General features: G+C 60.5%; 53 protein-coding genes (2 of these 53 only partly in view). 26 read left to right on the top strand and 27 right to left on the bottom strand.

Annotation, left to right across the window (positions count from 1 at the left end):
• From HMPREF2943_RS02560 to HMPREF2943_RS12095, 6 genes are all read left to right on the top strand, one after another.
• Positions 1–360, top strand: the 3' portion of a protein-coding gene (locus HMPREF2943_RS02560; protein ID WP_246817254.1) for a PepSY domain-containing protein. 84 nt of this gene lie to the left of the window's left edge; 360 of the gene's 444 nt are visible here — the last part of the coding sequence; its start codon lies off the left edge, out of view; it ends in the stop codon at positions 358–360.
• A gap of 76 nt (positions 361–436) precedes the next feature.
• A complete protein-coding gene (ppk2, locus tag HMPREF2943_RS02555) occupies positions 437–1,336 on the top strand; it encodes a polyphosphate kinase 2 (protein WP_070710711.1) in 900 nt (299 codons plus the stop codon).
• Positions 1,337–1,366: 30 nt separating this feature from the next.
• On the top strand, positions 1,367–2,572 hold the full coding sequence (locus tag HMPREF2943_RS02550) for a sensor histidine kinase (protein ID WP_070646254.1): 1,206 nt from the start codon (positions 1,367–1,369) through the stop codon (positions 2,570–2,572).
• Positions 2,553–3,224: a response regulator gene (locus tag HMPREF2943_RS02545; protein WP_070520856.1), complete on the top strand. Its 672-nt coding sequence runs from the start codon at positions 2,553–2,555 to the stop codon at positions 3,222–3,224. The genes HMPREF2943_RS02550 and HMPREF2943_RS02545 overlap by 20 nt, the downstream gene beginning before the upstream one ends.
• A gap of 86 nt (positions 3,225–3,310) precedes the next feature.
• Positions 3,311–4,054, top strand: a complete 744-nt coding sequence (locus HMPREF2943_RS02540; RefSeq protein WP_070710710.1) for an ATP-binding cassette domain-containing protein — start codon at positions 3,311–3,313, stop codon at positions 4,052–4,054.
• Positions 4,055–4,241: 187 nt separating this feature from the next.
• Complete coding sequence (locus HMPREF2943_RS12095) at positions 4,242–5,579, top strand: ABC-2 family transporter permease (RefSeq protein ID WP_246817253.1); 1,338 nt, start codon at positions 4,242–4,244, stop codon at positions 5,577–5,579.
• Between the two features lie 172 nt (positions 5,580–5,751).
• Here the strand turns inward: HMPREF2943_RS12095 and HMPREF2943_RS02525 are convergent, their stop codons facing one another.
• Both HMPREF2943_RS02525 and HMPREF2943_RS02520 read right to left on the bottom strand, forming a co-directional pair.
• Positions 5,752–7,206 carry a glyceraldehyde-3-phosphate dehydrogenase gene (locus HMPREF2943_RS02525; RefSeq protein ID WP_070646245.1) on the bottom strand — a complete coding sequence of 485 codons (1,455 nt, stop codon included), beginning with the start codon at positions 7,204–7,206 and terminating at the stop codon, positions 5,752–5,754.
• Positions 7,207–7,270: 64 nt separating this feature from the next.
• Positions 7,271–8,254 carry a nitronate monooxygenase gene (locus HMPREF2943_RS02520; RefSeq protein ID WP_070710709.1) on the bottom strand — a complete coding sequence of 328 codons (984 nt, stop codon included), beginning with the start codon at positions 8,252–8,254 and terminating at the stop codon, positions 7,271–7,273.
• Between the two features lie 38 nt (positions 8,255–8,292).
• Between HMPREF2943_RS02520 and pth the strand changes: the two genes are divergently transcribed.
• From pth to HMPREF2943_RS02500, 4 genes are all read left to right on the top strand, one after another.
• Positions 8,293–8,973 (top strand): aminoacyl-tRNA hydrolase, encoded by a 681-nt coding sequence (gene pth, locus HMPREF2943_RS02515; protein WP_070710708.1) that lies wholly within the window; start codon positions 8,293–8,295, stop codon positions 8,971–8,973.
• A gap of 41 nt (positions 8,974–9,014) precedes the next feature.
• Positions 9,015–9,872, top strand: coding sequence for an SDR family NAD(P)-dependent oxidoreductase (locus tag HMPREF2943_RS02510; protein WP_070710707.1), 858 nt, complete (start codon positions 9,015–9,017; stop codon positions 9,870–9,872).
• A 24-nt stretch (positions 9,873–9,896) separates the two neighbouring features.
• Positions 9,897–11,528: a peptide chain release factor 3 gene (locus tag HMPREF2943_RS02505; RefSeq protein WP_070710706.1), complete on the top strand. Its 1,632-nt coding sequence runs from the start codon at positions 9,897–9,899 to the stop codon at positions 11,526–11,528.
• Positions 11,529–11,603: 75 nt separating this feature from the next.
• Complete coding sequence (locus HMPREF2943_RS02500) at positions 11,604–12,614, top strand: CaiB/BaiF CoA transferase family protein (RefSeq protein WP_070710705.1); 1,011 nt, start codon at positions 11,604–11,606, stop codon at positions 12,612–12,614.
• Positions 12,615–12,623: 9 nt separating this feature from the next.
• Here the strand turns inward: HMPREF2943_RS02500 and HMPREF2943_RS02495 are convergent, their stop codons facing one another.
• A complete protein-coding gene (locus HMPREF2943_RS02495) occupies positions 12,624–14,123 on the bottom strand; it encodes a GntP family permease (RefSeq protein ID WP_070710704.1) in 1,500 nt (499 codons plus the stop codon).
• A gap of 75 nt (positions 14,124–14,198) precedes the next feature.
• Here HMPREF2943_RS02495 and HMPREF2943_RS02490 point away from each other — a divergent pair, with 75 nt between their 5' ends.
• On the top strand, positions 14,199–14,780 hold the full coding sequence (locus tag HMPREF2943_RS02490) for a TetR/AcrR family transcriptional regulator (protein ID WP_070447129.1): 582 nt from the start codon (positions 14,199–14,201) through the stop codon (positions 14,778–14,780).
• A gap of 52 nt (positions 14,781–14,832) precedes the next feature.
• Here HMPREF2943_RS02490 and mmsB read toward each other — a convergent pair whose 3' ends face one another.
• Positions 14,833–15,720, bottom strand: a complete 888-nt coding sequence (gene mmsB, locus HMPREF2943_RS02485; protein ID WP_070447131.1) for a 3-hydroxyisobutyrate dehydrogenase — start codon at positions 15,718–15,720, stop codon at positions 14,833–14,835.
• Between the two features lie 12 nt (positions 15,721–15,732).
• The gene (locus HMPREF2943_RS02480; RefSeq protein ID WP_070710703.1) at positions 15,733–17,247 is read right to left on the bottom strand and encodes a CoA-acylating methylmalonate-semialdehyde dehydrogenase; all 1,515 of its coding nucleotides are present in this window, start codon (positions 17,245–17,247) and stop codon (positions 15,733–15,735) included.
• Positions 17,248–17,479: 232 nt separating this feature from the next.
• Here HMPREF2943_RS02480 and HMPREF2943_RS02475 point away from each other — a divergent pair, with 232 nt between their 5' ends.
• Both HMPREF2943_RS02475 and HMPREF2943_RS02470 read left to right on the top strand, forming a co-directional pair.
• Positions 17,480–20,119: a GNAT family N-acetyltransferase gene (locus HMPREF2943_RS02475; protein ID WP_070710702.1), complete on the top strand. Its 2,640-nt coding sequence runs from the start codon at positions 17,480–17,482 to the stop codon at positions 20,117–20,119.
• On the top strand, positions 20,116–21,249 hold the full coding sequence (locus tag HMPREF2943_RS02470) for an acetoin utilization protein AcuC (protein WP_070710701.1): 1,134 nt from the start codon (positions 20,116–20,118) through the stop codon (positions 21,247–21,249). The genes HMPREF2943_RS02475 and HMPREF2943_RS02470 overlap by 4 nt, the downstream gene beginning before the upstream one ends.
• 41 nt (positions 21,250–21,290) lie before the next feature.
• Here the strand turns inward: HMPREF2943_RS02470 and HMPREF2943_RS02465 are convergent, their stop codons facing one another.
• Both HMPREF2943_RS02465 and HMPREF2943_RS02460 read right to left on the bottom strand, forming a co-directional pair.
• Complete coding sequence (locus tag HMPREF2943_RS02465) at positions 21,291–22,040, bottom strand: SDR family NAD(P)-dependent oxidoreductase (protein WP_070710700.1); 750 nt, start codon at positions 22,038–22,040, stop codon at positions 21,291–21,293.
• A gap of 82 nt (positions 22,041–22,122) precedes the next feature.
• Positions 22,123–23,331, bottom strand: coding sequence for an acyl-CoA dehydrogenase family protein (locus HMPREF2943_RS02460; protein ID WP_070710699.1), 1,209 nt, complete (start codon positions 23,329–23,331; stop codon positions 22,123–22,125).
• Positions 23,332–23,563: 232 nt separating this feature from the next.
• Between HMPREF2943_RS02460 and HMPREF2943_RS02455 the strand changes: the two genes are divergently transcribed.
• From HMPREF2943_RS02455 to HMPREF2943_RS02445, 3 genes are all read left to right on the top strand, one after another.
• Positions 23,564–24,124, top strand: a complete 561-nt coding sequence (locus HMPREF2943_RS02455; RefSeq protein WP_070710698.1) for a TetR/AcrR family transcriptional regulator — start codon at positions 23,564–23,566, stop codon at positions 24,122–24,124.
• Positions 24,125–24,283: 159 nt separating this feature from the next.
• Entirely contained in the window at positions 24,284–26,014 is a 1,731-nt protein-coding gene (locus HMPREF2943_RS02450) for an AMP-binding protein (RefSeq protein WP_070710697.1), read from the top strand.
• Between the two features lie 142 nt (positions 26,015–26,156).
• Positions 26,157–26,657: a MarR family winged helix-turn-helix transcriptional regulator gene (locus HMPREF2943_RS02445; RefSeq protein ID WP_070646202.1), complete on the top strand. Its 501-nt coding sequence runs from the start codon at positions 26,157–26,159 to the stop codon at positions 26,655–26,657.
• Between the two features lie 11 nt (positions 26,658–26,668).
• Here HMPREF2943_RS02445 and HMPREF2943_RS02440 read toward each other — a convergent pair whose 3' ends face one another.
• The 5 genes from HMPREF2943_RS02440 to HMPREF2943_RS02420 all read right to left on the bottom strand — a co-directional run bounded on the left by HMPREF2943_RS02440 (position 26,669) and on the right by HMPREF2943_RS02420 (position 32,539).
• Positions 26,669–27,433: an enoyl-CoA hydratase gene (locus HMPREF2943_RS02440; protein WP_070710696.1), complete on the bottom strand. Its 765-nt coding sequence runs from the start codon at positions 27,431–27,433 to the stop codon at positions 26,669–26,671.
• 66 nt (positions 27,434–27,499) lie between these two features.
• A complete protein-coding gene (locus HMPREF2943_RS02435) occupies positions 27,500–28,561 on the bottom strand; it encodes an enoyl-CoA hydratase/isomerase family protein (RefSeq protein WP_070710695.1) in 1,062 nt (353 codons plus the stop codon).
• Positions 28,562–28,601: 40 nt separating this feature from the next.
• The gene (locus tag HMPREF2943_RS02430) at positions 28,602–29,780 is read right to left on the bottom strand and encodes an acetyl-CoA C-acyltransferase (protein WP_070710694.1); all 1,179 of its coding nucleotides are present in this window, start codon (positions 29,778–29,780) and stop codon (positions 28,602–28,604) included.
• Between the two features lie 198 nt (positions 29,781–29,978).
• Positions 29,979–31,544, bottom strand: a complete 1,566-nt coding sequence (locus HMPREF2943_RS02425) for an aspartate-alanine antiporter-like transporter (protein WP_070646189.1) — start codon at positions 31,542–31,544, stop codon at positions 29,979–29,981.
• A gap of 125 nt (positions 31,545–31,669) precedes the next feature.
• Positions 31,670–32,539, bottom strand: coding sequence for a patatin-like phospholipase family protein (locus tag HMPREF2943_RS02420; RefSeq protein WP_070710693.1), 870 nt, complete (start codon positions 32,537–32,539; stop codon positions 31,670–31,672).
• A 35-nt stretch (positions 32,540–32,574) separates the two neighbouring features.
• Here HMPREF2943_RS02420 and HMPREF2943_RS02415 point away from each other — a divergent pair, with 35 nt between their 5' ends.
• Entirely contained in the window at positions 32,575–32,982 is a 408-nt protein-coding gene (locus HMPREF2943_RS02415) for a hypothetical protein (protein WP_070710692.1), read from the top strand.
• Between the two features lie 6 nt (positions 32,983–32,988).
• Positions 32,989–33,534 (top strand): gamma carbonic anhydrase family protein, encoded by a 546-nt coding sequence (locus tag HMPREF2943_RS02410; RefSeq protein ID WP_070710691.1) that lies wholly within the window; start codon positions 32,989–32,991, stop codon positions 33,532–33,534.
• 148 nt (positions 33,535–33,682) lie between these two features.
• Here HMPREF2943_RS02410 and HMPREF2943_RS02405 read toward each other — a convergent pair whose 3' ends face one another.
• The gene (locus HMPREF2943_RS02405; RefSeq protein WP_070710690.1) at positions 33,683–34,339 is read right to left on the bottom strand and encodes a hypothetical protein; all 657 of its coding nucleotides are present in this window, start codon (positions 34,337–34,339) and stop codon (positions 33,683–33,685) included.
• A gap of 245 nt (positions 34,340–34,584) precedes the next feature.
• Here HMPREF2943_RS02405 and HMPREF2943_RS02400 point away from each other — a divergent pair, with 245 nt between their 5' ends.
• Genes HMPREF2943_RS02400 through HMPREF2943_RS02390 form a run of 3 tightly spaced genes read left to right on the top strand, consistent with a single transcriptional unit; the run spans position 34,585 to position 38,111 of the window.
• Complete coding sequence (locus tag HMPREF2943_RS02400) at positions 34,585–35,781, top strand: NAD-dependent epimerase/dehydratase family protein (protein WP_070710689.1); 1,197 nt, start codon at positions 34,585–34,587, stop codon at positions 35,779–35,781.
• Positions 35,782–35,787: 6 nt separating this feature from the next.
• Entirely contained in the window at positions 35,788–36,951 is a 1,164-nt protein-coding gene (locus HMPREF2943_RS02395) for a glycosyltransferase family 4 protein (RefSeq protein ID WP_070710688.1), read from the top strand.
• Positions 36,951–38,111, top strand: a complete 1,161-nt coding sequence (locus tag HMPREF2943_RS02390) for a DUF6882 domain-containing protein (protein WP_070710687.1) — start codon at positions 36,951–36,953, stop codon at positions 38,109–38,111. Before HMPREF2943_RS02395 ends, HMPREF2943_RS02390 begins: the two co-directional genes overlap by 1 nt.
• A gap of 7 nt (positions 38,112–38,118) precedes the next feature.
• Here the strand turns inward: HMPREF2943_RS02390 and HMPREF2943_RS02385 are convergent, their stop codons facing one another.
• Positions 38,119–39,153 carry an enoyl-CoA hydratase/isomerase family protein gene (locus tag HMPREF2943_RS02385; protein WP_070447176.1) on the bottom strand — a complete coding sequence of 345 codons (1,035 nt, stop codon included), beginning with the start codon at positions 39,151–39,153 and terminating at the stop codon, positions 38,119–38,121.
• 97 nt (positions 39,154–39,250) lie between these two features.
• Here HMPREF2943_RS02385 and HMPREF2943_RS02380 point away from each other — a divergent pair, with 97 nt between their 5' ends.
• Entirely contained in the window at positions 39,251–40,048 is a 798-nt protein-coding gene (locus HMPREF2943_RS02380; RefSeq protein WP_256380930.1) for an HAD family hydrolase, read from the top strand.
• A gap of 60 nt (positions 40,049–40,108) precedes the next feature.
• Here the strand turns inward: HMPREF2943_RS02380 and HMPREF2943_RS12560 are convergent, their stop codons facing one another.
• The gene (locus HMPREF2943_RS12560; RefSeq protein ID WP_210399710.1) at positions 40,109–40,381 is read right to left on the bottom strand and encodes a hypothetical protein; all 273 of its coding nucleotides are present in this window, start codon (positions 40,379–40,381) and stop codon (positions 40,109–40,111) included.
• Positions 40,382–40,538: 157 nt separating this feature from the next.
• Between HMPREF2943_RS12560 and HMPREF2943_RS12555 the strand changes: the two genes are divergently transcribed.
• Positions 40,539–43,121, top strand: coding sequence for an acyltransferase family protein (locus HMPREF2943_RS12555; protein ID WP_246817252.1), 2,583 nt, complete (start codon positions 40,539–40,541; stop codon positions 43,119–43,121).
• A gap of 72 nt (positions 43,122–43,193) precedes the next feature.
• On the opposite strand, the gene HMPREF2943_RS02370 is transcribed toward HMPREF2943_RS12555, so the two are convergent.
• A complete protein-coding gene (locus tag HMPREF2943_RS02370) occupies positions 43,194–43,514 on the bottom strand; it encodes a putative quinol monooxygenase (RefSeq protein WP_070447180.1) in 321 nt (106 codons plus the stop codon).
• A gap of 98 nt (positions 43,515–43,612) precedes the next feature.
• Positions 43,613–44,200, bottom strand: coding sequence for a hypothetical protein (locus HMPREF2943_RS02365; RefSeq protein ID WP_246817251.1), 588 nt, complete (start codon positions 44,198–44,200; stop codon positions 43,613–43,615).
• 158 nt (positions 44,201–44,358) lie between these two features.
• On the opposite strand from HMPREF2943_RS02365, the gene HMPREF2943_RS02360 reads away from it, so the two are divergent.
• Entirely contained in the window at positions 44,359–45,273 is a 915-nt protein-coding gene (locus HMPREF2943_RS02360; RefSeq protein WP_070447185.1) for an AEC family transporter, read from the top strand.
• 22 nt (positions 45,274–45,295) lie between these two features.
• On the opposite strand, the gene HMPREF2943_RS02355 is transcribed toward HMPREF2943_RS02360, so the two are convergent.
• The 5 genes from HMPREF2943_RS02355 to HMPREF2943_RS02335 all read right to left on the bottom strand — a co-directional run bounded on the left by HMPREF2943_RS02355 (position 45,296) and on the right by HMPREF2943_RS02335 (position 51,217).
• Positions 45,296–47,131, bottom strand: coding sequence for an ABC-F family ATP-binding cassette domain-containing protein (locus HMPREF2943_RS02355; protein ID WP_070710684.1), 1,836 nt, complete (start codon positions 47,129–47,131; stop codon positions 45,296–45,298).
• 57 nt (positions 47,132–47,188) lie between these two features.
• Complete coding sequence (locus HMPREF2943_RS02350) at positions 47,189–48,127, bottom strand: 4-(cytidine 5'-diphospho)-2-C-methyl-D-erythritol kinase (protein WP_070710683.1); 939 nt, start codon at positions 48,125–48,127, stop codon at positions 47,189–47,191.
• Complete coding sequence (rsmA, locus tag HMPREF2943_RS02345; RefSeq protein WP_070710682.1) at positions 48,124–48,966, bottom strand: 16S rRNA (adenine(1518)-N(6)/adenine(1519)-N(6))-dimethyltransferase RsmA; 843 nt, start codon at positions 48,964–48,966, stop codon at positions 48,124–48,126. Before rsmA ends, HMPREF2943_RS02350 begins: the two co-directional genes overlap by 4 nt.
• Positions 48,967–48,999: 33 nt before the next feature.
• On the bottom strand, positions 49,000–50,148 hold the full coding sequence (locus tag HMPREF2943_RS02340) for a resuscitation-promoting factor (protein ID WP_070646153.1): 1,149 nt from the start codon (positions 50,146–50,148) through the stop codon (positions 49,000–49,002).
• 244 nt (positions 50,149–50,392) lie between these two features.
• Positions 50,393–51,217, bottom strand: coding sequence for a TatD family hydrolase (locus HMPREF2943_RS02335; RefSeq protein WP_070710681.1), 825 nt, complete (start codon positions 51,215–51,217; stop codon positions 50,393–50,395).
• A 24-nt stretch (positions 51,218–51,241) separates the two neighbouring features.
• On the opposite strand from HMPREF2943_RS02335, the gene HMPREF2943_RS02330 reads away from it, so the two are divergent.
• Positions 51,242–51,736 carry a GNAT family N-acetyltransferase gene (locus tag HMPREF2943_RS02330; RefSeq protein WP_083276487.1) on the top strand — a complete coding sequence of 165 codons (495 nt, stop codon included), beginning with the start codon at positions 51,242–51,244 and terminating at the stop codon, positions 51,734–51,736.
• Positions 51,737–51,744: 8 nt separating this feature from the next.
• Positions 51,745–52,248: a GNAT family N-acetyltransferase gene (locus HMPREF2943_RS02325; protein WP_070710680.1), complete on the top strand. Its 504-nt coding sequence runs from the start codon at positions 51,745–51,747 to the stop codon at positions 52,246–52,248.
• 154 nt (positions 52,249–52,402) lie between these two features.
• On the opposite strand, the gene HMPREF2943_RS02320 is transcribed toward HMPREF2943_RS02325, so the two are convergent.
• The 5 genes from HMPREF2943_RS02320 to HMPREF2943_RS02300 all read right to left on the bottom strand — a co-directional run.
• Positions 52,403–52,663, bottom strand: a complete 261-nt coding sequence (locus HMPREF2943_RS02320) for a HigA family addiction module antitoxin (RefSeq protein WP_070447199.1) — start codon at positions 52,661–52,663, stop codon at positions 52,403–52,405.
• Between the two features lie 34 nt (positions 52,664–52,697).
• Entirely contained in the window at positions 52,698–52,979 is a 282-nt protein-coding gene (locus HMPREF2943_RS02315) for a type II toxin-antitoxin system RelE/ParE family toxin (RefSeq protein WP_070710679.1), read from the bottom strand.
• A 101-nt stretch (positions 52,980–53,080) separates the two neighbouring features.
• Positions 53,081–54,274, bottom strand: a complete 1,194-nt coding sequence (locus tag HMPREF2943_RS02310) for an MFS transporter (protein WP_070710678.1) — start codon at positions 54,272–54,274, stop codon at positions 53,081–53,083.
• Positions 54,275–54,278: 4 nt separating this feature from the next.
• Entirely contained in the window at positions 54,279–56,111 is a 1,833-nt protein-coding gene (metG, locus tag HMPREF2943_RS02305; RefSeq protein ID WP_070646144.1) for a methionine--tRNA ligase, read from the bottom strand.
• A gap of 75 nt (positions 56,112–56,186) precedes the next feature.
• Positions 56,187–56,689: the end of a BCCT family transporter gene (locus HMPREF2943_RS02300; protein WP_070447206.1), read on the bottom strand. It continues 1,342 nt past the right edge of the window; only the last 503 of its 1,845 coding nucleotides appear in the window; the start codon falls outside the window, past its right edge; it ends in the stop codon at positions 56,187–56,189.

Raw genomic sequence — 56,689 nt, 5'->3', positions numbered from 1 at the left:
GCCGATCCCGCCCCGACGCCGACTCCCGCGCCTGTGGAAACCGTGACGGAAACAGCCGCAGCGACAGACACGGATGCGGACGACGATGCCGATGCTCAGCAGCCTGCGGACACGGCTGGCGCTGGGGCCACTGGAAACACAGAAAACTCCGGGATGCTCAGCGGCGACGAAGCATTCAAGAAAGCCTTAGCCCACGCCGGCGTTGATGCCCAGGCCGTCACGGAAAAGGAAGTCGACTACGACGATGGCGACGACGGCAAGGGCCCGCACTGGGAGATTGAATTCAAGGCCAACGGCCAGGAACACGAGCTGGATGTCGACGCCGCCAGCGGAGCGGTAACGCAACACGAGGTTGACTGATCACAAGCTCCATCAGACCCACATTTCTAACCCCCGCGGTTAGTCATTTTCCCAGCTAAGGGGTAAATTTAAAGGTATGAGTTCACAGTCTAAGAAGTCTGCCACCAAGCCGCCGAAGCTTGACAAGCAAGCCTATGAGGACGAGCTTAAGCGCCTCCAAGCCGAGCTCGTCGAGATGCAGCAGTGGGTCGTTGAGACCGGTGCCCGCGTGGTCATCATCATGGAAGGCCGCGACGCCGCCGGCAAGGGTTCGGCCATCAAGCGCATTACGCAATACTTGAACCCGCGTACGTGCCGCATCGAAGCGCTGCCCAAGCCCACCGACCGCGAGGCGGGCCAGTGGTACTTCCAGCGCTACGTTGAGAAGCTGCCTACCGCTGGTGAGATCGTCATCTTCGACCGTTCCTGGTACAACCGCGCCGGCGTGGAACGCGTCATGGGCTTTTGCTCCCAGCAGGAGTACGTGCGCTTCCTCCACCAGGCCCCGCAGCTAGAGCACATGCTCATCGAAGATGGCATCATTCTGCTTAAGTACTGGTTCTCCGTCTCTGACGAGGAGCAGCTCGCGCGCTTTAAATCCCGCCGCAACGATCCGCTGCGCCGCTGGAAGCTCTCCCCCATGGACCTGCAGTCCATCACTCGCTGGGAAGACTACTCGCGTGCCAAGGACGAAATGTTCGTCCACACGGACACCCCCTCCGCCCCCTGGTACACGGTCGAATCCGAGGATAAGAAGCGCTCACGCATCAACGTGATCAACCACATCCTCAAGATGGTTCCCTACCAGCACGTGGAGCAAGACGTACCGGAGATTCCGAGCCGCCCCGAGCTCGAGGCCGAATACGTCCGCCCGCCGCGCAACGACTTTGCCTACGTCCCGGATGTCGCAGCCGACTTGGAGCGTGCCAAGGTCAATGGCAACGGCAAGAAGCAGGGCAAGAAAAAGAAGGCCAAGAAGGACAAAAAGAAGAAGTAGTACTTTCGACATGTACTACCATGGCCGACTATGAGCTCTTCCCGCACCGCGCGTACCTTTCTGTCCTCGGTGCATTTGGGGGACGCGCTACTCGCAGGAGTCGCGGGGCTCGTAGCGGCCTTTTATTGTGCCTTGGCATTTTCCTCCCCCGGAACGGTGGAAGTTGTCGAGGCTCTCTTGTCGCTACTGTTCATACCGCTTTTCTTAGTCTGGCGCTCGAAGCCTGTCGTGAGCGCAACAGGATTCCTAGTTCTGCTCCTGGCCTGGGCTGTCATATGGATGAACCAGCTCCCCACCAATAGCGGCCTCACCCCATGGGCGTTGACCGCCCCCATGGCCGTGTACACCACCTCGCGGTACATCACCCAGAGGCTGATTCCGCGGGTGGTTCTGTTCATCACCGTGATCGGTACCTTTATCTCCCCCTTCATGTGGCGCATCGACACTGAGACCTACCTTCTGCGCTATGAGGTCGACACACCCTTCCTTGCCATGGTGGTGGCTCACTGGGCGGTGCTGGGAAGCACGTATTTCATCGCTGCCCGGTATTTTGACCGTGATCGCCAACGGGAGATACTAGCGCGCGAGCGCTTCCACCAAGCACAAGAAGAAGAACGCCTCCTCATTGCACGGGAACTTCACGATGTCCTTGCCCATTCCCTCACCCTGATTAAGGTTCAGGCTAATGCAGGCATCATTGCAGCGACTGCGGACTCCGGCGCGGCTGAAGAAGCACTTCTTTCGATCCGCGATAATGCGGATACCGCCCTGCGCGAGGTTCGCGGAATCGTCGCTGCCTTGCGCTCACCCCGACCCACGGCTCTGGAGCCTGCTCAACAACTTGAGCACATCGAAGGAATCCTCGAAGGCTTCCGCGCTGCTGGGCTGAAAGTCGACGCAAACCTCCCAGCTGAATACGCCGTGCCGTCGTTGGTGCAGATGGCATTGGTGCGCATTACCACGGAGGGCTTGACGAATGCTCTGCGCCATCAGGGCGTCGGCACGCATGTCGTGGTTGAGCTTGTACTTGATGACGCCGCCGCGCTCACCCTCACCTCCACCAATCTTCATCCCACGCCAAGCAACGTCGCGGGCAGCGGCGTGGGCTTAGTCGGAGTGGCGGAACGAGCCCGTTCGCTCGGCGGTCGCCTCGACTATTCCGGCGATGCTCATTCCTTTTCCTTGCACGCACAGATACCGATGAAGGAGACCAAGGATGCCACACAGCAGATCTAGAATCCGCGTCTTATTGGCCGATGATCAAGCAATGCTGCTCTCAGCGTTGTCTACCATCCTCACTGCGCAAGAAGACATCGAGGTCGCGGCCACCGCGGCCACGGGGGCGGATGCCGTGGCAGCAGCACTAAGCCACCACATTGATGTGGCTATCCTCGACATTCGCATGCCCGGCATGGACGGCATCGGAGCGGCTCAAGCCATACTCGAGCGCAAGCCCGAGTGCCGCATCATCATGCTCACCACATTCAATGATGAAGAACTCGTGGCGCGGTCCATCTCCGCTGGCGCCCACGGCTTCCTGCTGAAGGATGCCGACCCAGAGGTTCTTGTGACCGCCGTTCGCAACGTGGCGCAAGGAGAATCGGTGCTGGCCGCCGGGGTAACCGGCCCAGTGCTGGAGGCTTATCGCTCGGCGCTGACGCGCGAAAACCTCAGCGCCCAGGAACGCCAAGGACTCAGTCTTGTAACACGCCGCGAGATGGAAGTGCTTTCGCTCATCGCGCGTGGTGCTACAAATGCGGAGATAGCCGCCGACATGGTCATCGCAGAAACCACGGTGAAAACTCACGTCTCCGCGCTCATGTCTAAACTCGCCGCACGTGACCGAGTGGCCCTCGTTCTCTTAGCGCAGCGTGCTGGGGTTGCCTAAGCTCCTACCACGGTAGGAGGTCTGCTCGCTGAAGACCATCATGCAGGCGGATTCCTTTATGATGAGCCCCGGCGATACTGCATTTTATGAATTGCGATATCTCTTTTGAGCACATCTCGAAGTCTTTTGGTCTGCAACGAGTCCTCGATGATGTTTCCTTCCGCATCTCCCCGGGCCGCGTGCATGCGCTCCTCGGGCGCAACGGGGCAGGAAAATCGACGCTCTTTTCCATCCTCTTAGGTCTCCTGCCGCCTGACTCAGGCTCCATCAACGTGGCGGGCCAACCTTGGAACCGCAATGTGCTTCGCCGCATTGGTGCCTCAGTGAACGGGCCAGCCTTTTATGGCCATCTGTCTGCCTCGGCGAATCTTCGCGTTCACGCTCGACTTCTGGGCCTTCCTGATTCCGAGATTGACCGGGTTCTCTCCATCGCTGGGCTCAACGGCGTTGGCTCCAAGAAGGCGAAATCCTTTTCCACTGGTATGAAGGCCCGCCTGGCGTTAGCGCAAGCTCTCCTCGGCGATCCAGAGGTACTTGTTCTTGATGAGCCCCAGAATGGCCTCGATCCCCAAGGCATCATGGAATTGCGAGAGCTACTACAACAACTAGCCGCGGCTGGGCACACCGTTATCGTCAGCTCCCACCAGCTTGGAGAGGTCCTGCACCTTGCCCATGACATCACCGTCTTGGCCGAGGGCACGATTCGCTATTCCGGTTCCCTGCACGAGCTAGCTCCACGTGGTCAGTTGGAGGAGGAATTCTTCCGACTTACCTCACCTGGCCACCCCTCCCAAGCGCCTACCAACCGGGAAGGAGAGTCACGTGCCTAAGCACACTACTGCTCCTCGCCCGAGTTACCTTTCAGCAGAACTACTGCGCAGCCGTGGAAGCACCTTACAGTGGTTGCCTTTACTTGCTCTACCGCTGGTCATCATGACGGTGATCTTCTCATCTATGGCATCGGTGCACAGTGATGCCACAGGCGTCTTGACTTGGCAATCCTTATTTGTTACTGGCATGTACGCCCCACTTGTTGCGCTATTCGCTGCGATCCCAGAACACCGTGAAGCCGTTACCCGCAGCGGCGGGACGCAGTGGAGAAACCTCAACCCGCGTCGGGAGAACGCTGTCCGGCTTCTCGTCGTCATTGCCAGCATTGCGCTCTTCCACATGCTGAACTTTGGTGGTTCCTGGCTCGCTGTCGCCATTCAGGGGCGCGAGAACCACGAGCTTATCCTCGTAGCCGGGCTTTATTCTTTCCTTGGTGCACTTGGCATTGCCGGGCTTTCCGCTGCCTGTGCCCGCCGACTGGGCTTCGCCTTTACACTGGTTGCTGCGGCCCTGTGGCAAATACTCAGCATCCTTCCGAACACTGTTGAATCAGGCAAGTGGTGGGCCTTTCCCCCAGCATGGCCACAACGACTGCTTTTACGCGCATTGCGTATTCACCAGAACTCGGTGCCGCTTGAACCACACGACCCACTTCTAAACAGCAGTCCACTACCGGCTTTCATATTGTGCGTCATCCTCGCCGTGCTCGGAGCATTAGCCGCGGTCTACACGCCGCGACGATACCGGCCAATGTTCTCGCTGCGACACCGTTTCGCGCGTTTTACAACGGCCCAGGCTGACGCCGACGTGGCTGATACCACCGTGGAAAAAGCCCAAGTATGGCAGCCAACGAACCACCCACGTGCGGCGGCACAGTCCTCGCTGTGGTCTACGCTGCTAGGACTCCACCGTGCAGCTTTTAGCCCAGCGGTTTTCTCTTGCCTGATGCTCAGCACTCTGGCGCTAGGCTTTGTCGCCCTGCAATATCCTGCTAACTACGTCGAAGGTTTCTTTTACTTCTTTCTGCTGCCGGTCGGCGCAGGTATTTTGCCTGTCCTCGTATGGCCGCGCATGTCAGATTCGTGGCCGCTGGTGTATATGGAAACACGGTTCGGTACACCCGGAATCCTCATGTGGTTTTTGTCCGTCATCGTGGCGGTTTGCGCTGCCGCATACCTGGCCAGCGCGCTCGCAGGTGGTGATGGCGCTGCACAGTTTTCCGCTTTGCCCCTTGCGGTTGGGGTGGGCTATGTCATCGCAGCTGTATCACTCATTCTGGTGATTCGCTTCGGCACTGTGAGCGCTATCGCTCTCACAATCGTAGGGACGATTGTCTCCGTCACCTTGGGCGGCGATGTCTTGGCAGATACTGGTCTGTGGGTACTCGCCTTCCCCGCCTGGCCTTTGGTTGCGCACTCACCTTTGCGCTATGCCGTCGCTGTGCTGTTGGCCGCAGTGCTTGGTGTGGCCGCAACATTGCGCGCACGGCATTTACTCCATACTCGAGCGCTGTCTTCCCGCTAAAACTGACCAATCTGTCGAAAACAGTCTAGATTTTTCGGCCCCTACTTTTGGCAGATCGGGCAGTTGTGCGTGTGAAGCATCCTGGCAAGCTTAGGGATGAATCGATAACGACCCCAAAACAACGAAACACCGCCCGCGCCATGTGGCGAGAGCGGTGTTAGCTATCTAGCTCTTAGAGCTCAGAAACATCGACGCGCTTCGGGTAGACCACCGGGCGGGCACCGGCCATGTCCTCGACGATGCGGATGACCTGGTTGGAGTAGCCGAACTCATTGTCGTACCACACGTAAAGCACGAGGTGCTTGCCGGAGGAGATGGTGGCGAGACCATCGACCACACCGGCGTGGGTAGAGCCCACGAAGTCAGAGGACACAACTTCCGGAGAAGCGATGTAGGAGATCTGCTGGCGCAAGTCAGAGTGCAGGGACACGTTGCGCAGGAAGTCATTGACCTCGTCGCGGTCAGCTTCCTTCTCCAGCTCGAGGTTGAGCACAGCCATGGACACATCCGGGGTGGGAACGCGGATAGCGTTACCGGTGAGCTTGCCCTCGAACTCCGGCAGAGCCTTGGACACGGCCTTGGCTGCACCGGTTTCTGTGAGCACCATGTTCAGGCCAGCTGCGCGACCGCGGCGGTCACCCTTGTGGAAGTTATCGATGAGGTTCTGGTCGTTGGTGAAGGAGTGTGCGGTCTCCACATGGCCATGAACCACGCCGTAGCGGTCGTTGATGACCTTGAGCACTGGGGTGATGCCGTTGGTGGTGCAGGATGCGGCGGAGAGGATCTGGTCGGAGTCCTCGATGTCGCCGTGGTTGATGCCGTAGACAATGTTCTTCAGATCGCCCTTGCCCGGAGCGGTGAGCAGCACGCGAGCCACACCCTTGGACTGCAGGTGCTGGGACAGTCCCTCACGGTCGCGCCACACACCGGTGTTGTCGACGACGATGGCGTTGTCGATGCCGTACTTGGTGTAGTCAATGTCCGCCGGGTCATTGGCATAAATCATCTGAATCTTGGTGCCGTTGGCCCAGATGACCTCGTTCTCCTCGTCAACAGCGATGGTGCCGTTGAAGGCACCGTGGACGGAGTCACGGCGCAGGAGGGAGGCGCGCTTGAAGATGTCAATGTCGCCCTTCTTGCGCACGACGATAGCGCGCAGGCGCACGCCGCCGTAGGCAGCCTCGCGGGCGATGAGGATGCGAGCCAGCAGGCGGCCGATGCGACCGAAGCCGTAGAGAACGACGTCGGTGGATTCCTTATCCACACCGGCACCGACGAGATCGACGAGGGTCTCCTCGAGGTAGTTGCGCAGGTTATCGGAGCCGGATTCCTCGAAGCCAGTGGCCAGGCGGCCCAGGTCAATGGAAGCGGTGCCCAGGTTCATCGAGCACAGTTCCTTGAGAATAGGCAGGGTCTCTGCGGTGGAAAGCTCGCGCTCAGCGATGCGGCGGGCGTAGCGGTGCGCCTTGATGATGTCGATGTCGGTCACGCCGATGAGCAGACGGCCGTAGATAGAGGTGACAACGTTATTGTTGCGGTGCAGCTGGTGGATGAGCGGGATCATCTCTTGGGCCAGCTCCAGGCGCTCGTTCCAATCCTCGTGCCCAATGTGCGCGTTCGAAGTCACGTGCTTTGTATCCTTTACTCGTCAAAAAGGGTGTAAAACTCTGTCCATCCGTAAATATTAACCCTTATTCATGCCCGTTTGGGTGTAGTTGAGCGAGGATCTCCGCCACACTACCCCCGCGAAGTTTCATTACATCGACGCCGACGAGGCAATAGTCCACGTCTGCGTCGAGCTGGGCACGGCGAGGTTTCAGTAGCGCGTTGAGATAGGGGTAGACCAAAGGCAGGTTCGGGTGTGCCCGTGTGTAGGCGGTCTCCAGCCCGCGGGCATAGCGTCCGGAGAACGCGCGGGTGGAAACCGTTTGGCCACCGCGGCGCAGAAGTCCCCGGTTGTGCTCACTCGTCCCGGCCTCCTCGGAGAGCAGGAAGGCGGAACCACAGCTGACTGCTTTTACCCCCGGCCAGGCCAGGGCCGTGGCAACATCCTCTGCGGTGCGCAGACCACCCGCGGCAATGAGTGGAAGGTCCGTGACCTGGTGGACCGCCGCGACAAGTTCTTTAAGTGGGCGCTGATCCGGTTCCGCACCCGGGTCCCACACGCCGCGGTGCCCGCCCGCTTCAGGCCCCTGCACGCACACAACATCGACGCCGCGGGCAGCCGCGGCTTGCGCCTCCTCGGGGGTGGTGACCGTGGTCCACGCCTCTGCCCCAGCGGCATGGATGCGTGCGATCTCTTCCTCACTAAAGACGCCGAACATCGACCACAGCACTGCTGCCCCGCCCTCCAGCGCGGCCTCGAACTTGTCCTGCCAGCCGAAGTTTAGGGAGACGTCGCCAAGCACGGCGCCCTCTTCCGCAGCGAGGGACTGCGCAGCCGCGAATTCCGTTTCGGTCAGTGCGCGCTGCGGGTGAAAGATATTGACCCCGAAACGCGTGCCAGCACATGCAGCGATGGCCTCCCGCGCGGCGTCGACGGAGCAAGTTCCCAGCCCCAACGCGCTGAAGGAACCGGCGGCGTCGGCGGCGGCCACCAGTTCAGGCGTGGTGGGCCCGCCCGCCATCGGGGCAGGTAGGACGGGGCAAGTGATAGTCTCAAGAAGTTGACTCATGGTTACCCAGTCTAAAGAAAGCCATCAAGGGAGTTGTAGTGTCTGCCATCCGTGACTTTTTCACCCGCCTCTTTGGCCGCGCCGGTGAAGCACCGAATAAGAACACACAGAAGGCCGCGACCTCCGGATTAAACCCGGCGGATTTAAGCGCCGAGTGGCTCATCGTGGGCTTGGGCAATCCCGGCGCGAAATATGCCGCAACCCGCCACAACGTGGGGTACATGGCGGTGGATGATCTCCTCGCCGAATCTGGTGACATGCTTGAGCCTGTCACAGGGCACCAACTCAGCGCTGCACAGCTTGAGCTCGGTGGCACGAAGGTCGTGGTGCTGCGCTCGCACACCTACATGAACCTCTCTGGCGATCCGATCGCCCCGCTGGCCACGCAGCTGGGGGTTGCGGCCGAGAACATCATCGTCATCCACGATGAGCTCGACCTGCCCGTCGACAAGGTGCGCATTAAAAAGGGCGGTAACGAGAACGGCCACAACGGTCTGAAGTCGCTGAGCGAGCGCCTGGGCACGCGCGATTACCTGCGCGTGCGCATCGGTATCGGGCGCCCGCCGAAGGGTGGTTCCATCCCGGACTGGGTGCTCGCGCCTGTCGATGCCAGCGCTGAGCTCGATTCCACCATCGCCACTGCCGCTGAGGCTGCACGCCTCATCGTGACTGAGGGCCTCACCAAGGCCCAGCAGGAAATCCACTCCCGGTCGAAATAAACCCCGGCGCGCCTTAGCTCAACGTCCTACACTGTCCAAGTATGAGCCGCACGAGCCACAGCCTGCCATCGCATAACGCCCCTCGAACTATCGTCATCACCGGCGCCTCGGACGGCGTGGGCGCGGCCGCTGCCCGTATCCTTCACCAGCGCCGCCCGCAGGATTCGCTGGTTCTGGTAGGCCGCAATCCGGAGAAGACGCAGGCTGTGGCCGAGGAGATCGGCGCTGACTTTCATGTGGCCGATTATGAGTCTTTGGGCCAGGTGCGCCGGCTCGCCGAGAAGCTGAGCCAGTACCCGCAGATCGATGCCTTGGGCAATAACGCCGGCGGAATGTTCGACGGCCCTTTTGCCACCGCCGATGGCTTCGAGCGCACGTGGCAGATCAACGTCGTGGCCCCGTTTCTGCTGACCTCCTTGCTGCGCGATACGCTGCGGGCAAGCAACGCCACCGTGGTGCAGACCGCCTCGTTGGCCAACATGCTGTATTCCTCTTTCGACCCCGGTGACCCGAATACCTTTGAAAAGTTCAGCGCCGAGCGCGCCTATGGCAACGCCAAGTTGGGCGATATCCTGTTGACCCGTTACCTCGACTCCCACGGGCTTACCTCCGTGGCCTTCCACCCGGGCATTTTGAATACTGGCTTCGGGCATAACTCAACGAGCAGGACGAGCAAGCTGTATTCGACCACTGCGGCGAAATACGTCTTGGGCAAAGCAGACAAGGGTGGGGAGAACTTGGCCTACTTCCTCAGCGGCACACCAGGCATCCATTTCAACTCCGGCGAGTACTACAACCAGAAGCGCAAGCCAGGCCTGCAGCGGCCGATTGCGAAGAAGCTCTCCGTGGCCCGGCGCATCTTTGATGATCTGGGCCGCCAGCTCAATGTGGAGTGGTAGCAGCCAGCGGCTAAACTAGCCCGCATGAGTATTGCCTCCGAAGCTTCCCGCCGCCGCACATTCGCCGTCATCGCCCACCCGGATGCTGGTAAGTCCACGCTAACGGAGGCGCTGGCGCTGCACGCGCACGTCATCAACGAGGCCGGCGCGGTGCACGGCAAGGGCAACCGCAAGTCCACGGTCTCTGACTGGATGGAGATGGAGAAGGAACGCGGTATTTCCGTGGCCTCCTCCGCGCTGCAGTTCGAGTACGCGCCCGAGGGCCATGAGGGCGAGCCCTACATGATCAACCTGGTGGATACCCCGGGCCACGCGGACTTCTCGGAGGATACCTACCGCGTGCTCACGGCGGTGGATGCTGCTGTCATGCTTATCGACGCCGCCAAGGGCCTCGAGCCCCAGACCCTCAAGCTCTTCCGCGTGTGTAAGGCCCGCGGCCTGCCGATCATCACGGTGATCAACAAGTGGGACCGCGTGGGACGGGAACCGCTGGAGCTTGTCGACGAAATCCTCAACGAAATCCAGCTGCAGCCCACCCCGCTGTACTGGCCGGTGGGTATCGCCGGCGACTTCCGCGGTCTAGCCCACATTAATGATGATGGTGAGGCTGACGAGTACGTGCACTTCCTGCGCACCGCTGGTGGTTCCACCATCGCCCCGGAGGAGCACTACGAGCCTGCGGAAGCCGCCGCGAAGGAAGAGGATGCGTGGGAGACCGCTGTGGAGGAAGCAGAGCTACTGGCCGCGGACGGCGCCCTGCATGACCAGGAGCTCTTTGAGCAGTGTGTGACCTCCCCGCTCATCTTCGCTTCCGCGATGCTGAACTTCGGCGTGCACCAGATTCTGGATACGCTGTGCGCGATTGCCCCGGCTCCGCGCTCCCGCGATTCGGATCCGCAGGCCATCGAGGCCGCTACCTCCGCCATCGATGAGGTCCGTGAGGTCACCGATGAGTTCTCGGGCGTCATCTTCAAGGTGCAGGCAGGCATGGACCGCAAGCACCGCGATAACTTGGCCTTCATGCGCGTGGTTTCCGGTGAGTTTGAGCGCGGTATGCAGGTCAACCACGCCCAATCCGGCCGCAGCTTCTCCACCAAGTATGCGCTGACGGTCTTTGGCCGCACGCGTGACACCGTGGATACGGCCTTCCCGGGTGATATCGTGGGCTTGGTCAACGCCGGTTCCTTGGCACCAGGTGACACGATTTACACCGGCAAGAAGGTGCAGTTCAAGCCCATGCCGCAGTTCGCTCCAGAGGCTTTCCAGATTTTGCGTGCAAAATCCTTGGGCGATTACAAGGCCTTCCGCAAGGGTTTGGACCAGCTGGCGGCAGAAGGCGTGGTGCAGATTCTGCGCAACGATACGCGCGGCGATGCCGCCCCAGTCATGGCCGCGGTGGGCCCCATGCAGTTCGAGGTCATGCAGGCCCGCATGGAGATCGAATACAACGTGGAGACCATCACCGAGCCCATCCCCTACTCGGTGGCGCGCCGCACCGATGCCGAGTCCGCGCCCGAGCTGGGCCGTCAGCGCGGCGTGGAGATCTTCACCCGCAGCGACGGCGAGCTCATCGCACTCTTTGGTGATAAGTGGAAGCTGGCCTTCATTGAGAAGGAGCACCCAGAGCTCACCATCGAAACACTCGTGGCGGATTAACTTTCACGCCCTTGTTGGGTGACCCACCCGACGGTACGATTGGATAGAAATTCGTACACCAATAGGTAGGTCACCATGAGCTCTCCACTCACCGGACTATCCGTCCTCTTCCTCGGCGGCATCGGCCCCGGCCCCTTTGCCGCGATGATGCTTGCGGATATGGGCGCTAGCGTTACCCGCGTGGTCCGCCCAGGAAATCCTCCCGCTGTGGTCCCGCACAGCATCCTCTACCGCGGGCAAGAAGTTCTAGAGGCAGACCTCAAGGATCCAGCAGACGTCGACAAGCTGCGTGAGCGCCTAGCCACGACGGATATCCTCATCGAAGGTTTCCGCCCCGGTGTCACTGAGCGCCTTGGTCTAGGCCCAGAGGAGGTGCAGGCGATCAACCCGGCGCTGGTCTACGGGCGTATCACCGGCTGGGGCCAATCCGGCCCGCTCGCCCACACTGCCGGCCACGACATCAACTACATCGCGGTCTCCGGTGCGCTGCACCCCATCGCAGCAAGCGACGGTACTCCTGTTCCACCGGTCAACTTCCTCGGAGACTTCGGCGGCGGCGCGATGTACCTGGTAACAGGCCTTCTGGCGGGCGTGCTGCAGGCAAAGAATACCGGCCGGGGCTGCGTGGTGGATGCCGCTATTGTCGATGGTGCCGCCAACCTCACCGCCATGCTGCATGCCTTCCGCGCCGAAGACCAGTGGCAGGAACGCGGGACAAACCTTCTAGACGGAGGCGCTCCGTTTTATAGCGTGTACCGCACGGCTGATGATCAGTGGATGGCCGCCGGTGCCATTGAGCCGCAGTTTTATGCGCTCATGGTGAAAGGACTCGGCCTTGAAGAGGAACTAGGCCGCTACGAGCAGAACGACCGCGACGCGTGGCCAGCCATGAAGGAGATCATCGCGCGGCGTTTTGCGAAAAAGACCCAAGCGGAATGGATCGAAATCTTCCGCGGCAGCGATGCCTGTGTCACCGAGGTTGTCTCCCCCGAACACGTTCTGGAACACCCGCACCTTGCCGCGCGCGACACTTATGTGGACGCCGAGGGCTACACGGAGCCGGCCGCGGCGCCACGCTTTCTCTAGCTCAGTTTTCTAACTAAGGCCCGGGATGAGCGCGTTGATGCCGAGCATCAACGCCAGCGTTGCCAGCGGGATAACGATGGTCACCACGGCAACATCCTTATAGGACAGACGGTGCGTCATACCGCACACAATCAACATGGTGAGTACCGCACCATTGTGCGGCATGGAATCGAAGGACACCGAGGCCATCGCAGTCACGCGGTGCATCAGCTCGAGGCTAATGCCCTGTTCCGTCGCTAGCTGGGCGAGTTGATCACCCAGGGTCTGCATCGTGATGGATAGACCACCCGAGGAGGAGCCGGTAATACCGGAAATGACGGCGGTAGACACCGTGGAGACCACCAAGGCATTATCGGAGATCCCCATCATGTTGCTTTTAACCACGCTAAAGACCGCCAGGGCGGCAATCACTGCGCCATAGCCCACCTCCGAGGCCGTGGTCAGGCACGGCAGAATAGCGTTCTTGGCGCCATCGGAGAATTCCTTGACGGACTCTGCAGCCCGCTTGGGGAACATCGCCACGATGACGAAGACCGCGCAAGCTAAAGCGACCGTCGGCGACCAAATACCCAACAACGAATCGAGATCGGTCTCGCCGTATTTCTCTTCGCCAAGATAAGACGTATCCAGAACCTTGGACACGCCGTAGACCATGGCGAAGTTCACCGCGATGACAACGGCGATGGGAACTAGGCCCAACAATCCCTGCACGTGGACGGAGGGCTCAGTTTCTGTACGAGCATGAGTAGAAACGCGGCCACCGGAATTGGTGTCGAAGGATTCTCCACCGATTTCTACGCTGGCTTCTTCCCCGCTGTCGCCGATTCCCTCGGGTGTTTCGATGACCTTGCCGTCAGCATCGAGCGGCTCAAATGTTTCCCCACCCGCGCGCAGGGTGCGCACGCGGTACTCCAGCCACGCGGTTCCCACCGCCAGCATGATCGCAGAAGAGATGAGACCGAAGAGGGGTGCCGCGTAGACGTTGGTACCGAAGTAACTGGTGGGGATTGCGTTATGGATCTGCGGCGAACCGGGAAGCCCGGCCAGCGCGAAGGTGATGGTTCCCAGCGCAATCGCTCCGGGCATGAGCCGTTTGGGGATCCCAGATTCCTTAAACAGGGCGGTCGCGATGGGCACGATGGTAAAAGCCACAACCCACGCAGATACACCGCCATAGGTGAGCAAGGCTGTGGCGACGACCGTCGAGAACATCGCGCGCTTTGGCCCGAATAACGCGGTAATCCCGCGAGCTAGGTACCGGGCAAGCCCCGTGGAAGTCATGAGGAAGCCGAAAATCGCGCCGAAGAGGAAGAGCGAGAAATACTTGGTCACGAAGTTTCCGGCTGCCGGCATAAAGATCTGGGTATAGGTAGCCAGGATCGGCTCCCCAGAGAAAACCACCGCGATCAAGGCCGCGAAGGGGGCGACGACCACCACGGAGTGCCCGCGGTAGGCCATCACGACGAGGAAAATCAGGGAAAGAACCACCCCGATGAATGAGATAACCATAATTTCTACCTCACTGTCTTGGTCATCTGAGGCAAGAGGGCGAATCACCCTTCCTGCGCATGCGTCGCCGGTACCATGTCCTCTATGGAGGAGAAAACAGCTTCGACGCGGGAGAGAATTCTCGAATGTTCACGCGAGCTTTTCAGTGAGCGGAGCTTCTCACAGGTCTCAATGAAAGACATCGCGGAGGAAGCGAATGTTTCTGTCGCGCTGATTGTGAAGCACTTCCATAACAAGGAAGGGCTCTTTGAGGCCACGGTGGATTTCACTGCTTCCTCGGCAGCGCTCTTTGCCGGTCCCTTCAGCGAGTTAGGCCGCACCGCGGTGGTTGAAACCCTTACTGCTCCACACAACGCGCCCTACTCCATGGCCCGGACTATTTCCGTGGCGAGCGGTGACTATCAGACGCTCGGAGCCATTGGTAAGAGAATTAAATCCGACTTGCTGGAGGTCTTGGCTTCTCGGATTCGTGAAGAGTCCGGGAAGCACTCGCCTTCGCCGGAACTGCGGGCCCAATCCGCGCTGGCCCTTCTCATGGGACTGTCGTTCATGCGGCGTTTTGGTGATACCGAGTTTGCGGCCTTTCCTACCGAGGAACTCATCGAGTACTATGCCCCGCTGCTCCAGGGCATCCTCGACGGTGGCCAAGCGCCCTAGCGCTCTCAGCAGGCTAGAGCGCCTAGGAGGCCTTAGAAGCACTTAGGAGCGCTTAGGCTGTTCCTTTGGAACGAACTTCGGAAATGATGGCGGAGAAGTCGAGGCCGCCGTGGCCTTCGTCCACAAAGGAGGAGTACTGCTCCTCCGCAATCCGGCCCAGGACAGTGTCGGTCTTGGTGTCTTCCGCCGCGGCCATGGCCAGTTTGAGGTCCTTGAGCATGAGTGCGGCGGCGAAACCGGGCTTGAAATCGTTGTTCGCCGGTGAGCTCGGCACGATATCCGGAACCGGGGCGTTGACGGACAGCGACCACGAGTTGCCGGTGGCGTTGGAGACGACGTCGTAGAAGGCTTGGTGATCCAACCCCAAGCGCTCGCCGAGGACCAAGGCTTCAGCTAGGACAATTTGTTGGACCGCGAGGATCATGTTGTTGCATGCCTTGACCGCTTGGCCGTTGCCGATGTCACCGCAGTGGGTAACAGACTTGCCCATGATGTCGAGCAGCGGTTTGACCTTCGCAAAGTCTTCGGCTGTGCCGCCGACCATGAAGGCGAGCGTTCCCGCTGCCGCCCCGGCGATGCCGCCGGAGACTGGTGCATCAAGAAAGGCGGAGCCAGCCTTGCCCACCGTCTCCGAAAGCTCACGTGCCTCCGCGACCGCGATGGTGGAGACATCAACGTAGGTCTTTGCATCCTCGTTGGCTGCGAGGACCGACTCGATGACCTGCTTGACCAGCCCACCATTAGGCAAACTGGTAAAGACTACCTCGGCGCCCTGCGCGGCTTCCTCCGCGGTCTCGATGATGGTGACACCTTGCTCGGCGGCGCGCTCCCGAGCCTCTTCCACGACGTCGAATCCGCGGACCTCATGCCCGGCCTCCGCCAAGTTGACGGCCATAGGGCCGCCCATGTTGCCCAATCCGATAAACGCGATAGTCGTCATTGTGTTCTCTCCTTACATGACCGGCATGGTGAACTGAGGACCTGCGGACTCATCATTAGGCCAGCGCGAGGTGATGGTCTTAGTCTTGGTATAGAAGCGGAAGGAGTCCGGACCGTGCTGGTTGAGGTCGCCGAAACCGGAGGCCTTCCAGCCGCCGAAGGTGTGGTAGGCAATCGGCACCGGAATCGGAACGTTGACGCCCACCATTCCGACCTGGACGTTCTTGCAGAAGTCGCGGGCCGCGCCGCCGTTCTGGGTAAAGATGGCGACACCGTTGCCGTAGACGTGGTCGTTGGGATAAGACACGGCCTCTTCCAGGGTTTCGGCGCGGACCATGACCAGCACCGGGCCGAAGATTTCCTCGCTGTAGACGGACATGTCGGCGGTAACGTTGTCGAAGAAGCTCGGGCCGGAGTAGAAGCCGTCCGCGAGGGAATCCTCGTTATAGGTCTTGTCAGACATGTCCAACTCGCGGCCGTCGGCAAGCAACGTGGCTCCTGCCTCCACGCCCTCGGCGATGAGCCGGTGTACGCGATCGCGTGCCTCTGCCGTGACCAAGGGGCCATAGTCGGCCTCAGGATCGAGGCAGTGGCCTACCTTAAGTTCTGGAATCTTGGCCAGGATGGCATCGCGCAAACGGTCTGCCGTGTCCTGTCCCACGGGGACTACCACGGACAGGGCCATGCAGCGCTCACCCGCGGAGCCGAAGGCAGCGCCCACGATGGCGTCGGCGGTGGCGTCAATGTCGGCGTCGGGAAGCACGATGGCGTGGTTCTTCGCACCGCCGAAGCACTGAGCGCGCTTGCCTGTGGCCGCGCAGCGCTCGTAGATGTACTGCGCAATCGGCGTGGAGCCGACAAAGCCCACGGCCTTGATGGTGTCGGAGTCGAGGATGGCATCGACTGCCTCCTTGCCTCCGTGCACCACGTTGAGAACACCGGCCGGGCCGCCTGCCTCAATGAAAAGCTCCGCTAGGCGTACCGGTACGGAGGGGTCGCGCTCAGAAGGCTTGAGTACGAAGGCGTTGCCCGCTGCCAGCGCCGGGCCGGCCTTCCACAGCGGAATCATGGCCGGGAAATTGAACGGGGTAATACCGGCGACCACACCGAGTGGCTGGCGCATCGAGTAGGTATCGATACCGGTGCCAACCTCCGAAGAATACTCACCCTTGAGCTGGTGCGGGGCGCCAAGCGCGAACTCCAGCACGTCGACGCCGCGCAGCACGTCTCCCTTAGCATCCGGGAAAGTCTTACCGTGCTCCAAGGAGAGCTGCGTGGCCAGTTCATCCATGTTCTCGTGGATGAGACGGATCCATTCCATGATGATGCGGATACGCTTCTGTGGGTTTAGTGCTGCCCAGCCTGGCTGAGCCTTCGCGGATTCCGCGATGACGCTGTCCACATCGGCCTTGTTCGCCAGAGCGACGGCGGCCTGCTCCTTGCCGGTCGAAGGGTTCAGGACGGGCTGGGTGTTGCCCGACGTCCCCTCGAACGTTTCTCCATTGACATAGTGATACACAGTGCGCATGTCGCGTCTCCTTCCTGGAACCTCCGGCTCCTTCTATGGCTTGGGTCACACACTAACCGCAGCCCACAGCCGCACGCCACGGAAATTGAGACATAAAACACTATTCACCCCATAGCGTGAGTTGACATACACGCTTTGTCCTGCACTTTCCCCATACGCCTCCCCTCGAAGTAGTGGGGTGAATGCCATTCACCTGGCCTGTGCCCGAGAAAGCGCGGGCTAAGGTGATGACATGGACCACACGGAGCAGCCTGCGACCACCACCCCCGACGGGCCCGGACTAACGAGCTGGGAAGCCGATGTCATCCTCAACGATGGCGATATCGCTACCCTGCGTCCCATCACGCCGGGCGACCGCGATGCCATTCGCGCTTTCTATGATCGCGTCTCGGATCAGTCGAAGTATCTGCGCTTCTTCGGCACACACCCCACGCTGACCGACGATGATCTTGACCGCTGGCTCCATACAGACGGCTATGACAAGGTCACGCTCGTCATGGTGGAGCGCGGCAGTATCGTGGCGGTGGCCGGATACTCCATTGTCGAACAGTTCTTGCCGGCGCGCGTGGGCGATGTCTCCTTCCTAGTCCAGGATTCCCACCACGGCAAAGGCGTAGCCAACATCCTTCTTGAACACCTGGCGGAGATCGGACGCGAAGGAAAAGTGGAGCGCTTTTTCGCAGAGATGCTCACCCAAAACCGCAGGATGGTGCAGGTCTTCGTGCGTGCAGGCTACTCCGCGAAGCCGGAGCTTGAGGATGGATTCATTCGAGTGGATTTCTACATCGCTCCGAATGAGAATTCCCGCGATGTTATGGAACGCCGCGAGCTGCGCGCCGAAGCCAACTCAATTCACCGTTTGCTCACCCCAAGCTCCGTGGCGGTGGTTGGCACGCTCTCCAGCCAGCAACTGGGCAGCGCCGGCTTCACTGGTTCACTGCATCACCTGCACAGCGTCGATGAACTCCATGACCTTGCTGAACCGGTAGACCTCGTTGTCATCGAATTTCAAGGGCGTGGCGGCGCCAACGTCATGGAGGCGGCTGCCGCCGCAGGCGCTAAAGGGGTCATCGTCATCTCTCGCAGCCAGAACCCTAACCTTTCGCGCGAGGAAGCCCGCGACATCGTACTCGCGGCTAGGGACTACGGTCTGCGCGCCCTCGGCCCCGCTGCATTGGGCCTCATCAACACCGATGACTCGGTTCGCCTCAACGCAAGCCCCGCGCCCATGCCACGGGCCGGCCAAGTAGGGCTCTTTACCCAATCGGCTGGCGTGGCGACACTGGCTCTATCCCATGCGCTGCAACTTGGCTGCGGTTTAAGTAACTTCATCGCCGCTGGTTCCTTCGCCGATGTCACCGGCAATGACGTCATGCAATTCTGGAGCCAAGATGAGAACACGCGCATCTGCCTGCTTTCCCTCGACTCGATTGGTAACCCGCGCAAATTTTTCCGCGTTCTGCGCCGCCTAGCGCTGGACAAGCACGTCGTGGTGTTTCTTCCTTCGCGCGCGCTGAAATCCGCCCGGCACTACGCGGTCGAAGGACTGTCTGCGGCCAGTCCGGCCGCACTGGATGAGATCATCCGCTACACCGGAGCCATGGTGGTCACCCGCCGCGATGCCATGCTTGACATCGCCCAGCTCCTCGCGCGCCAACCCGTGCCGCAAGGCCGTCGAATTGCCGTGATGTCGAATTCCTCTGGACTCACCGCGCAGATGGAGCAAGCAGCCTGGCGCTTCGGGCTACGCCCGCGCGCTACCACCGTCGTCGACGATCCCGCTCCCGCCATCACTGAGGAGGCACGGCGGGCTTTGGCGGACCCGAATATTGACGCAGTGCTGTGTGCCGTCGTAGAAGTCGGCGAGTTTATCCTCAAGGATGCTTATTCAAGTTTGTCGCAGCTGGCATCCACGACGACGGATACCCCGCTTATCGCCAGCTTTGTTGGCTTCGACGTCCCCGATTTCCGCACCGCTCCGGGCCCAGAGAAACCCGGCCAGCTGCCGGTGTTTGACACCTATGCTGACGCCATCGAAGCATTAGCGACCATCATCGATAACGAACGCCGACGCGCCCTCGCCCGCCCCAACCCTGCCGATGAATTCGCCACCAGCGAGGGTCTGGCTGAAGCACGCGGGGTCGTTGCGGAGGTGCTTCTGGATTCTCCCACCGGGAGGTGGACAACCGATGAGGAGTGCGCGCGAATTCTGAGCGCCTATGGCATCGACATTGTTCCTTGGAATCCGGTCAGCACCCTTGAGGAGGCCATTGCGGCTGGGCACGAGTATGGATGGAATGTGGTCCTCAAGTGCACCTCGCAGATAGTGCGGGGCCGCTCGGAACTTCCCACTGTCGTGCGCAACATCCATGACGAGGAGTCCATGAAGCGCGCGTGGAGCACCATCACTCAACTCACGCGTGATCTCCACTTAGGCGAGGATCCTGCCATCTTGATACCGGTGGTACAGCGCATGGTCACGGCGGGCGCCTCCCTTACTCTGCGGGCCATCGAAGATCCCGTTGTGGGCCCGATGGTTTCTGCAGGTTTCTCCGGACTGCCCTCGGATCTGTTGGGGGACGTCGAGTGGCGCGTGCCTCCGCTACGCCGAACGGATGCCCTGGACATGCTCAGCTGTTTGAAGGCCTCTCCCCTGTTGACCGGCTATCGCGGTACCAAGGCCGCCAAGCTACATCGCGTCGAAGAGGTCATGATGCAGCTGGCACAGCTCAAAGACGACATTGCCGCACTCGTTGACATCGAGCTCTCCCCTGTCATCGCCGGGGTGACACAGACTGATGTGGTGGGGGCCCGCATGCGCATCGCCCCGCTGGGTGATGTCCGCGATCCCCTCGCGAGGTCCTTGTCATGAGTCAGTCAAAACCGCTGCTTTTCGCTTCGGAGGAAATGTACCGCTACTCGCTTGGTCCAGAGCATCCGATGGGGCCGGACCGGGTCGCCGCGGCGATGTCACTGGCTCAGCACTTCGGCGTGCTCGAGGAATTCGATATCGAGTGCCCCGACCCGCTGAACACCTCACACTTGCAGCTCGTGCATAGCCCCGACTACATCGCCGCCACCCGCGCCGAGGTGCCCACTAAACGTTTCGGTCTGGGCACCGAAGACAACCCGATTAGTCATGGCTTGTCGACGGTCGCCGCGCGCATCGCCGGCGGTACCCTAGCGGCCGCACGGGCTGTGTGGGAAGGCCGCGCACCACGCGCAGTCAACCTATCCGGCGGGCTGCACCATGCTTTTGCCGATTCCATGTCGGGGTTCTGTATGTACAACGATGCCGCGATTGCCATCCGGTGGCTGCTGGCTCACGGTGCCCAGCGCGTGGTCTACCTGGATTTAGACGCTCACCACGGCGACGGCGTGGAGAAGATCTTTTGGGACGATCCCAACGTGCTCACGATTTCAGTGCATGAATCGGGACTATATCTCTTCCCCGGCACGGGCTATGCGCACGAGATTGGCGGGCAGGGCGCGGAAGGTACCGCCGTCAACGTGGCCCTGCCCCGTGGGGTTACGGATGAGGAATGGCTGCAGGTGGTCCACGCCATCGTCCCTCCACTGCTCAAGAAGTTCCGCCCCGATTTCATCATTTCCCAACACGGCGCGGATCCGCACCGTTCGGATCCCCTTGCTGACCTAGAGCTCACCATCGATGCGATGGCGCGGGCGTACCGTTCGGTGGCGGTGTGGGCGCAGCAGTTTGCGGCTGGGCGGTGGGTCGCCCTTGGTGGCGGAGGATACCAAGTCGATGCCGTCGCACGCGCGTGGACGCATGTACTCGCCGCGGCCGTCAATGTGGAGCTCACTGCCTCCTCCCGGATGCCAGGCGGCTGGGAAGGCTCCCCTACTCTGGGCGATGAGGGCGCGGGCGCCACCATCGAGGACTTCGACCCCACCAAGGTCATGGCAGAGAGGCCGCACGCGGCGCTGGTGCAGACCACGCGCGCCATCTTCCCCTACTGGGGTTTGCCCGCTTATGGTTAGGCCCCGCGTGGGGCCTAAGCACTGAATACGCGGCATTCGCCTTAACGCGGCGGCATACGCAGCGCACCATCCAAGCGAATCGTCTCGCCATTGATATAGGGGTTGTCAGCAATCGACAGGGCCAGGGCAGCGAATTCCTCCGGCTTAGCAAGCCTGGCGGGGAAAGGCACAGTGGCTTCCAACTGCTCACGGAACTCCGGGGTGATCTGCTCCATCATCGGGGTGGATACCACGCCCGGGGCGACGGCATTGACGCGAATGCCCAGCGAGGCCAAATCTCGAGCCCCGGTAATCGACAGGGCGGCCACCGCACCTTTCGACGCCGCGTAAGCTGCCTGCCCGACTTGTCCTTCAAAGGCTGCGACGGAGGCAGTGTTGATGATAACGCCGCGCTGGCCGTCCCCATCGAATGGTTCTGTCTGCGCCATTGCCTCAGCGGCAGCAGTCATGACGTGGAAGGTACCTATGAGGTTGACGTTGATGGTCTTGGAAAACAGCTCCGGATCATGTGGTCCTTTGCGTCCAAAGATGCGTGCCGAGGGGCAGATTCCCGCGCAGTTCACGGCCACGCGCATGGGTGCTTCCGTTGCTGCACCGAGGACCGCCTCGCGTACCGCGGCGGCATCGGTGACGTCGACGGCTATGTAGTTGATGTCGCTGTGCTGTTCCTCTGGGACGGACAAGTCGAGCACAGTGACCGCGGCTCCGTGTTCCGCGAGTGCTGCGGCCGTCGCCGCTCCAAGGCCGGATGCCCCGCCGGTCACGACGGCTGATACTTCGTGTAGGTTCATGGTTTTCTCCTTTTGAGAAGAGCGAGGGGGTGGGTTCCCTGGTGCTGTGAATCTGTGGCGGTGAGTACGAGGACAGAGCTACTTAAACGAAGGCAGATACGCCAGTCACAGCACGGCCGACGATGAGCGAGTTGATGTCGTAGGTGCCCTCATAAGTGAAGAGAATCTCGGCATCATCCATCATCTTCGACAGGTCATACTCTGTGAGGATGCCGTTTCCACCGCCAATGTTGCGGCCCGCTGCGGCGGATTCGCGCGCTAAGCGTGTGGTGGTTGCCTTCGCCAGGGCGGCAAACGGCATTTCCAGCTTGCCCTGTTCCTGGACCTCCGCCAGCTGGGCCATCATGGCAAGCGACGCAGTAGCGTTGCCCAGGATACGGGAGAGCTGCTCCTGGACGAGCTGGAATTTAGCAATGGGCCGGCCGAACTGCTCGCGCTTAACCGCGTACTCGCGGGCCTTGTCGAAAATGCCCAGCTGCAACCCAGCGCCCTGCCAGCCCACCCAAGCACGGGAATAGCACAAGAAGTCGTTGACGTTGGCGAAGGATTCGGCACCAGGGATCAGGTTCTCATGGGGGATAAGAACGTCGTCGAAGTGCAGATCTGCATTCTGCATGATGCGCAAACCCATTTTGCGCGAGATCTTGTTACGCGTCACGCCGTCGCGGTCGAGCTCAACGATGAAGGCTTTAATCTCATTATCCGCCGTATCGCGGGCGAAGGTGATGGCGAAATCAGCAAAAGTGCCGGCGCCGATCCAACGCTTCGATCCATTGATAACCCAGCCCTCGGCGGTGCGCTCCGCCGTTGTGGCTAGTCCGCCGGCGATGTCGGATCCGTGGTCCGGCTCGGTCAGCGCGAAGCACCCCACTTTGGTGAACTGGCGCAAGCCTGCCAACCAGGTGTCTTTTTGTTCCGGGGAACCAAGCTTGTCGATGAGTCCGAGAACAAGCTCATTGTGAATACCCACCAACGCCGATAGTGACACATCTGCGCGGGTAACCTCCGCGTACACCAACCCGCGGTAGAGGCGTGAGGTATCCGTGAGCTCGATTTCGCCTAGCCCTATCTCCGCCATGCGCGGAAGAAGGTCGAAAGGCAGCTCTTCACGGTCCCAGTATTCCCCCACGACCGGGCGAATCTCCGTCTGCAGAAACTCGTGGATCTCTGCCAGGCGTGCTTGCTCCTCGGGAACTAGGCGGTCAGCAACTGCGAAGATATCAGCGTGAGGGTACTTAATCTTCTCCAAGTGTTTCCCACTGGGATGTTGTGGTCCAAGGATTGGGGGCATAGTTTTCTGCCTTTCTAGCTGAGAGTTTGTGGTGGCCACATGGATTTTCTTAAAGCAATGCGGCGATCTGTGGGATGGGAAATCAATGGGAACTACGCATTGAGTGAGTACGATACTACACCTTTTCGTACCGCACACGGCGTGTTCTATGATCGATTGGCACACCGCCATACGTCAAGCCCCACGAGAAATGGGTGCCCGAAGGCCGGAATCAACACAGACGGAGCGACACATGACCAAACCACTCACGCCGCGGCAGCGAGAGCTCTTTAACGCCCTTTTGCAGGACTTTCTAGTCGAGGGTTTCGAGTCCTTCACCATCGACGGTGCAACCAAGCGCTACCACTGCTCCAAATCCACCATTTACGCACTAGGGCCATCGAGAGATGCCATCATTCGGCGCGTACTGGTCAGCTTCTTTAAAGAAATTGCACGCCGTACCGCCGTGGGCAAGACACCCACCTGCACGCAGGCGCTTGAGAACTACTTTTCCTCCATGACCACCGCCCTAGAACCTGCCAGCCCGGAGTTTATGCGCGATCTCGCCTCCGAACCCGCTGCCCAGGAGGTTTTTAGCCTCAACACGCGCAGGGCTACCGAAACTATCCACGAGCTACTCAAGCAGGGCGTCGCAGCGGGAGAATTCACTGCGGAATACACAGATTTTGTCTCTCACCTGATCCAGCGCTCCATGACCGACATCCAGCAGGGCTTTTACTCGGATACTTTAGCTCCAGCCGAGGCCTATCACACCCTTGGACAGCTCATCCTTCACGGAATTTCATTGCGCTAGCCTGCGACTTCGGTACGCGTTACCCAAAATCTCTAGCAATTACTTCGAACTCGAAGTAAAGTAGTGTGCGACCCACGTCACATAGACGCACGGTTTGGGATACGGGCCATAGACATTGCAGCGTCCTTTCCCCCATGAGCACAAGCTAGAGGAGAACCAATGACCACGGTGACCGAACAATTCCAAGCAGCACGCGACCTGCTGGTTTCTTTTCAGACTGACTATGAAGAGGCCCGAAGCAACTTCGAGTGGCCGCGCTTCGAACACTTCAATTTCGCACTCGATTGGTTCGATCACCTTGCCACTGCAGAAGACTCTAAAGACCGCGAGGCACTCGTCATTTGTGAGACCGATGGCAGCAGCACCCGCCGTACCTTCGCTGAAATGTCGGCTCGCTCTGCGCAGTTGGCTAATTGGCTCGAGGCTCAAGGCGTCCAGCGCGGTGACCGCGTCATGCTCATGCTCAACAACCAAGTAGAGCTGTGGGAGTGCATGCTGGCCTGCATCAAAGCAGGCTTCGTCCTTAATCCAGCAACTGCCATGCTCGGTGCAGCGGATTTGCAGGACCGCACCGACCGCGCCAACATTTCCTGGGTTGTGGCTAACGCTGAGGATGCCGAGAAGTTCCAAGACGTCACCGGTGATTTCACCATTATTCAGGTGGGTGATGAACCAAATGCACAGTCGGCACACCCCACCCTGCGCTACTCGGATTCTTTCACCGGCCCAGAGGTCTACACGCCAAAGCAAGACACCAAGGCTGACGAAACTCTCCTGCTCTACTTCACTTCCGGAACCACATCGAAGGCGAAGCTCGTCGAACACACCCATACCTCTTATCCGGTCGGCCACCTGACCACGATGTACTGGATTGGCTTGGCGCCTGGCGATGTCCACCTCAACGTCGCTGCCCCTGGCTGGGCTAAGCATGCATGGTCGAACTTCTTCGCCCCCTGGATCGCCGGGGCCACCATCTTCCTGTACAACTATGCCCGCTTCGATGCCGCAGCCCTCATGGACAAGATGGAAGAAGAAGGAGTAACCAGCTTCTGTGCTCCACCGACCGTCTGGCGCATGCTTGTCCAAGCAGACTTGGGACGTATGAAGACCCCACCGAAGAAGCTAGTCGCTGCGGGTGAGCCACTAAACCCCGAGCTCATCAGCACCATCAGCAAGGCCTGGAACACCGATGTTCGCGATGGCTTCGGACAGACGGAAACTACCCTGCAGATTGCCAACACCCCAGAACAAAAGGTCAAGCCAGGCTCAATGGGTCGCCCACTGCCGGGGTGGGAAGTCGTGCTCAAGGATCCCGCTACGGATGAGATTGGAGATACCGGCGAAATCTGTTTGAAGATTGATCCCCGCCCGGTCGGTCTAACGGTGGGTTACTTCAACGACCCCGACAAGAACGCGGAAGTCTTTCGCGATGGTTACTACCACACGGGCGATACAGCGGAGCGCGATGAAGATGGCTACATCTTCTACATTGGTCGTGCCGATGATGTCTTCAAAGCCTCCGACTACCGCCTGTCCCCCTTCGAGCTCGAGTCCGTCGTCATCGAGCACCCAGCTGTCGCCGAAGTAGCGGTAGTTCCCTCCCCCGACCCCATCCGCCTCGCTGTGCCGAAGGCTTATGTGGCGCTGGCCAACGGCTACGAGCCGAATGCCGAAACGGCCGAAGCCATCCTCAAACACTGCCGTGATGGCTTGGCACCCTATAAGCGTATCCGCCGCCTCGAGTTCTACGAGCTACCAAAGACGGTCTCCGGCAAGATTCGCCGCGTCGATCTGCGCAAGCGCGAAACCGAGATTCACTCAGCTGATGGCGGTGAGACCACTGCGTCGACAGAGTTCGCTGATTCCGACTTTCCGTCACTGAAGGGCTAGCCCCACTAATCTTTCGACGATACAGGCCCCAGTTTCCAACTGGGGCCTTTGCTTCTCCTATCCCGGTTCTCAGAGCAATGAGGCGGTCATTTATAGTTGTCTCGCGCTCTGAGCGCGCTACAAGGAGGTCTCTTTCCCGCTCATGGACATCATTGCCGAAGCACGCCGCCAGTGGGCCAAGCGCTATTCCACGCACTCCGCGCGTGGCCTGGCCACGGTCTCCTCCTTCGAGCGCGCCGCCCACATTTTAAGAAACGGTGCCGAAGAGGTTCTCACTCCCTTCGGGGTGAGCTATAGCCAGTTTGAAGTCCTCGCTGTGCTTATGTGGTCGCGCGCGGGAAGCATGCCCATGTCGAAGATCAGTTCCCGCCTTCAAGTCCCGCCGGCATCTCTTACCCACACGGTACGCAAACTGGAGAAGGACGGGCTCATCACGCGGGTGAGCGACCCTAAAGATAAGCGCTCGACCTTGGTGATGGTTACCGACCAAGGAATCGTGTTGGCCTCTGCGGCGGGGCCTGCCCTCGACCGCTATTTCGAGTCCATTGCGCTACCCGCCCGCGAACAGGATCGCGTCATCGCTGCTGCGAACCGCGTTCGCCGCGCCGCCGGTGAGGACGTCGAGGGGCCCGAAGCCCAGTAGAGCGGCGAAGCTTAAGCATGCTTGAAGTCTGGATCACGCTTCTCCACGAAGGCCGTCATTCCTTCCTTCTGGTCGTGAGATGAGAAGAGTGCGTGAAAGGTACGGCGCTCAAACTGGATGCCCTGGGACAGGGAGAGCTCGTCCACGGCATTGACCTGTTCCTTGATCTGGGACGTTGCTACGAAGGACTTCGAGGCAACGAGCTCTGCGGTTTCCAGTGCAGAATCGAGGAGCTCATCGGCGGGGACCACACGGGCCACGAGGCCGGAGCGCTCCGCTTCTTCTGCTGCCATCATGCGGCCGGTCAGGCACATCTCCATGGCCTTTGCCTTCCCAATAGCGCGGGTCAGGCGTTGGGAGCCTCCCATACCCGGGGTAACGCCGAGGTTGACCTCCGGTTGACCGAACTTGGCTTTATCGCCGGCGATAATGAAGTCACACATCATAGCTAGCTCACAGCCGCCACCTAAGGCATATCCGTTGACCGCGGCGATGATCGGCGTGCGGGCGCGGGTAAGTACGTCCCAGCCTGCAAACCAATCCGCGTTGTACATTTCTGTCGCGGTCTTCGACGACATCTCCTTAATATCCGCGCCCGCAGCAAAGGCTTTATCGGAGCCAGTGATAACGATTGCTCCTACCTCGGCATCGGCATCGAATTTCTGCACCGCTTGGGTGACTTCCAGCATGGTGTCGTTGTTCAGCGCGTTGAGCGCCTCTGGGCGGTTGAGAGTAATGAAGGCGACGCGGCCGCGCTTTTCAGTAAGAATTGCCATGGATCTAGTGTCCTTTCTGTGCTTTCGGATAGTGCTGTAATAACTCGTGATGAGTGGTGAGCGTGTTTAATCTTCGGAGGCATCAAATGCGGGGGCTTCCACGCTGCCTTCGCCGGGTTCGAGGATAGACGCCACCACGTCTGCTGGGACGGCACCGATGGACTCGTACTCCCAGGAAGGGTTGCGGTCCTTATCGATGATCTGCGCGCGTATTCCTTCCACGAATTCCTTGTGCTTTTGCATGTTCACGGACATCCAGAATTCTTGCGTCAAGGTTTCTGCGAAGCTCATCGACGCAGTGCGGTTAAGGGATTCCTCGGTAACGCGGATTCCCAGTGGGGAGTTGAGACTCATCCGCTTGGCGGCCTTCGCGGCCCAGTGCCCGTCACCGCGCGTGGCGGCGAGTTCCTGCAGCCGGGTCAAGGTTTCCTCAGCAGTCTCTGCAGCGTAGACCTCTACCATTTCGGCGCGCTCCTCCCCGAAGCCGCGCCCCACCTCCTCGGTGAATTTCTCGATGTCTGCGGGGTCACCCGACTCCACCAGCCGTTCAACCAACGCGTCGAGCTTGTCCTTGGGCACAAAATAGTCCGCAAAACCGGTGTCGATCGCTTCGGCAGCACCCACGTGGATCGCGGTATATGCCAAGTGGCGGCCAAGACGATCTGCGGCCCGGGAAAGCAGGTAGGAGCCGCCGGCATCGGGCGAATACCCAATTCCTACTTCCGGCATTCCGATGCGGGAATCTTCGCTCACAATACGGTGCGAGGCGTGCGCTGAAACGCCGATTCCGCCGCCCAGCACGATGCCTTCCATGAGGGCCACATAAGGCGTGGAATAGGTGGAAATCAGATAGTTCAGCTCGTACTCCGTCTTCCAGAAATGGGCACCGGCGGTTCCGCCTTCCAGGGCATCGTGATACAAAGCCGCGACGTCACCGCCCGCGCACAGTCCTCGATCCCCAGCACCGCGGAGGATGACGAGCTTGATGCGGTCATCATCCTGCCACTGCCTGAGCACCGCCGTCATCTCGTCGATCATCGTCTGGTTGAGCGCATTAATGGCCTTGGGGCGGTTGAGTGTAAGCACGCCGGCATGTCCACGAATTTCGCTAAGTATTTCGTTCGTCATGGTCTTCTCCTTATCTCTCCTACTAGCTACTGAGCTGGAGTTAGTTCACAGCCTCAAGCAACAGGGCTTCGCCTTGACCGCCGCCCCCGCACAAAGTGACCCCGGCGCGGCGAGCATGGGATTGCGCCAATTGGTGCGCCGCATGCACCACGAGCCGTGCGCCGGAAGCCCCGATGGGGTGGCCTAGGGCGATGGCTCCGCCTTGCGGATTAACATCATCGGGGTTGATCCCTAGGATCTTCGCGGAGTGCACCACCACCGCGGCGAAAGCCTCGTTGATCTCGATGTGGTCGAGGTCGTCCACGCCCCAACCTTCGCGTTCTAAGGCTTTAAGAAGAGCACGAGCAGGCTGTTCCTGCAGCGAAGAATCCGGACCGGCTACTTGTCCGGGCGCCCGAAGGACTGCCATGACGGGCAGTCCTTCCCTCTCCGCATGCTCGCGGGTGGTGAGGACGACGGAGGCTGCTCCATCCGTGATAGGTGAGGAATTTCCGGCCGTAATGCTGCCCGTGCTCTCGAAGGCCGGACGCAGTGCAGTCAAAGTTTCTTCCGTGACTCCTTCCCGGATGCCTTCATCGTGCGAGACGGTGACCTCATCGCGCCGGCGGTTCACCGTGATGGGAGCGATTTCCTTGTCGAAGGTTCCCTCCTCACTCGCCTGAAGCGCGCGCTGGTGGGACAGTGCCGCACAGCGGTCTTGTTCCTGACGGGTGGCCGGATAGCGTTCGGCATATTTCTCCGACAGCGAGCCCATGGAAATTCCGAGGTCAGCTGCGCGCAGGCCATCGTGCTCCACGTGATCGAGAAGTTCAACAGGACCAAATTTCTTCCCCCTGCGTGATTGCGGAAGCAGGTGGGGAGCCTGTGACATCGACTCCATTCCCCCAGCCACCACGACAGTAGCCTCACCGGAGCGCAGGAGCCGAGAGGCGTCGATAATCGCGGTCAGACCTGACAGACAAACCTTGTTGACCGTGGCGGTATGTGCCCTCGCAGATATCCCTGCCCCCAGCGCCGCCTGTTTTGTAGGATTCTGCCCCACACCCGCCTGCAAGACCTGTCCACAGATGACGGCATCAACATCATCCGGCTTAATCCGTGCTTGTGTGAGTGCGGCGGCGATGGCGTGAGAACCGAGCTCCGTCGCTGTCACGGTGGAAAGGGAACCAAGTAATTTGCCGAAGGGCGTTCGGGCGGCACCCACAATGACGATGTCCATATATCGCTCTCCAAACTGTACGAAGTTAACTCAAATCGTACCGCTGGATTGTGTGCTGCGCCACCCTTTTGAGGCAATCTATGCTCGCATGATTCTGGAGCAGCGCCATACGAAACAGTTTGAAGAGCAATTAAGGCTCACTAGAACCAGCCACATGAGAGAGCCGTCGAGGCTCTACCCAGCTGCATTCCTGAAAGATTAGAACGTGAGCATCAACGGAATGACCACGATCTTGACTATCTGCGCCACCACAATGGTGGCCGCGTAGCCGGTCATGATGCGGGAATCCGTGCTCATACCCGTGGCGTAGTTGACCACGGCAGGCTGACCGAAGATGCCGGAGATACCGCCGGCGGTGCGGGTCTCCGACTGGCCGAGGAACCTATTGACAACAGCGAAGATGGCGACGGCAACCACGGTAATGATGGCGGCCAGAACCATGGACTTCAAGCCCATCCAGGAGAAGGCCGTGGACTGGAAAGCCTCACTCGAAGCGAGGCCCACCGACGCCAAGAAGATGACTAGACCCCACTGTTGAAGAGCCATATTGATAGAGGCCGGGACCTTCCACGGCACGCGACGCGTGCGGTGGAGAGCGCCAAGAACAAGGCCGGTAATCAGCGGCCCCAACGCGAAGCCCAGCTCAAAGGACGTGCCACCCGGCAAGGGCACCACGATGAGCGCAATGAGGTAGCCCAAGAACAGGCCACCTCCCACGGCGATCCAGTTCAGCTGCGAGTAGCCCTGAACCGAGTCACCGAAATAATCGCGAATATCACCCATACGATCCTGATCCACGATCACCGTCACGCGGTCACCGGCATCAAGGTGCGTATCGAAGCTGGCGAGGAACTCCTCATCGCCGCGCTCCACGTGGACGATGCGGCCACCATAGCGCCGGAAAAGATTGAGCTCCTCCACGGTTCGTCCCGCAATATCGGTGTTCGAGACCACCACGTTTTCAATGACCAAGCGCTTGTCCACGAAGGGTACTTGGGGCTGACGTTTACCCAAGGCGGCGGTAAGCTCGCGCCTTTTCGCCTTCGTCACGAGCACGCGCAGGATATCGCCCTTGCGAATCTCTGGATGGTCCCCCGCCACAGTGCGGGTATTGCCGCGGCGAATCGTGGCGATGACAAATTGATCCTCGAAGCGGTCCACGAGCTCCTCATAGGTGATGTCCTTGGTCACCCGAATGGTGCGGGAGCGGAAAACCTCCTCCGCAGAATTGTCTTTGTCTTTAGAACCCGGCCAGGACTGCTTGAGCAGGAATGCCACGAGCAGAATGGCAACGGCTACGCCCACCGGGTAGCCCAAGGAATAGCCCACGGCGGGCAGCTCCTCGCCGGTCTGTTGTTGGGCAACAGCAAGCGACGCCGTCGAGGTCGTCGCACCGGAGAATACGCCCACGGAGAGCAAGGGTGACAGGCCCAACCATCCGCCCGCGAGAAGCGCTACGGCAGCAGCCCCCACCACCGCGATGGCAGCAGTGATCATGTGTTTCAGCTGCTCAGAGAACCCCTTGAAGAAGCGTTCGCCGGCAGACAAGCCCTGCATATAGATAAAGAGGCCAAGCCCCATCTCTTGCAGGCTGCTTAAAATCGTTCCGTCGAGTTCGATAAAGGCGCCGATGGCCAGTCCCACAAACAAGGTGCCGGCTGCGCCGAAGCGCAACGGGCCGAAGGGGATCATGCCGAACAACGTGCCGAGCAAGGCAACAAAGAATATGCTCAGCCAAATATTTCCATCAAATAGAGCCAACACGAAAGGCCATTGTAGGAAAGCGAGAGCAAAAGACCACGTTCAAAGACGCTTTTCTGCGCTAAGGGTGCTCCGTCTCACGTCTGAAGCAGAAAGGAGATCTAAAAATGGCGCCTCAGCTTGGCCAGTTAGCTGCCGAGGAATTCCTTCCACGCCGGCCACTCCGCATAGGTCTGAGCGCGCCCGGCTTCATAGTTCGCACGCAGCTTAGTCACCGAGCGCTCGGTCGAAGCCACCTGCATATCCTCCGGAAAGAAAAGCTGAGCGCGCCCCTTTTTCTCCAGTTCCAGGAGTAGCTCCTTGGAGGCGTTATAGCGTGGTGGGCGCGCAATCATCGCCTCCGCCACAGCCGGGTACTTCCGGAAGACCCGACGCAGCGCCGCCGGCCGCCCCACTTCCGGGCGCACGTACCCACGCGGTTTCGAACCGAGGAAAAGAAACTTCTCGAACCCGGCCTTCTCCGCTTGCTCGATGAGGATGCCACCGGACTCGCCCATCGCACCGTCGACATAAGGCACGCCATCGATGACGCGCATCGGCATGATCAGCGGCAACGTTGAAGAGGCGCGAACACGCACCATCAGGTCGTCTTGGGTCTTTATGTCTTCGCGCCCCCAGTACACGCTCTCCCCGGTATCGGCACGGGCGGCGGATATGCACATCTGTGCCGGGTTGGCCTCGAAGGCTTCCCAGTCAAAAGGCATGTCCTGGTCCGCGGCTTTCTCGTAGATGAACTCCGCGTTGAAGTAGCCGCTACCGCGCAGCAGCGAACCTAGGCCACCGAAGCTGGGGTTCTTGGCAAAGTCTACGAAGGATTCCTCCGAGCGACTCACATCGCGGGAGAGGAAATTCACGGTGTGCGAGGAACCCGCGGAAACGCCTCCAACCCAGCCGAATTCCACCTCCTCCTGCAGAAGCTTGACGATGCACGCGGCGGTATAGGAATTGCGCATGCCGCCGCCTTCAATGACAAGTGCTGTATCTTTCGCGTCAATCACAGTGCTCGATGGTACCCCCGCGCTAGGATCGCGCCATGGGTTTGTTTTCTGCGGTTAAGGATGTCATCGACAAACTCGGCGGCTCCAGCACTGTCCGTTTGGCTTCCCCGGATCCCCACGCCGTCGAGGTCTCTTTAGATCACCTGTCCGTGCACACAGCGAGCGGTCTCATCATCCTGGCTACCTCCCCTGCCGGTGCGCAGGTGCTCAGTGAGGTGGCCCATTCCGGCGAGCCCGCACAGTTACGCGGACCGCAATCCACGGTGCACCTCTCCCCCACGGCGAAGACACAGCGCCCTGTCCACGATCCCAAGCGGGGCTGGGCCATCCCGTTGTCGTCTGCGGAAAGAGAGGCGCTGTCCCGGATCAGCGCCGAGCCCGGCGATTATGAAATTTCCGAGTCCCTCGCCGTATCGATCGAAACCACCCCTGAAGAAAGCTAACCAACCATGCTTATTCTCCCCTTCCAAGGGCAGACTCCCCGCATCCACCGCAGCGCCTGGATTGCCCCGAATGCCACCATCATCGGTGACGTCACCATCGGGCCAGATTCTTCTGTGTTCTATGGAAGCGTGCTGCGCGGGGACGTCGGTTCCATCCACCTTGGGGCGCGCGTCAATATCCAGGACAACTGCGTCATCCACGTTGAATCCAGTAAGCCTTGTGTGCTGGAGGATGACGTCACCGTAGGACACATGACCATGCTCCATGGCACGCACGTGGGCGCGGGCACGCTGATTGGGATGAAGTCTTCTTTACTCTCCGGCTCTACCGTGGGCCCAGGTTCTCTCATCGCTGCCGGCGCTGTGGTGCTCGAAGGCCAGGATATTCCCGCCGGCACCCTAGCTGCTGGGGTGCCCGCCAAGGTGCGCCGCGAGTTGAGCCCTGAGGAATCCGCCGCCTTCATCCCGCACGCCGCGCGCTACGTCGAGATTGCTCAGAAGCAGGCGCTGCTTGGCGAAGCCCTCCCTCTCGACGAAGTCCTCTACGACTAGCGCCACGACTCTTTCACACTGCCGTTGTTGCCAAAACTCTTGAGCTCGCCGCAGGATCTGACCAGATCTTTGGCAACTAGGGCAGTTCTGCTCCGCAAGCTAAGGCCACGAGCTAAGCCACCCATCGATTGCTCTCAGTGCTGAAGCCCTAGAGCAGGGAAACAAGCCCCATGATCACTAGGAAGGCAGCCACGCCATAGCCACTCCACAGCGCAACTGTGGCGGAGTTCTCCCGCGCCCACGCGAAGGCGCGACCGGCCCAGGAATGTGGTTTCGCCCGAACCATAGCGATGAAAAGCCCGCACACCGTGGGCAGTGAGAGCGCGAAAGTGGCATAGAAGAAAAGGCCGCCGTATTTAACGGTGTTGCTAAAGTCCCCTGCCGCAAGGTGCATCAGCCCATAGAAGAAAGGCACGGAGGTCAAGGACTGGATAACCCCCATGGCATAGCCCACCGCGACAGTCTTGGCCGAAGGCGTGCGCAGCGGGCCGAGGAGTTTCTGCACCATGTCATTAGGTTCGCCCTTGGAGCGCCAGGCCAGAAGGCCCAGTCCCAGGCCGATGACCACCAGTCCCCAGCCAAGCAGCGGTGATTCGAGTGCGGCAGCCACCTTGTCCTGGATACCGACGAACACAAACATCACCACGGCGGCTGCGGTGAGCACACCGAACCAATCACCGACGATGACTAGGGCCGCGATCTTGCGGTAGCTGCCCCGCGGAAGCATGATGCCGATAGCTACCAGGATTCCGATCAGTAGAGCATTGACGGAATCGGCAAAGGCATTGAGCACGGCTTCGAGCATGCGGGCCAGTGTACAGGGCGTCGTGTCGGAGCTAATACGGACTCCGAGCCTTCAGCTCCTGCACCGAGCCTCACCCTAGCGGTACAGCCTGAGGAAACATTCACTCACTGTTTACCGTTAAGGGCCCTCATGTGAGGGCTGTCAACGGTAAGGTATTGAAAAGTGCTTGCCGCCGCGACGGGTTTCTCCCCCATCGTCGGCGGCGCCCTAACTCATGCCCCGACAGTGATGTGGAGAGATAACAAATGAAGGTAGCGATTCTCGGCGGAGACGGCTTCTGCGGTTGGCCCGCTTCCCTCTATCTCTCCGACCAAGGCCACGATGTCATCATCGTGGATAACCTCTCCCGGCGCGCCATCGATGAGGAGTTGGGCGCGGAATCCTTAACACCCATCGCCTCCATTGAGGAGCGCCTGGCTGCGTGGACCGAGGTCTCCGGCAAGACCATCGGCTTCCGCAACCTCGACGTGGCCCAGGACTACGACGGCTTGTTGGATTTCCTGAATACCGAGCGCCCAGATGCTGTGGTGCACTTTGCTGAGCAACGTGCCGCCCCCTATTCCATGAAGAACTCGCGCACAAAGCGCTACACGATGGATAACAACATCAACGCCACCCACAACTTGCTCGCCGCCATTGTCGAGTCTGAGCAAGATATCCACGTCGCCCACTTGGGCACCATGGGTGTCTACGGTTACGGCACCGCCGGCATGAAGATCCCGGAGGGCTACCTGGATGTACAGGTGGATGCGGGGGAGAATGGCGTCGTCAAGCAGCAAATCCTCTACCCCTCCAATCCGGGCTCGGTCTACCACATGACGAAGGTGCTGGACCAGCACCTGTTTGCCTACTACGCCAAAAATGATGAGCTGCGCATCACCGACCTACACCAGGGCATCATCTGGGGCACGCACACTGAGCAGACCCAGAAGGATGAGCGCCTGATCAACCGCTTTGATTATGACGGTGACTACGGAACGGTGCTCAACCGCTTCCTCATTCAGGCCGGTATTGGTTATCCGCTGACCGTGCACGGCACCGGCGGACAAACCCGCGCTTTTATCCACATCCGTGACATGGTGCGCTGCATCGAGCTAGCGCTGCAGAACCCGCCGGCACGCGGTGAGCGCGTGAAGATCATCAACCAGATGACCGAAACCCACCGCGTGCGTGACCTGGCAGAGTTGCTGGCGAAGATTTCTGGTGCGGAAGTGGCTTATGTGCCGAACCCGCGCAAGGAATCCGCGGAGAATGAACTCCACGTCACCAACGACACTTTCCTCGAACTAGGGCTGGAGCCGACCACCTTGTCGGAGGGGTTGCTCCATGAGGTCGAGGAGGTTGCGCGTAAGTACGCCGACCGCGCGGACCGCTCCAAGATTCCGGCGCAGTCGCTGTGGACGCGCCAGCAGCACGCCGGCGTTCCTTCCACGGAGGCTTAAACCTTCGTGCGCATCGCTATCGTTACTGAGGTCTTCCTGCCCAAGATCGACGGCGTGGTCACGCGCCTGACGCGCACGCTGGACCAGTTGGCCGCGATAGGCCACGAGGTCCGGATTTTTGCCACGGGCAAGGCTCCTGACTCCTATGCCGGCTTCGAGGTCACCCGCATCCCCAGTCTGTCGCTGTGGGTCTACCCGGAGATCAAGTTTGGCCTGCCTTCGTGGAAATTCTTCAAGGAGATCCGAGATTTCGATCCCGATGTCATCCACGCGGTCAACCCCATTTGGACTGCAGCCCTCGGCGTCTTCGCCGCGCAGCGCGATGCCGTGCCGCTGGTGGCCAGCTTCCATACCAATGTCCCCGAGTATGTCGATGCGCTGGGCATCGGATGGACCCGCCCGCTGACTGAGGCCGCTCTGAAGTACCTGCACAACCAGGCGGCGGTGAACCTGTGCACCTCTGGCCCCATGGTGGATAAGGCTCGGACGATGGGGATCCGCAACGTGCAGTTGTGGCCCAAGGCGGTGGATACGCAGACCTATCACCCTGACCGCGCCACAGCACAGATGCGCGAGCGCCTCGCCGGTGGTAACCCGGATGCCCCGCTGGTGACCTATATCGGGCGTGTTTCCAAGGAGAAGGACTTGGAGCGCCTCGACCACGTGATGCAGCTAGTGCGGGCACAGCTTAGCGACGCCCGCCTGGCCATCGTTGGCGATGGTCCCGCTTTGGAGGAGCTCAAGGCTAGCTTCGATCCTGCGCACACAGTGTTCACCGGCTACCTGTCTGGCGAGGAGCTCGCCGCTGCATTCGCCGTGGGGGATGTCTTCCTCTTCCCCTCCGCCACGGAGACTTTGGGGCTGGTAGCACTCGAGTCCTTCGCCTCGGGCGTGCCGGTCGTCGGCACGAATGCCGGTGGTATCCCCTTCGTCATTGAAGAAGGCGTGACCGGGCACCTCATCGCTCCCGACGCCAATGATGAGGCCTGGGCCCGCGCCACGGTCGGACTCCTCGAAGACCCTGCCCGCCGGGAGACGATGGGCGCTGCCGCCCGCCGCGAGGCTGAAAAGTATTCCTGGGTAGAATCCACCCAAGCCCTCCTCCACGCCTACGAGGAGGCTATCGAACACCCCTTCCGCAGGGAAGAAAACGAAGTCAAGGAGCACTAATGGATTCCGCCCAGAACCTGTACTCCGCAGGCGCTTTTATCCAAGCCGGCATCGACGCCACGTTTACGTCCCGCTTGGGCGACGTGCGCGACGTCGAAGTGAACTTCACGCCCGCTGCCCCCGCCCCCGAAGCCCGACAAGCAGCGCAGCCAGACCAAGACCAGCGCGCGGTGGTGCGCTTTAGTACTGATTCAGGGAGCTATGACTTCGATGGACTGCGTCTAGCCACCATCCAGGATGGACAGCTGCACTGGGCCACGGGTTTGACGGAACAAGCGCCCCAACCTCAGTTCCACGGACCACAGCCCGATTCCACCCTGCTTCGCGGCTTAGCGCGGCGGTTGGTGGGTGACCGGCCCGTTCTCCGCGTCCCACAGGGTGAGGGCGAAGCACTCGTCGCCGTCGATTTCACGGAGCTCCACCCAGATCCCCGTGTCAGCATCCTGGCCGGGCTCGAACGCTCGGGGGATGTCGAAGGGGGCGTCGACGAGCGCCTTGCTACCTCTGAGCTCGCCTCCTATCTAGGCGTGGCACCGGTGGCAGCAGAAGGCCTCGCGCGCTTCCACGGCACTCGGATCGCGGCCCTTCCCCACCCCTCAGGCCAGGCCGGGCTTAGCGCACGCGATGTATTGGCTGACGCCCACTTTCTTGCCACCGAGCATAATTTCTTCTTGGAGGCCCGCTTCCCCAACCTGTCTGCGGACCTCGACCCTGGCACGTCTCGCACCGTGGTGAACTCTGATTATGGTTCGCTCACGGTTCCCGCCCACCTCATTGCTACTCTCGACGCATCCACGGACACGTTCACCTGGGCATGGGCGGACGAGCTATCTAGTTCCATGTCCGCCCAAGCAGCGGCGAACCTGCGCCGCTTCGGCTATGACAATGCTCTCCCCGAGCTGATTCGCGCCCGTGTGTCGATCCCCGAAGCGCGCTCGGTGCGCCTGCCGCAGTTAGCCATGCCGGTCTTGGGGCTGTGGACCCTATTGCCTGTGCAGCTGCCCGATGGTCGCCGGGGGCTGGCGCTGACCGATGCCCCTGCCTTCCATCTGCCCGCACCGACCCCGGCCGCCACGCAGGCCACCCTTAACGTTGCCGTGCCTGAAGGAGTGGATGAACACCGGGCGCGCGCCGCCTATCAGCAGGCACGTGGCCTATAAGTCCTAACTAGGAGTTCAACACTGCGCGGAATTCTTCGGCGTCAACCTCCTCGGTGGTCGCTGGGTTAAACGCAGCATCCTGGGTCTTGTCCACCAGCACCGCGCGCACGCCTTCGGAAAAATCGGGGCGGCGGTACATGTGCATGCCCAGCTTGAGCTCCAGTAGGAGGGCCTCGCGGATATCGTCGACAGCAGCCTCCGCCTCATAAAGCTCATTGGCCGCAACGATGGCGGCTGGACAGGCGGCGGCCATGAGGCGGCGTACTTCGCCGGCAATGGTTGGGCGCTTGTCGAGCTCCGCGGAAATCTCCTCCCACGTCGGCAGCGCGAAGGTCTCCTCCAAGTCTTTGGCTACCTGCTCCAACGGCGCCGGCTGTTGTGGTGCCGGCAAAGCTAGATCCTCCAGTGCGGCGTCGATGCCCCGCTCGATAGCTGCCTCAATCAACTCAGCGGCATCCTTAACCACGTGGGTTGCGACACCCGTCCACAGCATGTCCGCGGCATACATGCGGTAGCCGCTGAGCCCCCAGAATTTTGCCAAGCCCGGCGAAGCTACTCCGCGTGTGCCCACCATGCGCTGCGCTGCATAGGCCACTCCCACGTCCGTGACGTAGCCGATATTCATCTCCGGCATCGAGGCGAAGGCCTTCTCAGTTACCACGCGGTGCGAACCATGCATGGAGATACCCAATCCACCACCCATCACAACCCCGTCGATGACGGCAATATAGGGCTTCGGGAACTCGGCGATATCACCGTTGGTGAGGTACTCGCTGGCGAAGAAGGCATCGACTTCCTCCAATTTTCCTTCCGCGATTCCCTCACGGGCGTGGCGCACATCGCCACCGGCGCAAAAAGCTTTGGGGCTGTTGGAATGAATCAGGACTTGCTCAATCTCGTCATCCTGCGCCCACGCTTCGAGGGAGCGGCGGATGATGTCAATCATCTCCGGGTTCAAAGAATTCAGAGCCTTCGGGCGATTGAGTTCAAGGACTCCGGTACGGTTGCGGACAGAAACGAGTACTGGATCAGTCATAGTCATGCGCACCAGTGTTCCATATCACAAATGTTTCAGCCACCTATTTTTGGCGCTACCTTGGACATGGTTTCTGCTTTTAGCCCAACCCATTTAGATTGGTGTGACTTTCTTGCTCCCACAACTTGTTGCTCTTGACATGGACGGCACGCTCCTCGATGCCCACGGCCAACTACCAGCGGACTTCGCGGAGCTGCAGGAGCTTGCCGCGCACCGTGGATGCGAGCTAGTTCCGGCCTCAGGGCGCCAACTGGCAACACTCAAGCAGATGTTCCCGCAAGGCGAAACCTTCATCGCTGAAAATGGCTCAGTAGTCATGCGTGGTGGCGACATCATTGCGACATTCCCGCTCCCGGAAGCGACCGTGCACTCAGCACGCGAGGCCTCAGCAGCCATGGATGTGGAGCACACCGTGGTGCTGTGCTCACCTGAAACCGCCTATGTCGGGCGGGATGCATCCGATGCAGCCTGCGCAGAGATCTCCAAGTACTACAAGGCGGTCACGTGGGTCGATGACCTAGACGCCGTCCCCGATAGCAACATCATCAAGATCGCCATCTTCTGCGAATCCGGTTCAGAGGCACACATCTACAAACCCATTGTCCGCGCTGTCCCGGAAGACAACGTGGCGGTATCGGGCAAAGTCTGGCTCGATGTCATGGCTCGCGGCGTGGATAAAGGTGCAGCCTTAGTCAAGCTCGCTGAACTCGCCAACGTACCCATCACCGCCACCGTGGCCTTCGGTGACTACCTCAATGATCTCGAAATGCTGCGCGCTGCCGGGACAGCCGTCGCGATGGAGAACGCACATCCGCAGCTGAAAGACCTAGCGGACATCATTGCCCCTCCCAATACTGACAACGGCGTCAGCACCGTGCTTCGCCAGCTTTTGCGCACCTAACACGCTCCCCTGACTCCTTGACCGACTAGCCACGCGCACAGAGTAGGATTACTCGGGTTACTAAGCCTCAGTATCCGAACCACGGTGTCTACCTGCGGAGTGTGAAGTGAAGAAGTTTTTGCGGTCGATGGTGTCACGCTTGGCAAAAGGCGAATCATCCACATCGAGTTCCACTCCGGACTCCCCTTCCGCTTCACAGAAGCCTTCTTCAACGTCGACTACTGCATCTAAAGTCTCAGCCGCGTCTACTAAGTCCACTACGGCTGTCAAGCCCTCATCGGCTTCTCCATCCCCCGCACCTACTGACACCACGAAGCCTGGAAAGTCGACCACTCCCGCCGAGCCCACCACCTCGGATAAAAGCGCTACGCCCAGAGCTCAGCGGCCCAGCACTCAGCGCCCAGCCGCGCGGCCTGGCCGCGTGCGCCCACGGCCAGCGGAAGACTTCACCCTGGACTTGTCGCCGAGCGCCCTTCCCAAAGCTGCGGCGGTGAAGAAGGCCAAACTCGTCAAAGCCCGCGAGGAGGCTGACGTAGTCTCGACTGGCCGCCGGGGCCCACGACGCACCGTCCCTCGCCGCCCGATCACGCAGAGCCCTGCCCCGCAGAAAACAGGTTCTGAGCAGCAGAACAAGACTTCTGTTCCGGGAAACAAGGTCTCGGAGACCAGCCGTGCCAGCAAGACTCCGGCCGCCACACCAGGTTCCCAGCCCGCTGCGGCAAAGTCCCCTACAGCTGCCACAACACAGAAGCCGGCCTCGACTCCGGCACCGGCTGCACACAAAGAAAAGACTCCCAAACCTACTAAGAATCCTGCACAGGGCGAAGAGCGCCAAAAAGCCCAGCGCACTGAGGCCATCAAGGCCGAGGCACCTGAACAGGCCAAAGAACCGGGAAAGGGAAAGGAAAAAAAGAAAAAAGAAACCGCCGGGCCCGAGAATGAGATTTCGCGGGCTCTGGCTCGTCGCTCACAGTCCGTCGGGGTGCTGAGCACAAAACAAGAAAAGCGCCGTTCAGCAAAGCGGCCAGTAGCGAAAGAATCCACTGCTGCTGCCGCGGCTCCGGCAACTGCAACCGCGGCAGCGGTAGGCGCCGCAACGGCAAGCGCGACGTCCGCCACTGCGGCTACGGCCCCCGCCACGGCTCCTGCCGCTGCCAGTGCATCCGCCCGCAGCACAGCCGCCCCGTCTACAACTGCACCTGCAACCAAACCACGCCGTCGACGCGCCCGGCTGCGTCAAGTACCGGGCTTGGATGGTCTGCGTGGTCTCGCGGTGCTCGCCGTAGTGATCTATCACTTCTTCGGGGATATCCTCCCCGGCGGTTACCTCGGCGTGGACATGTTCTTTGTCCTTTCCGGCTTCCTCATTACCTCGCTGCTGGTCCGTGAATTCAACGCGACTGGGCGCATCAGCCTCAAGGATTTTTGGATCCGCCGTTTCCGGCGCATTCTCCCCGCCGCCCTCGTGGTCCTCTCGATATGTACTGCGATTGTGGCCCTCATCGGCGGCGACCTAGCAGTAGGCATCCGCCAGCAATTCTTGGGCACCTTCTTCTTTGTCAACAACTGGACCCAAATCGCCACCAGCCAAACCTACTTTGCGCCAAATGAAGTGCAGGTCTTCGCGCACTATTGGTCCTTGGCCGTCGAGGAACAGTTCTATCTGATTTGGCCCCTGCTGATGTTTGGCATCTTTGCCATTTCCCGCCGCAAGCCCAAGCGTCTGCCCATCGCGGTATCGCTGATCCTCACGATTGCTTCGGCCGTCGCGATGGCGCTCATCTTCACCCCGGGCGAGGATCCCACCCGTGTGTACTACGGAACCGATACCCATGCCTTCGGTCTCCTCATTGGCGCAATGTTGTCCCTGCTTTTGACCTCCACCGACAAGGACGTCGACGCCGACTCTTGGCCGGCAGCAAACAAGGGCACTCTTGCCGGTGCCGTTGGAACTCTCGCACTAGTTGCTTACCTTGCCCAACTGGTATGGATGGGCGCGGACCGCGAATTCACCTACCGCGGTGGTTTGGTCCTCACCAGTGTGCTCGGCGCGGCGATGATTTGGGGAGTGGTGCGGGAAACCGGCCCCCTCACCTGGATTTTCCGCACCCGCGTGATGCGCTGGCTGGGACAGCGTTCCTTCTCTTTGTACCTCTGGCACTGGCCGGTAGTCATGATTGTCCACGCGCTGTCCGATGCCCCTTCGTGGCTCCTGGGTCTCCTTTGCCTTCCGCTGAGCTGCTTGCTGGCAGAGGTGACCTACCAGTTTGTAGAAAACCCCTTCCGCCGCGCCGGATTCCGCCCCACGTGGCATGCCTATTGGTCGGCACGCCCCAGCATGGAGGAGATTAAGGATGGCTTTGGCAAGGCCCTGTGGCCTGCAGTCCCCGTCATCGTCGTGCTATCTCTACTCGGTGTGGGCTATGCTCTGGTGACCTCGGAGGATAAGAGCGAACTAGAGCGCGAGCTCGAGCGCATGGCGCAGTCCAACGAGCAGGCTGCTAGCTCCGCTCCGGCACAGCCCTCGGAAACTGCAAAGCCGAAGGAGAAGCGCGCGATACCCACTGGCAACGAAATCAGTGCGATCGGTGATTCTGTCATGCTTGCTGCTTCCGAAGCACTTAGTGAGCGTTTCCCGGGTATCAGTATCGACGCTGCTATCTCCCGCCACTATTCGGCAGCCCTGCCCGTGGTTCAGGGGCTGAAGGATTCCGGGCAGTTGCGCTCCACCGTATTTATGGGCTTGGGCACCAACGGAGCTACGTTTGAGGGCCAAATGGACGAGCTCATCGACATCGTTGGCTCCGAGCGCACACTGGTCCTCGTGTTGCCTTACGGTGAGCGCGATTGGATGGGGCCGGCGCGCGCCGAAATCATCGAGGCCGCAACGACGCACGACAACGTCTATATCGCAGACTGGTGCGGAGTAGCGCAGGAGAATCCTGCCATGCTTTACGACGACGGTGTACACCCGCTACCCGAAGGCGCGCACCTGTACGCGGATGCTCTGTACGCCGCCCTCGAACAGTACGCAGACGGGGAGAAGAACCTCACTACAGTGTGCTCCAGCTAAGCGACAAAGACCTAAGAATCACGAAAAGCCGCCCAGCTTCACAGCTGGGCGGCTTTTGTTTAAGCATGCGGTTTAGACCGAGAATTCAGCCATCTTATCCCACTCCGTCTTACCTGGAATGGAAGTATTGATGATGTCCGGGGTCTCCACCAGGTACTTCGGGAACTCCTCGCAGGAGCGCTTGAAGTGCTCGGTGTTGACGTGGTCGACGTCAGTGCCATCCTTGTAGGACTCAAGCAGCAGGAAGCGCTGCTTGTCTTCCGGATCGCGGAACCACTTGAAGTCGATGCAGCCGGGCTCTGCCTGGCATGCTTTGGTGTACCAGTCAATCTCGTCCAGGAAGGTATCCGCGTACTCGGGCTTAACGTGGAACTGTACGTTGATCAAAATCATGTGCCCCACTGTAACGCTCTCCACGAAAACGTGCAGAAGGCCCTGCCTGAGGCGGCAGGGCCTTCTGCTAGGGCGGCTTTCATAAACCGCGCGGCGGCTTAGTTGAAGAAGTACTCCGCTACGTAGACGTGGGTGCCATCAAAGGCCTGGGATACGCCGAAACCGGTGCCATCGGTCTTGGTCACGGGCACGTCGCGGTTGAGCCAGTTCACGCGGTCCTTCGCTTCCGACTCAGTGAGCTTGTAGATGTTGCCGCTGCCCTCTTCCAGGTGAGTCAGGCCATCGCCAACATTGTCTTGGAAGGTGACCTTGCCAGCCGCGGCCTGGTTTGCCCACTCCTGGGCAATGTTCTTGGCGTTGGCATCCTCGTGGTGGCCCTGCTTCAGCAGGTGGGCGTGGGTTGCACCGACAAGCTCATTTGCCACGGCCGGGGTCGGCTTCTTGATGAAGCCTGGCAGCTGGACGTTGTACTGCTTGGCCAGGTCATAAGCCTGCGCAGGCAGCTCGATCTCTAAAGAGTTGACCTGCTCAACGGCCTGGGAGGACAGCTGGTTCAGTTCCTGCGGCTGTGCGGAGGAAAAGTTGACCGGGGCGGCCTGGGCCGCGGAGACCGACAAAGCGGCGCTAAGGGATGCTGCCACGGCGGCAGTAGCGGACAGGCGGGAAACACGACGGAAGGAATTCATGCCTTCTACCGTGCCATACAACTGCGAGCGCAGTGAAGGTCTGCTCGGTTCTAGGGGATTTTCGATACCACTTTGTTATCCCCTGCCGGCGTCAGCGCCACGACGTGAAAGAATGACCGAAGGCTAGCTTTCACAATTATTCGAAAGGTTGATCACTGTTGCTGGACGTCTTAACCGGCTTCGCCATCATTTTTGTGGTTATCGGGGTGGGCTTCTTCTTGGCTCACCGAGGCGTTATTGGCGAGGGCGAGGCGCGCCTGCAGTTCAACCGCACAGCGTTCTGGGCAGCCACCCCGGCGCTGATTTTTTCCAGCGTGGCCACCTCAGATACCTCTGCCTTCACCTCTCCCGTTGTCGCTGTCATTGCGATTGCTTCAGTCACCACGATGGCACTGTATGGGTTGCTCAGCGCACTGTTCTTCCGGCGAAGCGGAGCAGAAACGATGGCCGGTGCGGCAGCGGCAAGCTATTACAACTCCGTCAACATTGGACTGCCCATCGCGACCTATGTCATCGGTGATGCCACCTTTGTGGTGCCAGCACTCGTACTCCAGATGGCGGTACTCTCCCCCTTCATCATCGCCGGCCTCAACGCTCAGGGGACAAGCCTGCGTTCGATCGCCAGCTCCGTGGTTTCCGGACTTACGGCACCTGTCGTCATCGCGGCCATCGCCGGCTTCATCGTTTCTGCAGCTGGCTGGCAGGTCCCCGATGTCATCATGGCACCCCTCGAGATCCTCGGTGGTGCTTCCATTCCGATGATCCTCATGAGTTTCGGAGCCTCCCTTACAGGTAAAGGGTTGCTGACCAACGACCGCCTGCCGACGATTACCGCCACGGTTCTTAAGCTCATTGCCATGCCAGCCATCGCCTTAGCGGCAGGCCTAGCCTTGGGGCTGAGCGGCAACGAGCTTTACGCAGCGCTCATCTTGGCCGCGCTTCCGACCGCGCAGAACGTCTACAACTATGCCGCGACCTACCAATCGGGAGAAACGGTGGCGCGCGATACGGTCTTCCTCACCACCTTCCTCTCCCTGCCGGCCATGCTGGCTATCGCCGGGTTCTTTGGGTAGGGCTAGGCCAAACCGTCAAGCACTAGCCTTCGAGCTTCTCCCCCAGCTCCAGCCACTCCATCTCGAGTTCTTCGCGCTCGGCGGCAACGGCTTTGAGCTCGGTGTCGAGCTTCGCTAGCTCACCACTTTCCCCCTCACCAGAGGACATCTTCTCCGCGGCTTGTGCCATCTTTTCATTCAGCTTCGCGGTCTTGTCGTCGAGCTTGCTCATCTTGCGTTCCAGCGCATTCATTTTCTTGGTCAGCTCGCGCTCTTCCTGAGAGCTCAAACGCTTGGTCGGGGCGGCTTCCGCGCTTTGTTCGTCGGTGTTCTTGGAGCTCTCCCCCAAGTCGAGAACGCCGCGGGCGGTGGCAGCTTCCATTTCTTGGCGGCGACGCAAGTATTCCTCAATGCCTCCCGGCAGGTTGGTGAGCTTGCCATCCCCAAACAGCGCATACGTGTTATCGGCGATGCGCTCGATGAGGTAACGATCGTGGGAAATCACCACCAGGGTGCCGGGCCACGAATCTAGAAGAGACTCCAGCTCCTGAAGAGTATCGATGTCGAGATCGTTCGTGGGCTCGTCGAGAAGCAGCACATTCGGCTCTGCCATGAGCACGCGGGTCAGCTGCAGGCGGCGGCGCTCACCACCGGAAAGATCGCCGACCGGCGTGCGCTGGCGCTTGGCGGAAAAGCCCAGGCGTTCAGCCAGCTGAGAGGCGGAGAGCTCCTTCTTTCCCAGGTGGACGTAGGTGGCGACGTCCTCGACGGCGTCGAGAAGCCGGCGCTGCGGATCCAAGTCATCGAGTTCTTGGCGAAGCCAGCCCAGCCGCACGGTCTTGCCCTCGATGCGCTTGCCGGCGGCGAGCCCTACTTCACCCGCAAGGGCGCGCAGCAGCGTGGTCTTGCCCGAACCGTTAACACCGACGAGGCCGATGCGCTCGCCCGGCGCCAGCCGCCAGGTGAGGTGATCCACCAGCGTGCGGCCATCCGGGGTTGTGACCTTGGCATCCTCAAGCTCAATGACGACGCGCCCCTGGCGCTGCTTAGAGAAGGCCATGAGCTCAACCTTGTCACGCGGCGCAGGAACATCCGCGATGAGTGCCTCAGCCGCCTCAATGCGGTAGCGCGGCTTCGAGGTACGGGCCGGTGCCCCGCGGCGCAGCCACGCCAGCTCTTTGCGCGCCAAGTTCTGCCGGCGCTGCTCGATAGCATCAGCTTGGCGGGCACGCTCGGCGCGGGCAAAGGTCCAGTCGTTATAGCCACCCTCGTAAGCATCGACGACACCATCGTGCACCTCCCAGGTCGTGGTGGCGACGGTGTCGAGGAACCAGCGATCGTGCGTGACGACGACGACCGCCAGCTTGCGCGAAAGCAAGTGGCTGGCCAACCATTGCACGCCTTCGACGTCAAGGTGGTTGGTCGGCTCATCGAGCACCACAATATCGAGGTCTTGAACAAGTGCGGCGGCCAGGTTGACGCGGCGGCGCTCACCACCAGAGAGCGAGCCCACAGGGGTGTCTAGCCCTAGGTCAACGATGCCGAGGCCACCGAGGACATCGCGCACCTTGGCATTAGACGCCCATTCGAATGTCTCCAACCCAAGCGGCTCGATGATGACCTGGGCGATGGTGAGCGACTCCTCCAGCTCAAAGCGCTGGGTTACCACCGCCATGCGCAAATCCGAATTGTGGGACACACGGCCCGAGTCCGGGGATTCGATGCCGGTGAGAACTTCCAGCAGCGTGGTTTTGCCGCCGCCGTTGACGCCGACGATGCCGATACGATCACCGGTTTGCACGCCGAGGGAGACCCCGTCCAGCAGGGTCTTGAGACCAAAGGACTTGGTTACATTTTCAAGGTTAATGAGGTTCGCCATATCGAGAGTTCATCTTAGTGTCTCAGCGTGGCTGAACGAAGAACGCAGCCGCTGCCCCTACAACAGGGTGGCGCCTGACGCCGGTCCCGTGGTCACTAGGCCATTGGTGCCGCGGTTATCGGCGCAGACCTGGGCCACCACTTCCTGCGCGGTCTCCTCATCTTCACAGAGGAAGGCACAGGTTGGCCCAGAGCCGGAGACAATCCCATTGAGGGCGCCGGCGGACTCACCAGTATCAAGAATCTTGCGCAGGTCTGGGCGTAGCGAAAGGGCTGCTGGTTGGAGGTCGTTGTGCATCACCGCGGCGAGCTCGCGAGGGTTGCCGCCCACGAGGGCTTGCCCCACGGCTTCAGTGTCGAGATGCGGTGTGCTTCCCCGGCCGGCAGCGCGCAATTCGTCCAGCTTGCGGAAGACAGAGGGCGTTGACAAGCCCTCCGCATTGGTGATGATTGCCCAGATATAGCGCCCACGCGAGAGCATCGGCGTCAAGAGCTCGCCGCGCCCGCGCCCCAAGGCCGTGCCACCCATGAGGGTAAAGGGAACGTCGGAACCCAGCTCCGCGGCAAGCTCGTAGAGCTTCTCCATACTGAGCGGCTCGCGGCCAAACTCGGTACCCAACGCCTGATTAGCCAGAAGCAGGGCTGCGGCGGCATCGGCAGAACCGCCAGCCATGCCGCCGGCGGCCGGGATACTCTTTTCCATCGTGAGCGTTCCAGCAGCCGGCAGCATGAGGTTCTGTGCCACCAATTCCACCGCGCGCCAAGCCAGATTCTCGGTCGTTGCCGGAACGCCCTTCGCATGATTGCCGGTGACTTCCACGGTGCTTCCCTCGCTCCAGCGGTAGCTCACGCGATCGTGCACGTCGAGAGACTGGAAGACGGTAGCTAGCTCGTGGAAACCATCCGCGCGGGCCTCACCGACGCCCAAGTGTAGGTTGACCTTGGCGTGGGCGCGCGCCTGCCAAAGCTGCGGGGACTCGTTTACCGTCTTGCTCATGAGACTTCCGCCAATCGAACGAAGTCCTCCACGCCCAGCTTCTCACCGCGCAGGCGCGGATCGATTTCCGCCGCGCGTAACGCTTCCTCTGCTGCCGCGGCGGAACCATAAAAGCCCGCTAAGGCGGCGCGAAGCGTTTTGCGGCGTTGGGCAAAGGCGGCGTCGATCAGCGCAAAGAGCCGTGGTCGCAGCTCCTCGTCGAAAGGGCGGGTGCAGTCGATACGCACCAGTCCTGACTCGATCTTGGGTGCCGGCCAAAACACGTTCTTGCCAATCGTGCCGGCTTGGCGGACGGGGCCATAAAAAGATGCTTTCACACTAGGTATGCCATAGACCTTGCTGCCCGGCGCGGCGGCGAGGCGCTCAGCTACCTCCAGCTGCACCATGACCAGAACACGGCGAATCGATGGGTAGACCTCCAACAGGTGGAGCAGCACCGGCACCGCCACGTTATAGGGCAGGTTGGCCACCAAGGCGGTCGGCTCCCCCAGCTCCCCCGCCTCAACGGTGAGTGCATCCTTCTCCACCACGGTGAGGCGCTCCGCAAAGTCGGCCGCCCGCGCGGCCACAGTGTCCGGAAGCTTGCCTGCCAGACGCGGGTCAATCTCAACTGCCGTGACGTGCTCCACCTCCCCCAACAGCCCCAAGGTCAGCGAACCCAGACCAGGGCCGACTTCCACCACGCGATCCTCCGGACTCAGGTCCGCAGCGGCAACAATGCGCCGGATGGTGTTGGGGTCATGGAGAAAGTTCTGGCCCAGCTTCTTCGTCGGCGTCACATCGAGCTCAGCGGCGAGCTCGCGGATTTCCACCGGGCCCAGCAGGTGGGGTTGTGTCATGTCATCCAGACTAATACGCGCGGCTCGGAAGCTTTAGCGCAGACCAAGCTTCGAGGTGCAGGCGGGCCATGCACCCCAGCCCTGTGCGGCCTGAACCTTCTGGGCCACAGCAATCTGCTGCTCGCGGGAGGCCTGCCATGCCTGCGGGGCGTACTCGGTTCCGCCAAAAGCAGCCCAGGTCGACGGGGTGAACTGCAGACCACCGGAGAAACCGTTGCCGGTGTTGATGGACCAGTTGCCGGTAGCTTCACACTGCGCCAGGGCATCCCACACGGAGCCCTCGGCAACGGCCGGGGCGGTGGACTTGGGCTTGGTGCCGCGCGCGATCACGGCGGCGACGGCCTCATTGCGGACGTCTTCCTTGATGATCTCGTTGGACTCTTCCTTACCGTTGACCTTCACAATCTTGCGGGTCACGGTACGGGAACCAGGGGTGCCTTCCTCGCGGACTTCCTCGGTTCCCTCTTCCAACTCAGGATCGTCGACAAAGTCGGCGGGGGCATCGAAGTCTTCGGTCTTTTCTTCCTCGGAAATCTCGACGCGGTCCACAGTGATGGCCGTGCCGGCCTTAACCGGGGTATCCAACGCTGGGGATACTCGGTCATCCTTGCCCACGGAAATTCCACGGGCTTCCAGCACGTCTTCCACGGTTTTAGCGGCAACGCTGGCGTAGGAGACGGAACCGCCGTCAGAAATCTTGATGATCTTCGGGGACGTAACCTCAAGGTTCATGCCCTCAGTCACCGTTTCATCCTCCTTCACGGTCTTGGAGCCGGAAGTGATGGCAGCTCCCGGGGCGATACCATCGAGGCCGCCCAATAGGTCAGAGACCGTGAGTTCAGTGGAGGAAAGCTGCTTTTCAACACCATCGATGGTCACCGCAACCGGCTTAGCGGTACGAACGGTGATCGAATCACCGTCGGAAACCTGCTCTGACAGCGCGGGATAAACAACGTCTTCTCCCCCGACGTTGACGCCCGCAGCTTCGAGAGCGGCGTTGACATCGCCAGCGAAGGTAGCCAGCTCGGTGGTCTCACCATTGACGTCGAGCGTGATGTCCTTCTGGGCACCAACGGCAACAACACCACCCACGGCAAGGGTGCCGAGCACACCGCCGGTGGCCATGCGCAGCGGCAAGGAGCGGGAGTTATTGATTCGCTTGATCTGCTTCTTCGGGGACATAAACCTTTACTCGTCTCTGCGATGCTGTGTGCACGAAAGGCAGCTTCCTACCTTTGGCACCTGTCATGGCGCACTCTGGGCGCGCCGGCCGGCAACATCAAGGCCGGACTAACTTTGAATAACGATACGGTAACAGAACTCAACGATCGAGACGTATGTACACGCCAGGACCACTAGCAACACACTTGCCACAACAAGCACGCACGCCACCTATGAGCAGCACTTTTGCGTTGGGTGAGAATCGTCACACTCCGAAGACCTGCGCGAAGGTATCAGTCACCTCGGCAGCCAAATCCTCCACCTTTTGACCGCGCGCTTCGGCCACGCAGCGATAGGTGTGTCCGATCAAGGATGGTTCGTTGCGCGCACCGCGGAAAGGCTCCGGTGTCATATACGGCGCATCCGTCTCAATGAGCAGTTGGCCGGCTGGGGCAAGCGCTGCGGCCTGGCGCATTTCTTCGTTGCGCTTGAAAGTCACATTGCCAGCGAAGGAAAGAACATAACCGCGCTCAAGGGCTTCTTTGGCTACCTCCAACGTTGAAGAGAAACAGTGCAACATCACCTTCGGCGCCTGGGCGCACTCCCCCAGTACGCGCATAAGATCTTCATCAGCCTCACGATTGTGGATCATCAGTGTCTTGCCCACCTTCGCCGCCAACTCGGCGTGCCAGCGCAGCGCTTCCTCTTGGACCTCAAGGGGTGCGGTGCGCTCCGGCTCGTGGTGAATCCAGTAGGTATCCAACCCCGTTTCCCCAATGGCCACGCAGCGTGGGGCCGCTGCCATCTCGATCAGGCGCGCGCGGGCGGCCTCATCGAGTTCTTGAGCCTTCGTCGGGTGAATCGCGCAGGCCGCATACACGTTGTCGAACTCGTGTGCTGCGGCCAAAGCCTTCTCCGCCTCGGCCAAACCATCACCCACGGTGACGATGCGCTCAACTCCAGCAGCATGAGCGCGGGCAACAAGGTCAGCGTCGGCGTCGCGGCAGGAGGCGAGGTGCGTATGGGCGTCGATAAGCTGGCTCATACCTTCGGCGGGCACGGGCGTGGGGCGTGGCTTCTTCTTAGACATGGCTGCGAGTGTAGTCTTGCGCGCATGATTATCCGTGAAGCGACGGACGCCGACGTCCCCGCAATGACCGCCACCCTGAATTGGGCTATCCGGGAGACCCACTTCATTTTTCGCAGCGAACCCGCCACCGTTGAGGAACGTACCAAGTACCTGCACCGGTTGCGCCGCGAGAACTGCCCTTGTTTTGTGGCTTTCGATGATGGCGGAACCTATCTGGGTTGGGCGCTCTACCGCCCTTACCGCGATCCGAAGGTGTGGCTGGGCTGCTACGAGACGACGATCTACGTTGAACCCACCGCCCACGGCCGCGGGGTAGGCACGCGCTTGCTTGATGCAGTAGTTCAGCATGCCCGCGAGGCGGAGCAGGTCCATACGCTGCTGGCACTCATCGTGGCCGACAACGCCGCATCCATCAAGTTGCATGAGAAGTTCGGCTTTGCCACTGTAGGAACGTTAAAAGAAGTCAGCCGCAAAGCTGGGCGCTGGATAGACCTCACCCACTTGCAACTCATGGTTTAAGGAACATCATGCACGTTCGTCCCGCAGAGCTTGCCGACGCCCCCGCAATCTCCGCCATCTACAATGCCGCCTCCGCTGCGAAGCCGGCCACTAACCTCGTCACCTGGCAGGAGTCCGTAGAGGACCGCGAAAAGTGGCTCACGCAGATGGAGGAGGAAGGTTTTCCCGTCTATGTGGCCGTGGACGACGACGAAATCGTTGGCTGGGCCGCCTACTTCCAGTTTGTCACCCCGGCTATCTACTACGGCACGGCGGAGGACTCTATCTATATTGCGGAGTCTGCGCGCGGCAAGGGCGTGGGCAGCGAGCTCATGGACACGCTCATGGATCACGCGAAGGAAAATGACTACGTGGAGACGATGATTACCTACATCGTGGACACCAACGAGTCCTCCATTGCTCTGCATAAGAAGTTTGGCTTCGTGGAGACCGGCCGCATGCCCAATATCCACACCAAGGATGGTGTCCGCCTCGGTCTGGTGCACCTACAGCACGACTTCGACCGCCCCTAAAGCGGCTTGATTGACGCCCCGCCTCAGTGACGGCACTGCCATTGTTGCCAAAGATCTGGCCAGATCTTGAGGCAAAGCGGGAAACTTTGGCAACAACGGCGACTTCGGCTTAAACAACTTATCCTGCGCTACGCGGTCACAGACGGCAAACGTGTTAAGCCGACGCTGCCTGAAGCGGCACAATATCGTCCAACTCAGCAAGAATTTTGTCTTCTGCGACATCCAAGTCGTAGTGAGTCTGCAGCCCGAGCCAAAATTGTGGGGACATTCCAAAGTACTTGGCAAGGCGAAGAGCCGTATCGGCGGTAATAGCCCGCTTTCCGTGGACGATTTCGTTAATACGTCGAGGCGGGACCCCTATCGAAACAGCGAGTTTGTGTTGGGTAATCCCCATGCCCTTGAGAAAGTCCTCCATAAGGATTTCACCTGGGTGCACCGGGGGGAGCTTGTTAGTGGTAGTCAACGATCTCAACCTCCTCTGACCCTAAAGCGATCCACCGGAAGCAGATCCGCCATTGGTCATTGATACGAATACTATATTGACCCCGCCGATCGCCCTTCAAAGCTTCGAGCCTATTTCCTGGAGGAATCCGAAGCTCATCGAGCCTCTGAACGTAGCCCAATTGCCTCAGCTTGCGAAGAGCTACCGAGTGAATACGTGAATCAATCGAGAGCACCCTCTCTCGATTCCATAGACGCTCAGTGGCCCTATCCGCGAACGACTGAATCATAAACGCACCATACCCCCCTATAACGCAACACGTCAATAACGCGAGACGTTAACTCTATCTAACGTTGTAACACAAAAGCTACCCCAACTGTCGAGAACCGGCTAGGCGGCGAGCTCGTCGTCGATGTAGACATGCGTCGTCGCACGCAGGCCCGCGACTAGCATGCACAAGCTGAGCACCATGAGTCCAATAAGCACAGCGGTCCAATCGCCGGTGGCCCCGCGCACCACTCCCACGGACAGCGGTACCAGGCCCGCTAGGATGTAGCCGCCCGGCTGAACGAAGCCGGACAACCGCGCGGTCGTCAGCGCGCTCCGCGTGCGGGCGGTGAGCAGCGCCAGCGCCAGCGGGAAACACATGCCGCCGATCCCCATGAGGCTGGCCCAGGCCAGCGGGGCGGCGTCCGCAGCCACGAGAACCCCACCCCACCCAGCGCATGTGCATAGCGCCAGCACAATAGGTACGGGTGTGAGGCGGTCCAAGCGAGAAATGAGCCACGGCATGACAACGCCGCCGGCAATGTTGAAGACACCGATGACGGCAAGTGCCACGCTGGCGGTGTTCTCACCCACGCCTTTTTCCACCAGCATGCGCGGTAGCCAGCCCATCTGGACATAGGCCATGGTGGACTGCAATCCAAAGAAAAAGAGCATGGCCACCGCTGTGGGCGAGGTGAACATGGGACGTTGCGCGCCCGCGCCATCAACCGTTCCGTGGGCGACGTCCCTTCCAGCCTGCGGAAGGACCACTATCCAAGCCACTAACTGGGCAATGGCGGGAAGACACCAGATCCACAACGCACCTTGCCACGATTTTTGTGTCACCGCGGACAGCGGGCCGAGGGCGCTGGAAACGCCCAACATCGTCGTGTAGGTGGTCATCAGCGCCACCAGCGTGCGGCCCGACCCATGCTGCTTGATCCATGCGGGAAGCAGCACATTTGCCAGCGCGATGCCGGCAACAACGCATAGGGTAAGCGCTACGAAAAGCGAAAAGCTACTTACCCATGGACGCAAGCCAAGCCCCACGACCAAGGCCAGCGTGCCGCCGGCCAAGGTACGGCTTAGCCCCACGCGGCGCGCGAGGGGAACCGCTGCCAAACCCATGGCCGCGAAGCACAGCCCCGGAAGTGCGGTAAGCAAACCCGCCTGGCCGGAGCTAATCCCGAAGAAGTCCTGGATCTGCCCCAGCACCGGTGCCACGGAGGCAATGCCCGAACGCAGGTTTAGCGCGGTCAGACAGACAACGACAAAGAGTAGGACGGGCGCCAGGGAGCGCCGAAACGCCGAGCCCACGCCTTTACTTCTGAACCGGGGCCCACTCTGGGCCGGTCTCACCGAGCTCCGGATCGAGCTTAGCCACCAACGGCTTCGGCTTCTGCAGCGCAGTACCCGGAGTAATGTCGACACGCTTCCACGCAGCCTGCTGCGCCGAGTAGTCACCGGTGATGATCGGGTAGGGATGGTTCTCCGGCGGGAGGTCTACGCCAACGAGCTCGACCGGCATATCATCGACCACGTCCTCAATGCGCGGCTGTGCGGCCCAGACGCCCTCACGCCCCAGGGTCTCGTGCACTTTCTGTGCGGTGAAGGGTAGGAACGGAGTCAGCATCACGTTGCAGTCGGAGACCACCTGCAGTGCGGTCCACAACACGGTGGCCAGACGCTCCCGCTGAGTCTCATCCTTGGCCAGCTTCCACGGCTCCATCGCAGCAACGTAGGCATTGGCCTCGCCGACGACGTGCATGATGGCGGTCATGGCCTGCTTGAACTTGGACTGCTCGAGGAATTCCGCGGCGGTGGTGAAGGTCTCCTCCGCCAGCGCCAGTATGTCCTTGTCTGCCGGCTCCAGCGCCGCAGGAGCCGGGACCTCGCCGAAGTTCTTGTGGGCCATCGACACCGTGCGGTTGACCAGGTTGCCCCAGCCGTTCGCAAGCTCGTTGTTGATGCGGCGCACGAACTCATCCCAGGTGAAGTCGGTGTCGTTGTTTTCCGGGCCAGCCACGGCAATGAAGTAGCGCAGCGCATCCGGGCCGAACTCCTCCAGGAAGTCCTTGACGTAGATAACGACGCCCTTGGAGGAGGAGAACTTAGAACCAGACATGGTCAGGTATTCCGAAGACACAATCTCCGTCGGCAGGTTGAGCTCACCATAGGTGTGCAGCTCACCGCCCTTGGAGCCTTTGCCCGCGTAACCCAAGAGTTCCGCTGGCCAGATTTGGGAGTGGAAGGTGATGTTGTCCTTGCCCTGGAAGTAGTAGTGACGCGCCTGCGGGTTCTGCCAGTAGTCCTTCCAGGCCTCCGGGTTACCGGTACGGTGGGCCCACTCGATGGAAGAAGACAGGTAACCAATCACCGCGTCGAACCACACATAGAGCTTCTTCGCGCCGTTGTCCTCCCAGCCTTCCACCGGGATGGGAATACCCCAGTCGATATCGCGGGTCATGGTGCGCGGGCGCATATCCTCCAGCAGGTTAAGGGAGAACTTGAGGACGTTCGGGCGCCAATCCTCACGGGTCTTCAGCCACTCTTCGAGGACGTCCTTGACCGCAGGCAGGTCCAGCAGGAAATGCTCGGTATCGATGAACTCTGGGGTTTCACCGTTGATCTTGGACACCGGGTTGATGAGATCTACCGGATCGAGCTGGTTGCCGCAGTTATCGCACTGGTCACCGCGCGCGCCTTCGGCGCCACACAGCGGGCAGGTGCCCTCGATATAACGGTCGGGCAAGGTACGGCCCGTGGACGGCGAAATAGCGCCTTGGGTGGTCTCCTTAAGCATGTAGCCGTTCTCGTACAGCCCCTTGAACAGCTCCTGCACCACGGCGTAGTGGTTGCGGGTGGTGGTGCGGGTAAAGAGATCATAAGACAGGCCGAGCCCAGCCAGATCAGTGACAATCTGACGGTTGTAGCGATCCGCCAGTTCACGAACCGTCACGCCTTCCTTATCCGCTTGCACGAGCAGCGGGGTGCCGTGCTCGTCGGTACCGGAAACCATGAGGACGTCGTTGCCACGCATTCGCTGGAAGCGGGCGAACACGTCGGAAGGAACGCCGAAACCCGCCACGTGTCCGATGTGGCGGGGTCCGTTGGCATAGGGCCAAGCAACATTAACGACAACTGTCTCAGTCATGGCCTCTACTCTATCGAACACCCCCTCACCGGCAATGCAGTGAGGGGGTGTATCAGAGAAATGCTCGCGCCAGAACTAGCTCTTGTTGCTGTGCTGGCGGCGGCGGGCCTTGAAGGCCTGTTCGCGCTGGAACTCGCGGTGCAGGCGACGCTCACGCGCCAGCTTGCGCTGGAAGGCCTGGGACTCGCGGTACTCGCGGTAAATCACGTCGTTACTCAAGTCCTTGAAAATAGCGAACATGAGTCCAACGAGGATAAAGAGGAATGGCAGTGCTGCCACGATGGTGACGTTCTGCAGGTTCGATAGGGAATCCTCGCTCGACAGCAGCAGGGTCAGGCCGACGGCTGCAGTGAGCACACCCCACGCTGCGGATAGCCACGGCTTAGCGGTGGTTGCACCGGACTGGGACATCGAGCCCATGACTGTCGACGCCGAGTCGGCCGACGTAATAAAGAACGTAGCCAGCAGCAGAGCGGCAACGATGCCTGCAATGAAACCACCAGGCAGGTTCTGCAAAAGGTTGAACAGCTCCTGCTCGGCAGATTCACCGGAGATAGAGTTGCCCTTCTGCTCCATGT

This window comes from Corynebacterium sp. HMSC072D12, assembly GCF_001813925.1.
In the GTDB taxonomy this organism is placed as follows: Bacteria; Actinomycetota; Actinomycetes; order Mycobacteriales; family Mycobacteriaceae; genus Corynebacterium; species Corynebacterium aurimucosum.
The sequence above is the reverse complement of the archived record's forward strand: the minus strand, read 5'-3'. Positions and strand labels throughout refer to the sequence as shown.

Coding starts and splice junctions, on each gene's coding strand:
- ppk2 (WP_070710711.1), top strand. CDS start 437: ATGAGTTCACAGTCTAAGAAGTCTGCCACCAAGCCGCCGAAGCTTGAC.
- HMPREF2943_RS02550 (WP_070646254.1), top strand. CDS start 1,367: ATGAGCTCTTCCCGCACCGCGCGTACCTTTCTGTCCTCGGTGCATTTG.
- HMPREF2943_RS02545 (WP_070520856.1), top strand. CDS start 2,553: ATGCCACACAGCAGATCTAGAATCCGCGTCTTATTGGCCGATGATCAA.
- HMPREF2943_RS02540 (WP_070710710.1), top strand. CDS start 3,311: ATGAATTGCGATATCTCTTTTGAGCACATCTCGAAGTCTTTTGGTCTG.
- HMPREF2943_RS12095 (WP_246817253.1), top strand. CDS start 4,242: ATGTACGCCCCACTTGTTGCGCTATTCGCTGCGATCCCAGAACACCGT.
- HMPREF2943_RS02520 (WP_070710709.1), bottom strand. CDS start 8,254: ATGAGTCAACTTCTTGAGACTATCACTTGCCCCGTCCTACCTGCCCCG.
- HMPREF2943_RS02510 (WP_070710707.1), top strand. CDS start 9,015: ATGAGCCGCACGAGCCACAGCCTGCCATCGCATAACGCCCCTCGAACT.
- HMPREF2943_RS02505 (WP_070710706.1), top strand. CDS start 9,897: ATGAGTATTGCCTCCGAAGCTTCCCGCCGCCGCACATTCGCCGTCATC.
- HMPREF2943_RS02500 (WP_070710705.1), top strand. CDS start 11,604: ATGAGCTCTCCACTCACCGGACTATCCGTCCTCTTCCTCGGCGGCATC.
- HMPREF2943_RS02495 (WP_070710704.1), bottom strand. CDS start 14,123: ATGGTTATCTCATTCATCGGGGTGGTTCTTTCCCTGATTTTCCTCGTC.
- HMPREF2943_RS02490 (WP_070447129.1), top strand. CDS start 14,199: ATGTCCTCTATGGAGGAGAAAACAGCTTCGACGCGGGAGAGAATTCTC.
- mmsB (WP_070447131.1), bottom strand. CDS start 15,720: ATGACGACTATCGCGTTTATCGGATTGGGCAACATGGGCGGCCCTATG.
- HMPREF2943_RS02480 (WP_070710703.1), bottom strand. CDS start 17,247: ATGCGCACTGTGTATCACTATGTCAATGGAGAAACGTTCGAGGGGACG.
- HMPREF2943_RS02475 (WP_070710702.1), top strand. CDS start 17,480: ATGGACCACACGGAGCAGCCTGCGACCACCACCCCCGACGGGCCCGGA.
- HMPREF2943_RS02470 (WP_070710701.1), top strand. CDS start 20,116: ATGAGTCAGTCAAAACCGCTGCTTTTCGCTTCGGAGGAAATGTACCGC.
- HMPREF2943_RS02465 (WP_070710700.1), bottom strand. CDS start 22,040: ATGAACCTACACGAAGTATCAGCCGTCGTGACCGGCGGGGCATCCGGC.
- HMPREF2943_RS02460 (WP_070710699.1), bottom strand. CDS start 23,331: ATGCCCCCAATCCTTGGACCACAACATCCCAGTGGGAAACACTTGGAG.
- HMPREF2943_RS02455 (WP_070710698.1), top strand. CDS start 23,564: ATGACCAAACCACTCACGCCGCGGCAGCGAGAGCTCTTTAACGCCCTT.
- HMPREF2943_RS02450 (WP_070710697.1), top strand. CDS start 24,284: ATGACCACGGTGACCGAACAATTCCAAGCAGCACGCGACCTGCTGGTT.
- HMPREF2943_RS02445 (WP_070646202.1), top strand. CDS start 26,157: ATGGACATCATTGCCGAAGCACGCCGCCAGTGGGCCAAGCGCTATTCC.
- HMPREF2943_RS02440 (WP_070710696.1), bottom strand. CDS start 27,433: ATGGCAATTCTTACTGAAAAGCGCGGCCGCGTCGCCTTCATTACTCTC.
- HMPREF2943_RS02435 (WP_070710695.1), bottom strand. CDS start 28,561: ATGACGAACGAAATACTTAGCGAAATTCGTGGACATGCCGGCGTGCTT.
- HMPREF2943_RS02430 (WP_070710694.1), bottom strand. CDS start 29,780: ATGGACATCGTCATTGTGGGTGCCGCCCGAACGCCCTTCGGCAAATTA.
- HMPREF2943_RS02415 (WP_070710692.1), top strand. CDS start 32,575: ATGGGTTTGTTTTCTGCGGTTAAGGATGTCATCGACAAACTCGGCGGC.
- HMPREF2943_RS02410 (WP_070710691.1), top strand. CDS start 32,989: ATGCTTATTCTCCCCTTCCAAGGGCAGACTCCCCGCATCCACCGCAGC.
- HMPREF2943_RS02405 (WP_070710690.1), bottom strand. CDS start 34,339: ATGCTCGAAGCCGTGCTCAATGCCTTTGCCGATTCCGTCAATGCTCTA.
- HMPREF2943_RS02400 (WP_070710689.1), top strand. CDS start 34,585: ATGAAGGTAGCGATTCTCGGCGGAGACGGCTTCTGCGGTTGGCCCGCT.
- HMPREF2943_RS02390 (WP_070710687.1), top strand. CDS start 36,951: ATGGATTCCGCCCAGAACCTGTACTCCGCAGGCGCTTTTATCCAAGCC.
- HMPREF2943_RS02385 (WP_070447176.1), bottom strand. CDS start 39,153: ATGACTATGACTGATCCAGTACTCGTTTCTGTCCGCAACCGTACCGGA.
- HMPREF2943_RS02370 (WP_070447180.1), bottom strand. CDS start 43,514: ATGATTTTGATCAACGTACAGTTCCACGTTAAGCCCGAGTACGCGGAT.
- HMPREF2943_RS02365 (WP_246817251.1), bottom strand. CDS start 44,200: ATGAATTCCTTCCGTCGTGTTTCCCGCCTGTCCGCTACTGCCGCCGTG.
- HMPREF2943_RS02355 (WP_070710684.1), bottom strand. CDS start 47,131: ATGGCGAACCTCATTAACCTTGAAAATGTAACCAAGTCCTTTGGTCTC.
- HMPREF2943_RS02350 (WP_070710683.1), bottom strand. CDS start 48,127: ATGAGCAAGACGGTAAACGAGTCCCCGCAGCTTTGGCAGGCGCGCGCC.
- rsmA (WP_070710682.1), bottom strand. CDS start 48,966: ATGACACAACCCCACCTGCTGGGCCCGGTGGAAATCCGCGAGCTCGCC.
- HMPREF2943_RS02340 (WP_070646153.1), bottom strand. CDS start 50,148: ATGTCCCCGAAGAAGCAGATCAAGCGAATCAATAACTCCCGCTCCTTG.
- HMPREF2943_RS02335 (WP_070710681.1), bottom strand. CDS start 51,217: ATGTCTAAGAAGAAGCCACGCCCCACGCCCGTGCCCGCCGAAGGTATG.
- HMPREF2943_RS02330 (WP_083276487.1), top strand. CDS start 51,242: ATGATTATCCGTGAAGCGACGGACGCCGACGTCCCCGCAATGACCGCC.
- HMPREF2943_RS02325 (WP_070710680.1), top strand. CDS start 51,745: ATGCACGTTCGTCCCGCAGAGCTTGCCGACGCCCCCGCAATCTCCGCC.
- HMPREF2943_RS02320 (WP_070447199.1), bottom strand. CDS start 52,663: ATGGAGGACTTTCTCAAGGGCATGGGGATTACCCAACACAAACTCGCT.
- HMPREF2943_RS02315 (WP_070710679.1), bottom strand. CDS start 52,979: ATGATTCAGTCGTTCGCGGATAGGGCCACTGAGCGTCTATGGAATCGA.
- metG (WP_070646144.1), bottom strand. CDS start 56,111: ATGACTGAGACAGTTGTCGTTAATGTTGCTTGGCCCTATGCCAACGGA.